The organism is Kitasatospora sp. NPDC002543 (genome assembly GCF_053594915.1).
Map to the genome: position 1 here is coordinate 55265 of NZ_JBSFWR010000013.1, position 54705 is coordinate 109969.

Consider the following 54705-nt stretch of genomic DNA (forward strand, 5'->3'; position numbering starts at 1 on the left):
CGAGGGGGGCGGCGCATGAGCGGCAGCTTCATAGGCCGCGGCTGGGCCTATCCGCTGCGGGTGAACGCCACCGGTGGCATCGCCATGGTGGAGCGGGACCGCGAGCTCGCGGAGGCGATCCGGCTGATCCTCGGCACCGCCCCCGGCGAGCGGCCGATGCGCCCCGAGTTCGGCTGCGGCATCCACGAGTACGTCTTCGCCCCTGGCGACAGCACCACCGCCGGGCGGATCGCCCGCGAGGTGCGCATCGCGCTGGAGCGCTGGGAGCCGAGGATCGAGGTCGACGACGTGGTGATCGCCTTCGACAGCGTCGAGGAGGGCACGCTCTACATCGACGTCCACTACACCGTGCGGGCCACCAACGACCGCCGCAACCTGGTCTTCCCCTTCTACACCATCCCGGAGCACCCGGAGGCCGAGCCGTCGGCCGCGACGAACGGGGGTTCCCGCTGATGGCCCTGCCCTCCCCGAACCTGGACGACCGCCGCTTCCAGCAGCTCGTCGACGAGGCCAAGCGCTACGTCCAGCAGCGCGCCCCGGAGTGGACCGACCACAACGTCTCCGACCCGGGCGTCACCCTGATCGAGACCTTCGCCTATCTGGTGGACCAGCTGCTCTACCGGCTGAACCGGGTGCCGGAGAAGAACTACGCGGCCTTCCTCGACCTGCTCGGCATCCGGCTGTTCCCGCCCGCCGCGGCCCGGGCCGAGGTCGACTTCTGGCTGTCCGCCCCGCAGGCCGAGACGGTCCTGCTGCGCGCCGGCACCGAGGTCTCCACCCTGCGGACCGAGACCGACGAGGCGGTGGTCTTCTCCACCGCCGAGGACCTGCCGATCGTCCCCAGCTCGCTGGAGCGGCTGGTCACCGTCTCCGCCTCCGGCGAGCAGTCCGACGGCACGGCCCGGCTGGCCGACGGCGCGGACGTGCCCTGCTTCCAGCGCCGCCCGGTGGCCGGGGACGCCATGCTCTTCGCCCTGCCGGCCGTGGTGCCGCGCTGCATCCTGGTCGTCCGGCTGGACAGCCGGGTGGAGGGCGTCGGCGTCGACCCGCGCCAGCCGCCGCTGGCCTGGGAGGTCTGGGACGGCGCGCGCTGGATCCCCTGCGAGACCGGCGAGGACACCACCGGCGGCCTCAACCGGCCCGGCGAGGTGGTCGTCTTCGTGCCCGCCGGCCACACCGCCTCGGTGATCGCCGGCCGCCGGGCCGGCTGGCTGCGCTGCCGGGTCACCGAGCCGCGGCAGGGCCAGCCGTTCTACTCCGAGTCGCCCACCATCCGGCGGGCCGAGGTGTTCACGGTCGGCGGCACCGCCACCGCCGTCCACGCCCAGACCGTCACCGACGCGCCGCTCGGCGCCTCGGAGGGCGTCGCGGGCCAGCGCTTCCGGCTCGCCCGGCCGCCGGTGCTGCTCGACGGCGAGCCCCCGGTGGTCGAGGTCGCCGCGGGCGAGGGCTGGGAGCGCTGGACGGTCGTCGAGCACTTCGGCGAGTCCTCGCCGGCCGACCGGCACGTGGTGCTGGACGCGACCACCGGCGAGTTCCTCTTCCCGCCCGCGGTCCGGGAGCCGGACGGCGGCCTGCGCGCCTTCGGCGCCGTCCCGCCCAAGGGGGCGCAGCTGCGCGTCCCCCGGTACCGCACCGGCGGCGGGATCGCGGGCAACGTCGCCCGGGGCACCGTCACCGTGCTGCGCAGCTCCGTCCCGTACATCGCCCGGGTGGACAACCGGGAGGCGGCGCGGGGCGGCGTCGACGGCGAGACCGTCGAGAACGCCAAGGCCCGCGCCCCGCACCAGCTGCGCCTGCAGGAACGCGCCGTCACCGCCGGGGACTTCGAGCTGATCGCCCGGCAGGCCGCGCCGTCCGCCGCCCGGATCAGCTGTGTGCCGGCCGCGGGAGGGGAGGCCGGCGCGGTCCGGGTGCTGGTCGTCCCCGACGCCGTCGCGGACGAGGGCGACCGGCTGCGCTTCGAGCAGCTGATCCCCGACGAGCAGGTGCTGGCCACCGTGGCGGCCGCCCTCGACGAGCGGCGCCTGATCGGCACCCGGCTGGTCGTCCAGCCGCCGTCCTACCAGGGCGTGACGGTCGTCGCCCGGCTCACCACCCGCTCCGCCGACCCCGAGCGGGTCCGCGAGGAGGTGCTCGCCGAGCTGTACCGGTACCTCAACCCGCTGCGCGGCGGAGCGAAGGGCACGGGCTGGCCGTTCGGCCGGTCGGTGCAGTACGGGGAGGTGTTCGCGGTGCTCCAGCGGGTGGCGGCCGTCACGGGCGTCGAGGAGCTGCGGCTGTTCCCGGCCGACCCGATCACCGGGCGCCGGGGCGCGCCCGCCGAGCGGGTCGAGGTCCCGGCGGACGCCCTGGTCTTCTCCCACCAGCACCAGGTCGTGGTCAGCGCGGCCGCCGAGGACGGGCTGTCATGACCAGAGCCGCGGTCCCCGGACTGCCCAGCCCCTACCCGATCGGCCGGCTGCTGCCCGCGATGTACGCCGACGACGACTTCGCCCAGCGGTTCACGGCCGGCCTGGACACCGTCCTCGCCCCGGTCTTCGCGACCCTGGACAACCTGCCCGCCTACTTCCAACCCGGCCTCGCACCCGCCGACTTCCTCGACTGGCTGGCCTCCTGGGTCGCCGTCGAGGTGGACCCGTCCTGGCCGGTGGAGACACGCCGGGCGGTGGTCCGGCGCGCGGTGGAACTGCACCGCTGGCGCGGCACCCGGCGCGGCCTCACCGAACGGCTGCGGCTGGTGCTCGGCGCCGGAGCGGAGATCGTGGACGGCGGCGGCGCCTCCTGGTCCACCGACCCGGCCGCCGGGCTGCCGCCCGCACCGGGCGGCGACGTACTGGTCCGGGCCTGGCCGTTGCGCGGAACCGGACTGGACGAGGACCAGGTGCGGGCCGTCGTGAGGGCGGGCCTGCCGGTCCATCTGACCTGCCGGGTGGAGATCCTGCCCGGCCCACCCGGGCGAGCGGAGGGCTGACGGATGCCGGTGTGCCCCGAATGCGGGACGGCCAACGGCGAGGGTGACGACTTCTGCGGCAACTGCGGTGCCTACCTGGGCTGGTCGCGCACCGCTGCCGCCGCCCCGGCGGCGACGGTCGCGCCCGTGGCGGGGCCGGTGGCGGCGCCCGCCCAGGCCGCCCCCGAGCCGACGCCCGCGCCCGCGCCCGCGCCTGCGCCCGCGCCGACGCCCGCGCCCGCCGAATCGACGCGGCGGAGCACCTTGCGCCGCATCGCGCGCCCCAAGCCGGAGGCCAAGCCCGAAGCCGAACCGGAAGCCAAGCCGGAAACCAAGCCGGCGCAGGCCGAGGAGGCGGCCAAGCCCGGACCCGAGCCGACCGCCGAGCCCGGGGTACGGTCCGCGACCACGGCTGAGGCGAAGCCCGAGACCGAGCCGGCGGCCGAACCGGCGGCCAAGGCGGAGCAACCGCCCGCCGAGCCCCAGGCCCCGCCCGCCGCCGAGCCCTCGCGCCCGAACCCCGCCCCCGTCCGACCGGCTCCCGCCCGGCCCCCCGTCTCCGCACCGAAGGCCTCCGCACCGAAGGCCTCCGCGCAGGCCGACCCGGTGGCCGTCCAGCCGGCCAAGCCCGTCGCGCCCCGCCCCGTCACCCGCCAGGCCGAGGCCGTCGAGACCCAGGACGGCCCGCCCTGCCCCCGGTGCGGCACGCCCAACCTGCCGGAGCGGAAGTTCTGCCGCCGCTGCGCCGCCCCGCTGACCCCCACCGCGGCCGCCCCCGAGCTGCCCTGGTGGCGTACCCGCTGGCCGTTCCGGCGCCGGGTGCGGGTCGGCGGCTCGGGCAACGCGCTGCGCCGCACCATCGCGCTGCTCGCGCTCGTCGCCGTGGTCGTCGCCGGGATCCTGCTCTACCCGGCGGGGAAGGTCGCGTTCCAGGACGTGCTGGACAAGATCCGCAAGACCGCGCCGATCGCCCCCGCCGGCACCGTGGCGAGCGCCGCCGTCGAGGGGCATCCGGCCACCGCCGCCGACGACGGCCTCACCAACACCTACTGGGGCGCACCCGCGATCGGGGACTCCGTCACCTTCTCGTTCCGCACCCCGTTCCGGCTGGTGGACCTGATCGTCCACACCGGCGACTCGGTGGACCCGGAACACTTCCGGCAGCAGGCCCGCCCCGTCGTCCTCACCCTGGAGGTCACGGAGAAGGGCGGCAAGGTGCACACCCAGCAGGTCTCGCTCAACGACCAGCCCGGCCCGCAGACCGTGCAGACCGGGATCAGCGACGTCACCCAGGTGAAGCTCACCGTTCGGGAGGCCGCCGGCACCGGCCCCGGCCGCGCCATCGCGCTCGCGGAGGTGGAGTTCTTCAAACGCGCCTGACCGCGCCGCCGCCACGGGAGGAAGCGATGGTCTACCGGATCCACTTCACGGCCGAGGACCTGGCCAGGACCCGGCTCTCGGATCCGATGCCGTTCTCCGAACTGTTCGCCGCGGCAAGGGCCTTGCAGGGCCGGGGCCTCGCGGCGCGGCTGGATCCGTGGCGGCGGCGAGTCCTGGCCGGGCTGCCCGGGCGGGCCCGCATGGCGCTGTCCCTGGTGCCGGCGGACGGCTGGGCCCCGACCTTCCTCATGCCCGCGGTGGCCGCCGACCCGGCGCAGCTGCTGGAGCGGGTCCGGGCCACCCCGGGCGGCCTCGTCGGGGCGGAGCTGGCCGCGATCGCCGAGCACCAGCCCGTCCCGGGGTGGGCCCGGCACCTGGCGGACGACGGGGCGCTGCGCGGGGAACTCGCCGACAGCCTCGGCCTCCTCTACGAGCACCTGGTCGGCCGCCACTGGCCGCAGCTCCTCGACCGCCACGCCGCGGACCGGGCGGTCCGGGTGCGTCAGTTCCTCGGTGGCGGCGTCGAGTCCCTGCTGGCCGGGGCCTGCCCCCGGTGGATGCGATGGAACCCGCCGGTGCTGGAGGTCCGCAGCCCGGTCGACCACGACCTGTACCTCCGCGGGCAGGGGATCCTGCTGGGCCCCTCGGTGTTCGCGACCCGGGTCACGGTCAGCGACGACACCCACGGCCAGCCCCTGCCCGTGGTCACCTACCCGGTCGACGACAGCCGGCCCGCGGACTGGTCGGTCCTCCTCGGACCCGACCGGCTGCCGGCCGGATCGACGGTCGCCCTCTCCGCCCTGCTCGGGCACACCCGTGCCGCCGTCCTGGAGACGATCGCCGAACACCCCGGCTGCTCGACGAAGGAACTCGCCGCCCTCGCCGGGATCACCCCGTCCAGTGCCAGCGAACACGCCACCGTGCTCCGCGAGGCCAGGCTGATCGGCACCTCCCGGTACCGCAACGCCGTCCTGCACACCCCGACCGCCCTCGGCCTCGGCGTGCTCGGCGACACGCCCGATCCGTCCGCTTCCGGCCGGAGTCGGGTGGAGCGGCCCTGATTCGGACCAGCCCGAATCTCGTGGAGCGGCGGTCCGGCGGCCACGGAGACTGAGGACCGGGCGGCGCCGAAGCCGTCCGCACCACCGACGTCACCGTTCCCAGGAGGTCTCCCATGCGATTCGTCCACAAGGCCGGCATCGCCGTCGCGGCCGGTTTCGCCGCCGTCACCACGCTCCTCGCCCCGGTGGCGAACGCCCGACCGGCCGTCACCGCGGCACCGGCCGACTGCTACAAGGGCTACATCTGCGGCTACCTGTACCCCAACTACCAGCACCTGATGTTCCGGTTCAGCGACTGCGGCGTCCTCCAGGAGATCTCCGACGGCATGAACGGCGTCGGGTCCTGGTACAACAACCAGTCCACCGGTACCAAGGCGAAGATGTACGACAAGTACAAGTACCTCGTCTACACCACGCCCGGCGCCCCCTACGGCGACCCCAGCGCCAACTGGGCCCCGATCTGGTACGTCAAGGCCTGCTGACCCCGGCCGCCGCACCGGTCCGGCCGTCGGGCGCGCGCACCGACCCCGACGGCCGGCCCGCCCCCTCGCCGCCCTCCCGGGCCTCACCGCCGGTACCGGCCCCGGCCGTGTCCGCGACCCGGTCGGGATGCCACTCCACCAGCAGGATCGTGGCGTCGTCGCGCAGCCGGTGGTCCTGGTGGGTGACCAGGCCGTGGACCAGGTGGCGCAGCGCCTCCGGCGCGGGTTCCCCGCCGGCCATGTGCTGGACCAGGGTCTGGGCCAGGCGCTGTTCGCCGAAGAGTTCGCCGGCGGCGGAGCGGGCCTCGGTGACGCCGTCGGTGTGGACGAGCACCCGGTCGCCCGGCTGCAGCCGGGTCCGGTGGACGGGCAGCGCCTCGCGATCGAGGAAGAAGCCGAGCCCGAGCGGCAGTTCGGCGTGGCGGCACAGCGCGCCGGCCACCACGTGGCTGCCGCGGATGAGCAGCGGTGCCGGGTGACCGCAGTTCACCCACGTCAGGACGCCGGTGGCGGTGTCGAGTTCGGCGATCACGGCGGTGAGCAGCCGGTCCGGGATCCACTGCGCCAGTGTGCGGTCGATGGTCAGGGCGATGTCGGCCAGTCCGCCGCCGGCCCGCCGGGTGGAGCGGCAGGCCGCGAGCGCGACCGAACTGGCCCCGCCCGAGGCGAGGTCGTGGCCCATGGCGTCGAACACCGACAGGTGCAGGCGGCTACCGGTCATGGCGTGGTCGAAGGCGTCGCCGCCCACGTCGTAGGCGGGCTCCAGGACGGCGCTGGAGGTGACGTCCCGGCTGCCGATGGTGCGCGGCGGGAGGAAGGACCACAGCAGCTCGGCCTGGAGGCTCATCGGCTGCCGGCGGGTGATCTCGATGATGAAGTCGCTGTACGCGCTCTTCGAGACCACCAGCAGGGCGACCAGGGAAGCCAGGGTCTCGCAGCGCCCGGCCGTGCGGTCGTCCAGCCGGTCGGCGTCGATCCGCAGGACGCCGATCCGCTCGACCCCGTCGACCAGCGGGAACCAGCCCGTCGCGGGCGGCCCGGAGGACAACTGGGTCCGTTGCAGCCGGTACGCCCGCCCGCCCAGCGTGCCCTGGACGTCGATCCGGTCCCCGGGCGCCCCGGACCCGGGCCCGGCCCAGGCCTCCGGGTCGGGCAGCGCGACCAGGTACCGCTGCTGGACGTCGGCGAGGAAGATCCGCGCCCCGCTCGCGCCCAGCTCGCGGGCCGCGTCCCGGACCAGGCCGTACAGCTCCCGCGGGGCGCCCGCCCGGGATCGGTCCAGCACCCGGGCGAGCACCCCGCCCAGGTCCGCGCGGTCGTCGCTCATCACCCGGCACCTCCTGCCGCACCGGCGTCTACCCAGCCGCGGCCCGCCCACCCGGCCGGCGGGATCGGCCTGAGCCTCGTCGGCCTCCGGGCACGGGCCGCCGTCACGGCCCGTGGGGCGGTACGGCGTCCCGACGGTCGGTGTCGCCGCCCCTACACCCGTGGGCCACGGACACGCGATCTCGCCGTGTGCCCCGCGGAGTCGGTTCGGGGTAATGCCGGCGGGACGGCAGCGCCGGGCTCCGGGAGGTCCGGCCCCGCGTCGGGGCGGGGGACGGTCGTGTCGGCTCGGAGCAGTGCGGAGTGCAGCCGGCGCACGGCGCGTTCGGCGTCGGTGAGCTCGGCCGGGCTCGGCACGACGGCCCCGAAGGACTGGCTCCGGCCGGCGGGCAGCGCCCGCCACTGCAGGACCGGGCTCAGGACCACGCCGGCCCGGCCGAGGAACCAGGCCAACCGACCGTGGGTGCGCGCGATCCCGAGGGCGATGACGGCGAGGGCCTCGCGAAGGTGCTCCAGACGCTCGATGACCGGCATCCGCTCCTGTTCGTCGGCCGGCCCGATCGCCCCGGCGAGGTCGTCGGCGGTCTTCCGGGCCAGCGCCGCGTCCTGCGGGGTGAACTCCCAGAGCCCGCTGTGGACCTGCCGCTCGGCCTCCGCGGCGAGGAGCGTGGCCTGCTCCCACATTCCCGTGCCGGTGGATCGGGGCACGGGTGGGGGTGTCTGCTGCGCGGTCATGGTGTCCCTTCCGGTGGAATCCGTCCGGATGTCGAGGACACCCGGGTCCACGGTCGGTCACCGCGGAGCGTTCCCACAGCTTCGGGAGCGAAGTGCTCGGGGCGCGCAGCCGCCGGAACGAAACTCCGCCGTGCGAGGCATGGCTTCCCCCGATCCGGCAAGACGCCCTGGACGGTGGCCGACCGGCCCCGTTCCGCCGCGCAGGGAGGACCGAAGAGATGAGCACCGAGACGCGCACCGAGACACGCACCGCCGTACGGCAACGCCCGGGCCGGGGGAGTACACCGTGATGCGCGGACCTCGCGGCTGAGACGGGGTGCCGCCATGGCACTGCGCCATCCGTCGGAGCGAACCCGGTCGGGCAAGGGCCGGTTCGAACGGCTCGCGGAGGCCGCGTCGAACCTCACCAGCGCCCCGGCCTTCTACACCCTCTGCGTGCTGCTGGTCGTCGCCTTCTTCGCGGTCCATGCCGCCGGACTGTCCCTGACCTGGCAGATCCTGGTCGGGGACACCATGACCGCGCTCAACCTGCTGCTCCTGGCCCTGCTGAAGAACACCGAGCGCCGGGCCGAGCACGCCCTCCAGCGCAAGCTCGACGCCATCGCCACCGCGCTGCTGCGCCAGATCGACGGGAAGGATCCGTCGGAGGCCCGTGCCGAGCTCGAAACGGCGATCCGGATGGAGGAGGAGGTCTGAGCACACGCTCCCGGCGACCGGCCCGGGAGCGGCCGGGTTTCCGTCCCACGGGCGCGGCGCGTAGCGTCGGGCCCGGGCGCTCACCAGTGGGGCCGCCGACCGCGAACGGATGGTGATCATGGTCGAGTCGTTGTCCTTCGACAGTGCGAGTCTGGAGGCCACGGAGGACTTCCTGTCCACCGCGTACACACCGATGCGTATCGGCGGATCGGTGGAGGACGCCCGGGCGCGCATCAGCCGGCGGTCGGTCGGTGCGCTGAGCGTCGACCGGCTGTCGTTCGGCTACGACATGGCCTACAACGCCGACAGCCTCGGGCGGGTGTGCCTCGTCAGCCTGCACGCCGGTGCGCTCGCCGACCGGACCGCGGGCCACGAGACGGTCTTCGGACCCGGAGAGACCTTTCTGCTCGCCCCGCCCGACGCCCCGTACCAGGGGGAGGTCCGCGCGGCCCGCTACACCATCGTCATGTTCGACACCGCCCTGCTGGAAGCCGTCGCCCCCGCCGGGGCCGACGGCCGGGGCCCGGTGTGCCTGTCCGGGCCCCGCCCCGTCGACCCGGCCGCGAACCGGCAGCTGACCGCCGCGGTCGCCTACGTACGCGACCACGTGCTCGACAACCCGGCGGCCTGCGAGAGCGCCCTGCTGGTCGCCTCCGCGGCCCAGCACCTGGCAGCGGCGGCACTGGCAGCCCTGCCCCACACCGCCCGGACCGACGAGGCCCCGGCGGACCGGCTCGACGGCGGCCCGGCGACGCTGCGCCGGGCCCCGGAGGTTCCAAGGAGTTCCTCATCTGCGCGGCGTACGGTCCGCGACATGGCACGACGACGGGTGGTGGCGGGCATGGGGAAGCCGGGAAAGCTGGGGAAGCTGGGGCACGGGACGCGGCTGATCGCGGTGAGCGTGGTCGCCGGGGCGGTGGCGGCCGGGATGGTGCTGCCCGCGGTGGCGGCGGTCGGGCTCGGCGCGCAGTCGGCGGCCGACGACTTCCAGAGCCTGCCGGACGACTTCAGGACCCCGCCGCTGTCGCAGGCCTCGACCATCCTCGACGCCGAGGGCGGCACGATCGCCACCGTGTACGACCGGGACCGCACGGTCGTCCCGGCGGACCGGATATCCCCGCTGGTGAAGACCGCGCTGGTGGACGTCGAGGACAACCGTTTCCACGAGCACGGCGCGATCGACCTCAAGGGCGTTCTGCGCGCCCTGGACAAGAACGCCTCCTCGGGGACCACCCAGGGCGCGTCCACCCTCACCCAGCAGTACGTGAAGAACGTCTTCGTCGAGGAGGCGGGCGACGACCCGCAGAAGGTCGCCGAGGCGCAGCGGCAGACCGTCGGCCGCAAGGTCCAGGAGCTGAAGTACGCGATCAAGGTCGAGGAGACCCTGAGCAAGGACCAGATCCTCACCAACTACCTGAACATCACCTTCTTCGGCGAGAAGGCCTACGGCATCGAGGCGGCCGCCCGGCGCTACTTCGGCGTGCACGCCGCTGACCTCACCCTCCCGCAGGCCGCGCTGCTGGCGGGCCTGGTGCAGTCGCCGAGCGGCTACGACCCGACGGTGAACCCGACGACGGCGAAGGAGCGGCGCGACACCGTACTGCGCAAGATGGCCGGGTACGGGCACATCACCCAGGAGGAGGCCCAACAGGCCATCGCCTCCCCGCTCGGGCTGAACGTCCAGGCGCCGCAGCAGGGTTGCATCCTGGCCAAGCAGGGTGAGGGCTTCTTCTGCGACTACGTGCGCGAGGTGGTGCTCACCGACCCGGCGTTCGGGAAGTCGGCGGCCGAGCGGCAGGCGGTCTGGAAGCGCGGCGGCCTGCAGATCCACACCACGCTCGACCCCAGGGCGCAGGCGGCGCTGCAGGCCTCGGTCACCGGGCACGTCGACGCGGGCGACCAGGCGGCGACCGCGATGAGCATCGTCCAGCCGGGCACCGGCGGGATCCTGGCGATGGGCCAGAGCCGCCCGTACGGCCTGGACGACAAGCAGCACCAGACCCAGATCAACTACAACGTGGGCAAGGCCATGGGCGGCGGGCTCGGGTTCCCGACCGGGTCGACCTTCAAGCCGATCGTCGCGGCGGCGGCCCTGGAGGGCGGCATCCCGGCCGACCAGAGCTACACCACCGACTACAGCATCCCGTGGCCGGCCATGACGGACTGCTCGGGCGGCCGGTTCCCGTCCGCCGGGCAGGTGCACAACGACAGCCAGAGCCTGACCGGGCGGTTCGACATGAAGTCGGCGATGGCGCAGTCCGTCAACACCTACTTCGCGAAGCTGGAGGCCGACGCCGGGCTGTGCTCGGTGGCGCAGATGACGGACAAGCTGGGCATCACCCAGCAGGCGGGCGGCGAGAAGCTCCAGGTCGTCCCGTCGATGACGCTCGGCAGCAACGACCTGACGCCGCTGACGATGGCGGCCGTCTACGCGGCCTTCGCGGCCCACGGCACCTACTGCGCGCCGACCGCCGTCGCCTCGGTGACCGGCCCGGACGGCAAGCCGCTCGCGGTGCCTCGGGCGGACTGCTCGGCGGTGATGTCCACCGGTACGGCCGACACGGTCAGCGCGATGCTCAAGGGCGTGGTGGAGGACGGCACCGGCCAGACGGCCGGCCTCACCGGCCGGGAGAGCGCGGGCAAGACCGGTACCACCAACGACAGCCGCCAGGTCTGGTTCGTCGGCTACACCCCGGAGATGGCGGGCGCGACCGTGGTCAGCGACACCGACGACCCCAAGCCGCTGGACGGCCAGCGGATCGGCGGCAAGGTGGTCGGCCAGGCCTTCGGCGGCACCCTGGCCGGACCGATCTGGCGCGACGCCATGGACGGCGCCCTGGCCGGCACCCCGGCCGGCTCCTTCCCTCCGGTCCAACTGCCCTGAACCGGCGGGCACCGCGCCGCCGCCCGGGAGGCCCGGCGCCATCATTGGCGCCAGGCCTCCCGCCCTCTCCTACCGGCCGTCATCCGCAGTACCCGGACCGGGTCGACACCCCCGTGGCCGACACGGCCCGGTCACCGCAGGGTGGAACCTCAGTGCGCGTTCGTGTAGAGGTAGCCCCCGGTGTTCCAGTCGTAGACGGCGAGCTTGATGGTCCTGCCCGCGTCGGACCGCCCGTAGTCGGTGGCCCCCCACCACCCGTCGCCCTCGTCGATCGTGGCCGGAGACGCGGACCAGTTCCACCCGGTGTCGGTCCACGTCAGGGTCCACAGGTTCTGGCCCTGGTGGGTGGTGTTGAGGTAGGAGTCGACGTACTCGTGGCCGTCGCTTCCCCAGTACACGTTCATCTGCGCGTACACCCCGTCGGAGCCGACGGCGTCGCACCAGTGGTAGTAGCTGGTCGCGCACCTGACCGGGGAGCTGAGCTGCTGCGGCTCGGCGGTGGCCGGTGCGGCGAAGGCGACGGTGCCGCCGATGAGCGCCGTGCTCGACGCGAGCGCGGTCATCGTGGCGCGGATCTTGACGGATCGCATTGCGGTCTCCTGTCGGTGTGGAAAACGGAGTGGGACTTCGCCGCTGTCCGGGAACCGTGAGGTCCCGGACACTGCGGCGCTTCGCGGGAGCGACGAACACCGCCCGTACGGGCGGTGGTGCCGCCGGGTGCGGGCGGGCCGGTGTCAGGGGCGGTCGGTGTCGTGCTCCGGCCCTGACACAGCCGAGCTTTCAGGGCCGGCCGGTTGTTGCGCAGCCCTCCCCGCCATGTGAAACAAAGTGCCGCTCGGCGGGCATGGACGGCCGGGGGGAAGGGGGCTGGCCGCTGAGGAGGCGTTGCAACGGCCGTTCCCTGTGCGTACGTTGACGGTCCGGTGTGTCGCCGAGTCAAGGGGAGGGCCGGGATGGGCCGGCAGGAGAGTCCGCTGGATCCGGCCGACGGGCCGGTGCAGCGCTTCGCGTCGGAGCTGCGCCGGTTGCGCGGGGAGGCGGGGGACCTCACCTACCGGGCGATGGCCGGGCGCACCCGCTACTCGGTGGCGACGCTGTCCCGGGCGGCCGGCGGGCAGCAACTTCCGTCGTTGCCGGTGGTGTTGGCCTACGTGGCGGCCTGTGGCGGGGACGTCGCGGAGTGGGAGCGGCGCTGGCACGCCGCGGTGCGGGAGGCGGCCGCCGGGGGCGGTGACGACGCCGGTGCGCCGTACCGGGGCCTGGCCCGGTACGAACCGGGTGACCGGGACCGGTTCTTCGGCAGGGACGGGCTCGTGGCCGACCTGCTGGAGCTGGTGGACTCCCGCCGCCTGGTCGCCGTGGTGGGCGCCTCGGGCAGCGGCAAGTCCTCCCTGCTGCGGGCCGGTCTGATCCCCGCGCTCCGGGACCGGGGCGCGACGGGCACCGGTCCGGCCGCCGTCCGGATCCTCACGCCCGGCCCGCGGCCCGCCTCCGACCACGCCGCGGTACTGGCGCCCGCGAGCGGCCCGGGCGACACGGTGCTGGTGGTGGACCAGTTCGAGGAGGCGTTCACGCTGTGCGCAGATCCTGCGGAACGCGCCGCCTTCCTCGGCCTGTTGCTGGCGGCCTGCGAGCCGGACAGCCGATTACGGGTGGTCCTGGCGGTGCGGGCGGACTTCTTCGGCCGCTGTGCGGAGCACCACGGTCTCGCCGTGGCCCTGCGGGAGGCCACGCTGCTGGTCGGGCCGATGGGTGCCGCCGAGCTGCGGGAGGCGATCGTCAAGCCGGCCGCGGACGCGGGCCTGATCGTCGAGCGTGCCCTGACGTCGAGGATCATCGAGGAGGTCGAGGGGGAGCCGGGCGGGCTCCCGCTGCTGTCGCACGCCCTGCTGGAGACCTGGCGCCGCCGCAAGGGCAGGGCCCTGACGGTGGCGGCCTACGAGTCCGCCGGCGGTGTGCGCGGTGCCGTGGCCCGGACCGCGGAGGAGGCCTACACCGGACTGACGCCGCGGCAGGCCGTCATCGCCCGGCGCGTCCTGCTGCGACTGGTCGCTCCGGGCGACGGCACGCAGGTCACCGGCCGTCCCGCCGGCCGTGCCGAGCTGGAGTCCTCGGGGGCCGTCGACGCGGACGCCGACACCGCGTCGGTGCTGGAGGCTTTGGCCCGGGCCAGGCTGATCACCCTGGACGGCGACACCGTCCACCTGGCGCACGAGGCGCTGATCAGCTGCTGGCCGCGGCTGAACGGGTGGGTCGAGGACGCCCGGGAGAGACTGCGCCACCACCGGCGCCTCACCGAGGCGGCCAGGGCGTGGGAGGACCTGGGCCGTGACCCCGGAGCGCTCTACCGGGGCATCCGCCTGGCGGCGGCCGAAGCGGCCTTCGCGGCCGGCGGGCACCGCGACGACCTCACCCCGGCGGAGCTCCGATTCCTCACCGCCGGCCTCGCCGCCCGCGACCAGGAGCACCGGAGGGCGGCGCGTTCCACGCGGCGGCTGCGCACCCTGTTCGCCGCGCTGTCCGCCCTGGTCGTGCTGGCGCTGCTGGCCGGGGTGATGGCGTGGCAGCAGAGCCGGACCGGCGAACGCCGCCGGACGGAGGCCGCCGCCCGCCGCGCCGCCGCGGTGGCGGACGGCATGCGCTCGTCCGACCCGGTCACGGCGATGCGGTTGAGCCTGGCCTCGTGGCGGGCCGCCGATCTGCCCGAGTCCCGGTCCGCGCTGCTGGGCGCCGCCGTCCAGGCGGACCGGGACGTGTTCACCGATCCGCCGTCGGGCCGGGCCGTCCAGCAGACGCACTTCCTCAGCGGGGACGGGCGCACGGTGGTCGGTGTCGGCCGGGACGAGGTGGTGGCGTGGGACGTCGGCACGCACCGGCGGGTCGCCTCGCTGCCCGGGCTGGGGGCCGAGGCCGACGACGTGGAGGACATGAGCGCCGACGGCCGGACCCTCGTGGTGTTCCGGTACGACCACGTGAACGTGTGGGACCTGACGGCGGGGAGCGCGGGAGGGGCCCCGGTGGCGTCCCACCCGTTCGACCCCGGCTCGGACGGAACGGCGGCCCGGCTCGGTCCGAGCGGACGGACCCTGCTCCTCTACGCCACCGAGGGCGCGGACGACGTGGTCCGGCTCCGGGACTCCCGTACCGGCCGGCTGCTGCTCGAACGCCGGGTCAGGGCCGCTGAGCGCAGGTCGGCCGGTCGTGACGACCTGCGCCGCGTACCGGGTGCCAGGCAGCAGCAGATGTGGCGGGAACTCCGCGTGCTGAACTACCCGTACCCCGATGCCTCCGTCAGCCCCGACGACCGTCTGATGGCGCTGTGCGTTCCCGGCGGGCCGGTCCAGGTGTGGAACGTGCCCGAGCAGCGCGAGGTCCCCGTCCCGGGGGCTCCCGAGGCCAGCGCGCGGCAGTGCCTCGGCCAGGCGGTCGGGTTCACGCCGGACAGCCGCCGGCTGACGGTCGTCGACGGCGAGGGAGTGCGGATCTGGGACCTCGCCTCGGGGGCGGAGCTCCCGCGGATCGAGCACGCCGACATCACGGAGGCGGCGTTCAGCGCGGACGGAACGCTCATGGTGGCCTCGGACGGCGAGGAGCTGCTGCTGTGGCGCCTGGACACACCGTCGACCCCGATCCTCCGGCATCCGCTCGCCAATACCGACGCCGGCCAGTTCAGGCTCGATCCGGAGGAACACAGGATCCGCTACCTGGAAGGCTCGACCGGAGCCGCGGTCCGTACCGTCGACCTCACGAACGCCCTCGCCCCGGCCTGGACGAGCCGGCCGGTCGCGGCCGCCGTGTTCAGCCCCGACGGCAGGACGCTCGCCACCGTGCTGGCGCACGAGGAGGACAGCTCGTACGGCATCCAGCTGAGGGATCCGCGCGGCGGAGGACAGGTCGTGGACCTGCCCGGCGGGTCCTGCCTGCCACCCTGGGAGGGCACGCGGCTCTCCGTCTCCTGCACCGTCGTCATGGCGTTCCGCCCCGACGGGGGAGCGTTCGCCTACGGCGTCGTCGACCGCCGGCAGCCGACGGCACCGCCCAGGGTGTCCGTCTGGGACGTCTCCGCCGGCCGTACGACCGGGGCCCTGGACCTCGCGGCTCCCGACCGGCGTGTGGCGGTCGAGGTCAACGCGATCGCCTTCACCCCGGACGGACGGTCGCTCCTGGTGTCACGGATGCCACGGGAGGAGGCGGTGGAGGTCTGGGACATCGCCGGAGGGGCCAGGACCCGGGTGATCTCCGGCATCGGCGGAGAACAACTCGCCGTCCGGCCGGACGGGCGGCTCCTCGTCGCCTCGCACAACCAGGTCGCCGACCTGCCGGCGGGCCGGGCGGCCGCACGGACGTTCACCCAGAACACCACCCACGCCGTGGCGTTCGGTCCGGGCGGTGCGTACCTGGCCACCGGCGACGAGGCCGGCCGCGTCACGCTCTGGGACGGCTCCGCCGAGCGGAACCTGGGTGTCCTGCCCGGCACCTTCCGGCCGGACACCGCGAGGGCGCTCGACCCGATCTCCGCCCTCGCCTTCTCCCACGACGGCCGTACCCTGGCCGCCGCGGGCACCGACGGCACGCTGCGGATGTGGGACCTCGCGTCCCACCAGCCGCTCGGCCCGGCCCTCCCCGTGCCGGGAGGCGCCGCCCTCTCCCTGGCGTTCGGCCCCGACGACCGCACCCTGCGCACGGCGACCGAGCACGTGCCGGTGCACGAGGTCACCGTGGCCCCGGACCGGGAGGCCGCCGAGGTCTGCGAACGGGCCGAGGGCGGACTGCCGCGAGCCGACTGGGAGATCTATCTTCCGGAGGTGCCCTACCGGAAGGTCTGTTGACCCCGGCGGTCCCGTCCGACCCCGGCGGTCCCGTCGTCACCGGACCCGGACCCGGAGCCGGAGCCGGACCCGGACTCGGACCCGGAGCCGGACCCGGCACCGCGCCGGGGCGGCCGCCGCCGGCTCAGCGGTAGAGCGCCACCCGGGGCTCGACCGTTCCCTGGACCGGGGCCGTCCCGACGACGGTGACCCGGTAGCGCTCGGTCAGGGTGTGGTGGCCGTGCAGGACGATCTTGGCCGGGGCGAGCCGGGTGTACAGCGTGCCGGTCTGGCTGCCGAGCGGCAGGGTGCGCCAGTGGCCGTCCGCGGAGAGCACTTCGAGCCGGATGCTCGCCGGATCGAGGAACGGGCCGTTAGCGGGGGACTCGATGAGGATTTGCGGGGCCACCGTCCGGTCCGCCGAGGAGTCGTTGCGGTAGGAGACGGTGACCACCCGCTGCCCGTGGTCGGACGGCAGCGGGGAGGTGGCCTCGTTCACGAAGCCGACCGGCAGGGTGCCGGTCGCGGACGGGGTGCCGGTCGCCGCCTGGGCCGGGGCGGTCAGCAGGACGGTCGGCACGGCGGCGGCGGCCGCGGCCAGTGCCAGGCTCCGACGGGGGATCTTCCGGGTGCGCATGGCGCCTCCTTCGGTCGACCGCCGGGGCACGGGGTGCGCCGACTGGTCCGGGCAGGTCCGTACGCACCACCCTGCCCCCTCACCCGGAAAGCCGCACGCCGGGCCGGTCGCCGGGTCTGGCGTCCGCTCTCGACACCGGCCCGCCGGAGCGCCGGGAGGGGCGGCCGACGGCCACCGGGACTGGGCCGAACGTGCGACGGCCGGAGCCACGAGGCCGCCGCGCCGCCCCCGCCGCGGCCGGGCCCCTTACCTTGGGCGCAAGCTCCGCCCGGCGGCCCCGCCCCGCGCGGAGCGCCCGGACGCCGGGGAGGTCGTGGGAATCGGGGGCGCGAGAACGGGAGGGCGGCGTGCGGGCGCGTTCGGTGGAGGAGCCGGGGCAGCGGATGCCGATCCTGATCCGGTACGGCCACCGCTCCTGGCTGGTGCCCCTGGCGGTGCTCGCCCTGGTGGTGGGTGTGGACGCGGCGACGCCCGTGACCTTCGCCTCCGTCAGCTGGCTGGTGATGGTCCCGGTGGTCGCCGCCGGGCTGTGCGGGCCGGCCGCCACCGTGCTGTTCGCCTTCCTCGCCGTCGCCGTCTACCCGGCCGTGGACAGCTTCTGGAACAAGACCCAGGGGACGGAGGACTTCCTGCTGGTGATCGCGGGGGCCGTCCTGTCCGTGCCGATCAGCGTCTTCCGCGCCCAGGCCGCGGCCTACGTCCGCCACCTCCAGGGCGCGGCCGAGACCACCCGTCAGGTGGTGCTGCGCCCGGTGCCGCCGGGGTGGGGCGGAGTGGACTCGGCGGCCCGCTACCTGGCCGCCGATGTCGAGGCCCGGGTGGGCGGCGACTTCTACGACGTGCTGGCCACCCCGTTCGGGGCGCGGGTCATCCTCGGGGACGTCCAGGGCAAGGGCCTGCCGGCGGTGTCCGCGGCGGCGGCCCTGGTCGGCTGCTTCCGGGAGGCCGCCTTCCACGAGGCCGATCTGGCCACCGTCGCGTCCTGGCTGGAGGAGCGGCTGCACCGGCAGAACCTGCTGGCGGAGCGGCTGGGGGAGCGGGAGGAGCGCTTCGCGACGGCGGTGGTGGTCTGGTTCCCGGCCGACGCGCCCGGGGAGGTGGTGGTGGTCAACTTCGGCCACGACAGCCCTCATGTGCTCGGCCCCGCGGGCGTGCGGCAGCTGCCGCCGGGCGACGGCGCTCCCATCGGGCTGGCCGAGCTGGCCGGCGGGCTGCCGGAGGTGCGGCGGCTGCGGCTGGGCCCGGGGGAGACGGTCCTGATCGTCTCGGACGGGGTGACCGAGGCCCGCGACCGGACGGGTGCCTTCTTCTCCCTGCGCGCCCACCTGGACCGGCTGTCCGGCGGGGCGGGGCCGGTCGACCCCGGGCGCCTGGTCGACGAGGTGGCGGCCGCGGTGCTCCGGCACACCGGCGGCCGGCTCACCGACGACACCGCCCTGCTCGCCGTCCGGACGCCGCCGGTGGCCCCGGCGGAGCAGGTGCACCAGGTGGACCAGGTGGGGCCGGCGGACCCGGCGGACGGAGCCGGCCTCAGTCCTCGGCGCGGCTGATCGCGCAGGCCAGGACGCCGGGCAGCCGGGCCAGTTCGACGGTGAGGGCGGACAGGTCCCCGCGGCCGTGCAGGGTGATGAACACCTCCGCGGTCCGCTCGTCGGTGTCGTGGCCGGCTCCGACGGGCGGTGTGGCCCGGTCGACGGTCGCCAACTCGGCGACGGAGAAGCCCTCGGCGGTGATCCGGGCGAGCAGCAGGCGGAGCAGACCCTGGCCCTCGGTGTAGGTCACGCGGCAGCCGACCGGGCGGGTGCCGAGCCTCGGCAGCCGGTGGGTGAGGGGCCGCAGGACGTAGCCGACGAAGAAGTAGGCGGCGGTGGCCGCGGTGGCGAGCAGCGGCAGTCCGGCGGCGGCCGCCGTGCCGATCGCGGCGGTCAGCCAGACGGTGGCGGCCGTGGTCAGCCCCCGGATCGAGCCGCGCTGGACGAAGATCACGCCGGCGCCGATGAAGCCCAGTCCGGAGACGATCTGGGCGGCCATCCGGGACGGGTCCAGGGTGACCACGCCGGCCTCGACGACGTCGCCGAAGCCGTACTTGCTGACCAGGGTGAAGAGCGCCGCGCCGAGGCCGACGACCGTGTAGGTGCGCAGTCCGGCGGCCTTCTGCCTGATCTCCCGTTCGAGGCCGATCGCGCTGGCCAGGACCAGGGCGATGGCGAAGTCGGTGAAGTGCAACCACCCTTGTGCGAAAGGCTCGTTGGCCGCGCCCAGTGTCATCGACTCCTCCTGTTCGGTGAAGCGGGACCCCTGAGCGTACGTCTCATCAGACGATCGGACCGGCGCTCGGGCGGGCCGACTTGAGGGGCCGGGGTGGTGTCGAAGCGAACCGAGGGCGCGCCACTCCGGCGGGCGCCGACGGAGCGCGAGCCCGGTCACGCCCGGTCACGCCCGGTCACGCCCGGGCCGGCCGCGCCGCCCCGGCCGTCGCGCCCCCGGTCCGATCGGAGCGTCGCGCCCAGGTCGGCGCGCTCCGGCAGGCGCGCTCCGGCTTTCGCGCGCCGTGAACTCAGGCCGGGGGCACGGGCCGCAGCCGGAAGGCCTCCCCCTCGGCGACGACCCGGCCGGCGGTGGGCGGGGCGAAGTGGGTGCCGAGCAGCAGGGTGTCGGTGCCGGCGAGCGATTCGAGCAGGGCGTGCCGGGTGGCCGCGGACCGCCGGGGGTCGATGTCGACGCAGGCGCCGATGGCGGGGTGGGCGAGCTGGACGGGATGGTGGAGGCAGTCGCCGGTGATCAGCGCCGTCCGCCCCCGGCTGGTCAGTTCGACGGCGAGGTGTCCCGGGGTGTGGCCGGGGGTGGGCAGCAGGCGCAGGCCGGGGAGGAGCTCCAGGCCCTCGGCCGGGACGTCGACCAGGTCCAGCAGGCCGGCCCGTTCGACCGGGAGCACCGAGTCGCGGAACATCCCGGCGCGGGCCTCGTCCATCGGGTACCCGGCCCAGAACTCCCGTTCGGCGCGGGCGGTGAGGTAGCGCGCGCGGGGGAAGGTGGGCGCCCACGCGCCGTCCACCGCCCGGGTGTTCCAGCCGACGTGGTCGGCGTGCAGGTGGGTGAGGACCACCAGGTCGACGGAGTCGGGCGGGAATCCGGCGGCGGCGAGGCGCTCCGGGTAGTCGGTGCGCAGGTCGTGCCAGGCCGGGTTGGCGCGCTCCTTGCCGTTGCCGATGCCGGTGTCGACGAGCACGCGCAGGCCGTTCAGGACGAAGGCGAAGCTGTGGCTGTGCAGGCGCAGCGCGCCGTCGGAATCGGTGAAGTCGGGGCGCAGCCAGTCGTGGCCGGCCACCAGTTCGGGGGTGGCGTCGGGCAGCAGCCACCGGCCGGTCGCGGGCGGCAGCGGGACTTCGTCGACGCGGTGGACGGTGACGTCGCCGACCGTCCAGGAAGGGGTACGGGTGCTGGGCATGGGGTCGACTCCTCCACCGTAAAAGCGATTTATTTGCGTTAGTGAGACCGTAGAGCCTAGGGTCGCGTTAACGCAAACACTTTGCGTTTGATGGAGGCCCCTCGCCCGACTCCCTGTCCCGGCCTCCCGCCGCACCGCCCACGATCAGGAGCGCACCGATGCCTTCCCCCGAACTCACCCCGCCCGAGGCCGCCCGCTGGGCCGCCCGGGCCGGGCTCGCCCTGCCGGCCGACCGTCACGCCGCGGTGGCGGCCACCGCCGAGCACATCCAGTCCGTCGTCGCCGTCCTGCGGGAGCTCGACTTCGCGGACACCCCGCCCGGCGCCGCCTACCGTGCGGGAGAGGAGCGCCCCGATGCGGCCGTATGAGCTGACCCTCGCCGGCGCCGCGACGGAGATCCGGGAGCGCCGGCTGTCCCCCGTAGAGCTGGTCGACTCCGTGCTCGACCGGATCGAGCGGGTGGAGCCGCACCTCGGCGCGTACGCCGCCGTCGCCGCCGAGCAGGCCCGCGAGGCGGCCCGCGAGGCCGAGCGGGAGATCGCCCGGGGCCGGTACCGGGGGCCGCTGCACGGCGTCCCCGTCGGGCTCAAGGACCTGATCGACGTGGCCGGCGCGCCCACCAGCGCGAGTTCCCGGGTCCGGGACGGGCACCTGGCGGCCGCCGACAGCACGGTGGCCGCCCGGCTGCGGGCCGCCGGCGCGGTCCTGGCCGGAAAGACCCACACCCACGAGTTCGCCTACGGCCTGACCACCCCGCAGACCGGCAACGCCTGGGGCCGGGGCCGGGTCGCCGGAGGCTCCAGCGGCGGATCCGCCGTCGCTGTGGCCGCCGGTGCGGCGACCTTCGCCCTCGGCACCGACACCGGCGGCTCGATCCGGGTGCCCGCGGCGCTGAACGGGGTGGTCGGCCTCAAGCCGACCTACGGACTGGTGCCCCGGCACGGCATCACCCCGCTGTCCTGGTCGCTCGACCACGTCGGCCCGATCACCCGCACCGTCGAGGACGCGGCCCTGGTCCTCGGCGCCCTCGCCGGGCACGACCCCCGCGACCCCGCCTCGGTGGCCGCCCCCGCCACGGACTACCGGCCGGAACCGGAGCCGGACCTGACGGGCCTGCGCATCGGCGTGCCGACCGACCACTACGTCGACCACGTGGACGCGGAGGTGGCGGCCGCCGTCCGCAGCGCCGTCGAGCAGCTGGAGGCGCTCGGCGCCCGGCCCGTCGAGGTCGGGATCCCGATGGCCCGCTACCTCCTGCCCACCCTGTGGGGCCTGGTGGCGCCGGAGGCCAGCGCCTACCACGCGCGCACGCTGCGCACCGTACCCGAGCTGTACCGGGCCGACGTGCGGGTGCTGCTGGAGGCGGGCGAGCTGATCGGCGCGGGCGACTACCTGCGTGCCCAGCGCGCCCGGACGATGATCCGGGAGGCGTGGGCGGGAGCCCTGTCGGGGGTCGACGTGATCGCTGCCCCGACGGTGCCGACCACGGCCGTCCGGGCCGGCCAGGAGAGCGTCATCTGGCCGGACGGTACCGTCGAGTCCGTCGCGGACGCCTACGTCCGGCTCTGCGCCCCGGCCAACGTCACCGGCGTGCCCGCGCTCTCCGTCCCGGCCGGCCGGGACTCGGCGGGCCTGCCGATCGGTCTGCAGCTGCTCGGGCGGCCGTTCGGCGAGCGGACGCTGCTGCGGGTGGGCCACGCCTACGAGCGGACGCGGCCCGCGCGGGAGCTCGCGCCGGTGCTCTGAGCGCGCCCGGGCCGGGCCCCGCGTGCGCCCGCTCCCGGGGCCCGGCCAAACGCAAAGGCGGCGCTTTAGGATGGAGCCATGAGTCCTCGGCAGATGGTCCGCCCGGGCGGCCGCAGCGCCCGGGTGCAGGAGGCGGTGCACACCGCCGTGCGCGAGCTGCTCGCGGAGGTCGGCCGCGAGGCGCTCACCGTGCCGATGGTCGCCCAGCGCGCCGCGGTCACCCCGTCCACGGTCTACCGCCGCTGGGGAGACCTGGCGGAGCTGCTCTCCGACGTCGCGGTGGAGCGGCTACGCCCCGACACCGCGCCGGAGGACCGCGGCGGCCTGCACGCCGACCTCACGGCCTGGGCCGAGCAGTTCCTCGACGAGATGGGCTCCGCCTCCGGCCGCGCGTACGTCCGCGACGCCCTGCTCGGTGACCCGGACGGCGGCAACGCCGGTCAGTGCTCGGGCTATGCCGCCGAGCAGCTCGCCCTCGTGCTCGCCCGGGCGCGGGCCCGGGGCGAGGAGACCCCCGAGGTGGAGACCGCCATGGACCGCCTGGTCGCCCCCCTGATGTACCGGATCCTCTTCCGTCCCGCCGGTCTCGACGCCGACTACGCCCGCCGCCTCGTCACCGACCTGCTCGGCAACACGCCCGTCTGACAGCGCGCGGCCCCCTCCGCGGCTACGACTGCGGCTGCTCCGGCGGCGGGGCGAGCAGCATCGGCCAGTCGCCGTCGGGTCCGAGGAGCTCGTCCAACGCGGTGTCCGGCGCCGCGGTGAAGACGGCCGTGCCCTCGTGGAGCCGGTCGGCCAGGGCCTGGTCCACGGTGGCCTCGGCGCGCAGGACGAGGACGGCGGCCGGGTCGACCCCCGCCCGGTCCAGTACGCCCGGGTGGACGGCGATGCCGACCGTCAGCCGGCCCCCGTCGTGGGAGTGTTCGGCCCAGCCGTCGGTCCGCACCAGGTGGAGGACCTCGTCGCCCTCGTAGCAGTGCCCGGCGAGGCGGGCCACGGCCTGCTCCCCGGGGGTGCCGTCGGGGTCGACGACCAGGACGGCGACCGGGGTCGCCGGCTCGTCCGGGTCGAGGCCGGAACGGATGTGGAGCCGGGCCATCCGGGCACCTCCGGGGTCGTGCGGGCGGGTTGGCGTCGGGTGCCAGTACACACCGGGCCACCGACAGCGCCGCCGCGGGGCCGTCAGCGGCCTTCCATCAGGCGGTACATGCCGACCGAGTCGTGGGTGGCGGTGTCCGCGAAGCCGAACTTCTCGTAGAGGAAGCGCGCGGGGCCGTCCGCGATCAGCGAGACGTACGCGGTGGCGGGGGCCCGGCGTTCCAGTTCCTCGGTGAGCGCCGCCATGATGCGCTTGCCGAGGCCGTGGCCCTGGTGCGCGGGGTGGACGCAGATGTCGGTGATCTGGAAGGCGGTGCCGCCGTCGCCGATGATCCGCCCCATGCCGATGGGCTCGCCCGCGTGGTGGAGGACCACGCCGTACCAGGTGTTGGGGAGGGCGAGCGCGACCGCCTCGGGGGCCTTGTCGGAGAGGCCGGCGTCGGTGCGCAGGCGCCGGAACACCTCGACGGTGGGCACGCCGGAACGGAGTTCGTAAGGGTCACTCGCTGGCTTCATAACTTACATACTATCCGCTCGGGACCCTCGCCCGGTCCCGGCCGCTCGGGTGAACGCGCGGCGCGACATGCCCGGACCGGGCGGGGGGCCGCGGAGGCGGAGGTGATGATCGCCGGGTTGCCCGGAGCCCCACCCGTCGGAGGCGTACATGCGGATTCTTCTCCTCGCCAGCGCGTTCAACAGCCTCAGTCAGCGGCTGCACGCCGAACTGCGCGACCGGCGTCACACCGTGGACGTCCAACTGGCCGGTGAAGACGAGGAGTTGCTCGACACGGTGCGCCGCCTGAAGCCTGACCTGGTGCTCGCGCCGATGCTGCGCACGGCGATCCCGCGCGGGCTCTGGACACGGCTCACCTGCCTGGTCGTCCACCCCGGACCGCCGGGCGACCGTGGCCCCTCCTCCCTCGACCGGGCGATCCAGGAGGGCCGCGCCGAGTGGGGCGTCACGGTGCTCCAGGCCGAGGCGGAGATGGACGCCGGGCCGGTCTGGGCCTGGGCGCCCTGCCGGCTGCCCGAGCGCGGCAAGAGCGACCTCTACCGCAACGAGGTCGCCGACGCGGCGGTGGCGGCCGTACTGCTCGCCGTGGAGCGCTTCGCCTCGGGCGCGTACCCGCCCCAGCCGCAGTCCGGCCCCGGCTGGACCGCCACCGTACGCACCCGGCCCGTCCTGCGCCAGGAGGAGCGCCGGATCGACTGGACGGCCGACCCCACCGAGGCCGTGCTGCGCAGGCTCCGCGCCGCGGACTCCCGCCCCGGGGTGCTGGACGAGCTGTGCGGCGGCACCTGGTACCTGCACGGCGGGCACCGCGAGCCGGAGCTGCGCGGCCGCCCGGGCGACCTGCTCGCCACCCGCGGCGGCGCCGTCTGCCGGGCCACCGTGGACGGCGCGGTGTGGATCCCCGAACTGCGCCGCCGCAACCCCGGCGGTCCCGCGGGCGTCAAGCTCCCCGCCGTGACGGCGCTCGGCGGCCTGCTGCCCGCCCTGCCGGAGGTGGCGGCGCCGCTGATGCCGGAGGAGGACGACGGCCCGGTCTGGTCGGACATCCGCTACCGGGAGGAGGGCCCGGTGGGACTCCTGCGCTTCTCCTTCCCGGGCGGTGCGATGTCCACCGGCCAGTGCCGCCGGCTGCTGGCGGCCTACCGCTACGCCGTCGCCCGGCCGACCTCGGTGCTGGTGCTCGGCGGCGGCCGGGACTTCTTCTCCAACGGCATCCACCTCAACGTGATCGAGGCGGCGGCGGACCCGGCCGTCGAGTCCTGGGACAACATCACCGCGATGGACGAGCTGGTCGACGCGGTGCTCACCACCACCGACCGGCTGGTGGTCGCCGCCGTCGGGGGCAACGCCGCGGCCGGTGGGGTGATGCTGGCGCTGGCGGCGGACGAGGTGTGGTGCCGCGACGGTTCCGTCCTCAACCCGCACTACCGGCTGATGGGGCTGTACGGGTCGGAGTACTGGACGTACTCCCTCCCGCGCCGGGTCGGCGCGGCGGCGGCCGAGCGGCTGACCCGTCAGGCGCTGCCCGTCTCCGCCGCGGCGGCCGAGCGGATCGGCCTGGTCGACCGGGTGCTCGCCTGCGGGCCGGAGGAGTTCGGGCGGAAGGCGGCCCACCTGGCCGGGCTGCTCGCCGCCTCGCCGACCACCCAGCAGCGGATCGGGGCGAAGAAGGCCGCGCGGGAGGCCGACGAGCGGACGAAGCCGCTCGACGCGTACCGGGAGGAGGAGCTCGCGGTGATGCACCGGCAGTTCTTCACACCCGAATCGCCGTATCACGCGCTGCGTTCCGCGTTCGTCCGCAAGCGCCCGGTGGCGACGGGGCCCGCCGCGCGAGCGTGACCCGAACGGCCCTGCCGGGCTTGCCTCCCCGGGTGCCGGCTTCCGCCGTGCGGACCGGCGCCCGGCCCGGACCGTTGCTATGACTGGCTTCGAGCCATTCCCTTCGGCTCCCATCCCCGAGGAGGCATCCTCATGGGTGCTGCAACAGCTGCAACAGCCGCAACGACTGCGACAGCCGCACCGACCGACACCGACGTGGTGCACATCCTGTGGATCAACGCCGGCCTCAGCTGCGACGGCGACTCCGTCTCGCTGACCGCCGCGATGCAGCCCAGCATCGAGGAGATCGTCACCGGTGCCCTGCCCGGCCTGCCCGAGGTCGCCGTGCACTGGCCGCTGATCGACTTCGAGTGCGGCCCGGTCCAGGGCGCGGACAACTTCGTCGAGTGGTTCTTCAAGGCCGACCGCGGCGAGATCGAGCCGTTCGTCCTGGTCGTCGAGGGGTCCATCCCCAACGAGAAGATCAAGAAGGAGGGCTACTGGTGCGGCTTCGGCGACGACCCCGCCACCGGACAGCCCATCACCACCAGTGAGTGGCTGGACCGGCTCGCCCCCAAGGCGACCGCCGTGGTGGCGATCGGCACCTGCGCCACGTACGGCGGCATCCACGCGATGGCCGGCAATCCGACCGGCGCGATGGGCGTGCCGGACTACCTCGGCTGGGACTGGAAGTCCAAGGCCGGTCTGCCGATCGTCTGCGTGCCGGGCTGTCCGATCCAGCCCGACAACTTCGCCGAGACGCTCACCTACCTGCTGTACCAGCTGGCGGGCTCCGCGCCGATGATCCCGCTGGACGACAAGCTGCGGCCCGCCTGGCTGTTCGGCGCCACCGTGCACGAGGGCTGCGACCGCGGCGGCTACTACGAGCAGGGGCAGTTCGCCACCGACTACGGCACGCCCGAGTGCCTGGTGCGGCTCGGCTGCTGGGGCCCGGTCGTGAAGTGCAACGTCACCAAGCGCGGCTGGACCAACGGCATCGGCGGCTGCCCGAACGTGGGCGGCATCTGCATCGCCTGCACCATGCCGGGCTTCCCGGACAAGTTCATGCCCTTCATGGACCCGCCGCCCGGCTCCCGGGTCTCCTCCAACGCCAGCAGCGCGTACGGCTCGCTGATCCGCCGGCTGCGCGCCGTCACGCTGAAGACCCTGGACAAGGAACCGAAGTGGCGCCACACCGGCAGCCACCTGACCACGGGCTACCGACCGCCCTGGTGACCGCCCGAGGGCCGCACGCCCCGCGCGGCGTGCGGCCCGTCGCTCCCCGGCCCCCGGCCCCCCGACCCGGCCCTCCCGCGCCCGCCCTCCCGCCCCCCCGCCCCCTGCCCCCGCTCAGAGAAGGACACGACAGAGACGATGGCAACACCCACCACCAGAGCGGCCGGCGACGGCAGCGGCCTGACCGAGATGTCCTGGGATCCGATCACCCGGATCGTGGGCAGCCTGGGCATCCACACGAAGATCGACTTCAAGCGGAAGCGGGTCGCGGAGTGCTACAGCACCTCCTCGGTCTTCCGCGGCTACAGCGTGTTCATGCGCGGCAAGGACCCGCGCGACGCCCACTTCATCACCAGCCGGATCTGCGGGATCTGCGGCGACAACCACGCCACCTGCTCCGTCTACACCCAGAACATGGCGTACGGGGTGAAGCCCCCGCACCTCGGGGAGTGGATCATCAACCTCGGCGAGGCCGCCGAGTACATGTTCGACCACAACATCTTCCAGGAGAACCTGGTCGGGGTCGACTACTGCGAGAAGATGGTCCGCGAGACCAACCCCGGCGTCCTGGAGCAGGCCGAACGCACCGAGGCCCCGCACGCCGGCGACCACGGGTACAGGACCATCGCCGACATCATGCGCTCGCTCAACCCGATCGAGGGCGAGTTCTACCGCGAGGCGCTCCAGGTCAGCCGGTACACCCGGGAGATGTTCTGCCTGATGGAGGGCCGCCACGTGCACCCCTCCACGCTCTACCCGGGCGGCGTCGGCACCGTCGCCACGGTGCAGCTGTTCACCGACTACCTGACCCGGCTGATGCGCTACGTCGAGTTCATGAAGAAGGTCGTGCCGCTGCACGACGACCTCTTCGACTTCTTCTACCAGGCCCTGCCCGGCTACGAGGAGGTCGGCCGGCGCCGCGTCCTGCTCGGCTGCTGGGGCAGCCTCAACGACCCCGACCACTGCGACTTCACCTACCGCAACATGACGGACTGGGGCCGGCGGATGTTCGTCACCCCCGGCGTCGTCGTGGACGGCAAGCTCGTCACCAACGACCTGACACAGATCAACCTGGGCATCCGCATCCTGCTCGGCAGCTCCTACTACGAGGACTGGCAGGGCAAGGACCTGTTCGTCACCCACGACCCGCTGGGCAACCCCGTCGACCCCCGGCACCCGTGGAACCAGCACACCATCCCCGCCCCGCAGAAGCGGAACTTCGACGACAAGTACAGCTGGGTGATGTCCCCGCGCTGGTTCGACGGCAAGGACCACCTCGCCCTGGACACCGGCGGAGGCCCGATCGCCCGCCTCTGGTCCACCGCCCTGTCCGGGCTGGTCGACATCGGCTACGTCAAGGCCACCGGCCACAGCGTGCTGATCAACCTGCCCCGCTCGATGACCAAGCCCGAGGTCACCTTCGAGTGGAAGATCCCGCAGTGGAGCAACGCCATCGAGCGCAACCGCGCCCGCACCTACTTCCAGGCGTACGCGGCCGCCGCCGCCCTGCACTTCGCCGAGAAGGCGCTCGACGAGGTCCGGGCCGGGCGCAGCCAGACCTGGGAGCGCTTCGAGGTGCCGGACGAGTCGATCGGCTGCGGCTTCACCGAGGCCGTGCGCGGCGTGCTCTCGCACCACATGGTGATCCGCGACGGCAAGATCGCCAACTACCACCCGTACCCGCCCACCCCGTGGAACGCCAGCGTCCGGGACAGCTACGGCACGCCGGGCCCGTACGAGGACGCGGTGCAGAACACCCCGATCTTCGAGGAGAACTCCCCGGAGAACTTCAAGGGCATCGACATCATGCGCGCGGTGCGCAGCTTCGACCCCTGTCTGCCCTGCGGCGTGCACATGTACGTCGGCGGCGGGCGCACCGTGCAGACCATGCACGTGCCCACCGGCCTGAGCGGGCTCACCGCATGACGGCCGAGCAGACCGGGCAGCGGATCCAGCAGGCCCTGGACGCCCTGGCCGACAGCGGCGCCGAGCAGGCGGGCGAGCAACTCGTCCGGGAGCTCATGGAGTTCTACGGCCAGGGCCTGGCCAGGATGGTCCCGGCACTGCCCCCGCCCGCGCTGGACCGGATGCTGGACGACCCGGCCGTGGCCGGGCTGCTGCTCCTGCACGACCTGCACCCCGAGGACCTGCCCGCCCGGATCGACCGGGCGCTGGCCGCCCTGCCCGAGCGGGTCGAGGTGACCGGCTTCGAGCCGGCCACCGGCGTGCTGCGGCTGCGCCGCACGGGCGGCGGCTGCGGCTGCGGCGAGCAGGAGGTGGCGGCCGCCCTCGCCTGCCACGCGCCCGAGGTGACGGACGTGGAGCTGGAGCGCGCCCCGCAGCTGCTCCAGATCGGCACCCGCCCGCAGCGGACCGCGGAGGCGCGATGAACAGCCGCCGGATCTCCCGGGACGGGACGGCCCTGCTGCACCGGCTGCGCGAGCCGGCCCCGCCGCGCCCCGAGCAGTGCGTCCTGTGCGGCCGCGACCTGCCCGCCGGCCACCGCCACCTGGTGGACGTCGAGGAGCGCGCCCTGGCCTGCGCCTGCACCGCCTGCGGGCTGCTGTTCCGGCAGCCGGGCGCGGCCGGCGGCCGCTACCGCGCCGTGCCGGACCGCTACCTCGCCGACCCGGCGGGCGAGTTGGACCAGCAGGCCTGGTCGGCGCTGGGCATCCCGGTCGGCACCGCCTTCTTGTTCCGCAACACCGCGCTGGACCAGTTGCTCGCCTTCTACCCCGGCCCGGCCGGCGCCACCGAGAGCGAGCTGGACGAGTCGGCCTGGCAGCGCGCCCTCGGCGGCAGCCGGCTGGCCGAGGCCCTGGAACCGGACGTGGAGGCGCTGCTGCTGCGCCGCTCCGAGGACGGCGTGGTGTGCTTCCTGGTGCCGATCGACGTCTGCTACGAGCTGGTCGGGCGGCTGCGGCGGTGCTGGCACGGCTTCGACGGCGGCGCCGAGGCGCGGGCCGAACTCGACGCGTTCTTCGCCCGGCTGGCCGAGCGGGCCCGCCCGCTGCCCGCGGAGGTGACGGTGTGACGGCGCTCGGCTTCGCCTGCACCGGCGTGCGGTCCGACCCGTACGCGGCCGGGCCGACCCTGGTGTTCCGGCTGCGCATCACGGCCCCGGCCGACGTCCGGGTGCACGCCCTCGCCCTGCACTGCCAGCTGCGGATCGAACCGGGCCGCCGGCCGTACGGGAACGAGGAGGGCGAGCGGCTCGGCGACCTCTTCGGCGGGCGGGAGCGGTGGGCGACCACGCTCAACCCGATCCAGTTCGCCACCGTGCCGCTGCTGGTGCCCGGCTTCACCGGCGAGACCGAGATCGACCTCGCGGTGCCGTGCACCTACGACCAGGAGGTGGCCTCGGCCCGCTACTTCCGGGCGCTGGACGGCGGTGAGGTGCCGCTGCTGCTGCTCTTCTCCGGCACCGCGTTCGCCGGGCCCGGCGGCTTCCAGGTCAGCCCGGTGCCCTGGGACCGGGAGGCCCGGGTGCGGATGCCGGCCGCCGTCTGGCGGGAGGCGATCGACCGGCACTTCCCCGGCAGCGGCTGGCTGCGGCTGCCGGAGGAGGTCATGGAGGAACTGCTGGCCTACCGATCCCGGCGGGCCCTGACCTCCTGGGAGGCCACCGTGCGCGAGCTGCTCACGGCGGCGGCGGTCGAGGGGACGGTCCGGTGAGCGGCTTCCCCGAGCGGATCGAGCGCGGCTTCGCGGCCGCCCGGCAGATCGCCGACGCGGTGCTGCTGGAGGGCTACGTGCTCTACCCCTACCGCGCCTCGGCGGCCAAGAACCGGCTGCGCTGGCAGTTCGGCGTCCTGGTGCCGCCCGAGTACACCGCGCAGGGCGGCGAGCACTCCCACCAGCGCACCGAGTGCGTGACGGAGGCGCGCGACGGGGACCGGCTGGCGGTCGAGCTGCGCTTCCTGCGGGTCCAGCGGCGCACCGTCGAGAAGGCCACCGCCGCCGGCTTCGAGTCCGTGGAACGGCTGGAGCTGGCCGACCGGGACCTCGTCGAGTGGGACGAGGGCGCCGAGGAGCGGATCGAACTCCTGCTCCCGGTCGAGGAGTTGGCCGGTGCGGGGGTGCAGCGGCCGTTCCGGCTGCCGGGCGTCGGCGAGACCGGGCTGGTGCGCGAGGACGGCGCCGTCGTCGGCCGGCTTGTGCGGCGGCGCGAACAGGTCGACGGCCTGGTCCGGCTGCGGGCCGAGGACCTGCCCGGCCCGTACCGGGCGCAGCGGCTGACCGTGGAGGTGGAGAACACCTCCGACTGGCGGCCGTCCCGGCACGCCACCCGCGACCAGGCGCTGCCGCGCTCGCTGGTCTCCGCCCACCTGCTGCTCGGGTTGGAGCACGGCCGCTTCCTGTCCGTCACCGACCCGCCCGAATGGGCCCGCCCGGCCGTCGAGCGGTGCCGCAACGAGCGCACCTGGCCGGTGCTGGCCGGGCCGGAGGGTGAGCGCGGGGTGCTGCTCTCCTCGCCGATCATCCTGGAGGACCACCCGAGGGTCGCCCCGGAGAGCCTCGGCACGCTGTACGACGCCACCGAGATCGACGAGATCCTGGCGCTGCGGACGGCGGCCCTGACCGAGGAGGAGAAGCGGGAGGCCCGGGGCACCGACGAACGCGCCGGCGCCGTGATCGACCTGGCCGACTCCATGCCGCCCGAGGTGCTGGAGCGGCTGCACGGGGCGATCCGCGGGCTGCGCGAGGTCACCGGCGGCGGCGCCGCCGAAGGGGGTGAACGGCCGTGGTGGGACCCTGGCAACGACCCGGGCGTCGACCCCGAGCGGGACCGGGTGCTGGTCGACGGCCGCGAGGTGGGCGCCGGCAGCCGGGTGCTGCTGCGGCCCGGCCGCCGGCGCACCGACGCCCAGGACCTCTTCCTGGACGGCCGGACCGGCCTCGTGGAGGCGGTGCTGCACGACCTCGACGGCTCGGTGCACCTGGCCGTCACGGTGGAGGACGACCCGGGTGCCGACCTCTGGCGGGCCCAGGGGCGCTTCCGGTACTTCCAGCCGGACGAGGTCACGCCGCTGGAGGGTCCGTGACGAGCCGTACGGTCCTGGTCGCCGGGGTGGGCAACATCTTCCTCGGCGACGACGGCTTCGGGGTCGAGACCGTCCGGCGGCTGTCCGCCCACCCGCTGCCGGACGGCGTCGAACTGGTCGATGTCGGGGTGCGCGGCGTGGACCTGGCGTACCGGCTGCTCGACGGCTACCGCACCGCCGTCCTGGTGGACGCCACCTGCCGCGGCGGCGAGCCCGGCACCGTCTACCTGATCGAGGCGGACGCCGGGCAGCCGCTGGAACCGCCGGTCCTGGACGGCCACCGGATGGGACCGGACGCCGTACTGGCGCTGCTCGCCACGCTCGCCGCCGGCACCGGCGGCGAACCGCCCGAACGGGTCCTGGTGGTCGGCTGCGAGCCGGCCTCGCTGGAGGAGGGCATCGGGCTCAGCGAGCCCGTCACCGCCGCCGTGGCGGAGGCGGTCCGAGTGATCCTGCGGGTCGTGGACGAGGCCGCGCAGCCGGAGAAGGAGACGACAGCATGCTGAGGAAACTGTTCTGCGCCGCCCTGCTGGCGGGGATCGGCGCGGCCGTCTGGCAGAGCCTGCCGGACATCAAGCGGTACCTGCACATCTCCCGGATGTGAGGCGCGGACTGCTGCGAACGGTGCAGCCCCGCACCCGGTGGCGGCGCGGCTTCGGGCCGACGCCGCCACCGGGCCCTGTAATGGGGCCCGTCGCCGCCGCCCGCTCCGGGAAGGGGTCTCCGTGCACGAGATGTCGATCGCCGAAGCCGTCGTCGAGCAGGTCGAGACGGCCGCGCGCGAACACGGGGCCGCCGGGGTGGCGCGGGTGCGGCTGCGGGTGGGCGAGCTGGCCGGCGTGGTGCCCGAGGCCCTCGACTTCTGCTTCGAACTGGCCTGCGCCGGAACGCCGGTGGCGGGCGCGGTGCTGGAGACCGAGCCCGTCGTGGCCCGGGCCCGCTGCACCCCCTGCGCGGTCGAGTGGGCGGTCGGGATGCCGCCGGACCTCGGCTGTCCGAGGTGCTCCGGCGGTGGCGGCGTGGAGCTGCTGTCCGGGCGTGAGCTGCAGATCCTCGACGTCGAGTGGGCCCGGCCCCAGGACGTCCGGGCCGAACAGAAAGGCTGATGCCGATGTGCCGCACGGTCGACCTCCGTCAGGCGGTCCTCGCCCGCAACGACGACAGCGCCCGCCGGCTGCGGGCGGCGCTGGAGGCGCGGGGGACGGTCGCGGTCAACCTGCTGTCCAGCCCCGGCAGCGGGAAGACCGCGCTGCTGGAGGCAGAGCTGGGGCTGGCCCGGCAGCGCGGGGTGGATGTCGCCGCGCTCACCGCCGACCTCGCCACCGAGAACGACGCCCGGCGGCTGGCCCGCTCGGGCGCCCCGGTGAAGCAGGTGCTCACCGACGGGCTCTGCCACCTGGAGGCGCGGATGCTCGCCGGGCACCTGGACGGCTGGCTGCCGCAGGACTGCCGGCTGCTGTTCGTGGAGAACGTCGGCAACCTGGTCTGCCCGGCCGCCTACGACCTCGGCGAGACGCTGCGGGTGGTGCTGGCCTCGGTGACCGAGGGCGAGGACAAGCCGCTCAAGTACCCGACGGCCTTCGGGCTGGCCAACCTGGTGCTGGTGACCAAGGCGGACCTCGCCGCGGCCGCCGAGTTCGACGAGGCCGCGTTCCTGGCCAACGTCCAGCGGGTCAACCCCGGGGTGGAGGTGCTGAACACCTCGGCCCGCACGGGCCAGGGCGTCGGGGCGCTGCTGGACCGGGCGCTGGCCGTCCTGGACGGGGCGCGGCCGCACCGGCCGGTGATGGAGGTGCCGCCGCCGCACTCGCACGCCGACGAGCACGAGCATGACCACGAACACGGCCCCGGGCATGACCACGAACACGGCCACGACCACGAGCATGACCACGGCCGCGAGCACGGCCACTGGCACTCCCCGGTGGGGGACAGCGCGTGACGGCCGGTCACCCCGGCCTCGACCGCGAGCGGCGGCGGGTCGCCGTCCGCGGCCTGGTGCAGGGGGTCGGCTTCCGCCCGTTCGTCCACACCCTGGCCGGCGAGCTCGGGCTGGCCGGCACCGTCACCAACACCGGCGAGGGCGTCCTGGTCGAGGTCGAGGGCAGCCCCGACGCCCTGGACGCCTTCTGCCGCCGGGTCGCCGGCGACGCGCCGCCGCTCGCCCAGGTGCACTCGGTGGACCACGCGCCGCTCACCGCCACCGGCGCCACCGGCTTCCGGATCGTCCCGTCCCGCCCCGGCGGCCCCGGCACCACCCTGATCCCGCCGGACACCGCGACCTGCGCCGACTGCCTCACCGAACTCGCCGACCCGGCCGACCGCCGCCACCGGCACCCCTTCATCAGCTGCACCAACTGCGGCCCCCGGCACACCATCGTCACCGGCCTGCCCTACGACCGGGCCAACACCACGATGGCCGGCTTCCCGATGTGCCCGGACTGCGCCCGGGAGTACGCCGACCCCGCCGACCGCCGCTTCCACGCCCAGCCCGTCGCCTGCCATTCCTGCGGGCCCACCCTCGCGCTGACCGTGCCCGGCCGCCCCGGACTCGGCGGGGAACGCGCCCTGACGGAGGCCCGGCGGCTGCTGGTCGGGGGAGCCGTCCTCGCCGTCAAGGGCATCGGCGGCTACCACCTGGCCTGCGACGCCCGCGACCCCGCGGCCGTCGCCCTGCTGCGCCGGCGCAAGCGGCGCGGCGACAAGCCCTTCGCCGTGATGGCCCGCGACCTCGCCACCGTCGAGCGCCTGCTGCCCGTCGACCCGGTCGAGCGGGAACTGCTCACCGGGCCGGTACGGCCGATCGTCCTGCTGCGCCGCACCGGCCGGCCGCTGCCCGAGGGGGTGGCGCCGGGCAGCCCCGACCTCGGGGTGATGCTCCCGTACACGCCGCTGCACCACCTGCTGCTCGCCGCCCCCGGGCCGGACCTGCTGGTGATGACCAGCGCCAACCTCTCCGGCGAGCCGATCGTCACCGAGGACCGGGACGCGCTGGAGCGGCTCGCCCCGCTGGTCGACGGCTGGCTCACCCACGACCGGCCGATCCACGTGCCCTGCGAGGACTCGGTGGTGCGGGTGGTGGACGGCGAGCAGCTGCCGCTGCGCCGCTCGCGCGGGTACGCGCCGCTGCCGATCCCGCTGCCGGTGCCCGTCCGCCCGGCCCTGGCGGTCGGCGGCGACCTCAAGAACGTGTTCGCCCTCGCCCGGGACGGCTACGCCTGGCTGTCCGGTCACATCGGCGACATGGACGACCTGGCCACCCTGAGGGCCTTCGACCGGGCGGTCGAACAGCTCGGCACGGTCAGCGGGGTGCGGCCCGAACTGCTGGTCGCCGACCGGCACCCCGGCTACCGCTCGCTGCGGCACGCCGAGCGGACCGCCGCCGGGCGGCCGGTGCGCCGGGTGCAGCACCACCACGCCCACCTCGCCGCGGTGATGGCCGAACACGGCCTGGACGGCGGCCGGCCGGTACTCGGGGTGGCCTTCGACGGCACCGGCTACGGCGAGGACGGCGCGATCTGGGGCGGCGAGGTGCTGCTCGCCGACTACGACGGGTTCCGCCGGCTCGCCCACCTCGAGTACGTGCCGCTGCCGGGAGGGGACGCGGCCGTGGCGCGCCCGTACCGGACGGCGCTCGCCCACCTGCGCGCGGCCGGGCTGCCCCGGACGCCCGGGCTGCCGCCGGTCGAAGCCTGCGGGGCGGGGGAACTCTCGCTGCTGGAGAGGCAGTTGGAGCGCGGTCTGAACTGTGTGCCGACCTCCAGCATGGGCCGGCTGTTCGACGCGGTGTCCTCGCTCGCCGGGATCTGCCACCGGGCCGGCTACGAGGCCCAGGCGGCGATCGAACTGGAGGCGGCGGCCTGCGGGTCCGGCCCGGCGGAGGGCTACGCCTTCGGTCTGTCGGCGCGGGCGGACGGCTGGAGCGCCGACCCCGGGCCGGTGCTGGCCGCCGTGGTGGCCGACGTGACCGCGGGCGCCCCCGCCGGGCTGGTCGCCGCGCGCTTCCACGGCGCGGTGGCGGGGCTGGTCCGGCGGGTCTGCTCGGCCGTCCGGGACCGCCACGGCACCACCACCGTGGCGCTCAGCGGCGGAGTCTTCGCCAACGCGCTGCTCTCCTCGACCTGCGCGAGCGGCCTCGGGGAGGACGGCTTCACCGTACTGCGGCACCGCCGGGTGCCGCCCAACGACGGAGGGCTGGCGCTGGGCCAGCTGATGGTGGCCGCCCGGTCGTCGGCCACCCGGGAGGAGTGAGAGCGGATGTGCCTGGCGGTGCCCGGCAGGGTGACGGAGATCGGGGAGCGGGACGGGACCAGGATGGCGGTGATGGACTTCGGCGGCGTGGTCAAGGACGTGTGCCTGGAGTACCTGCCGGACCTGGCGGTGGGGGAGTACGCGATCGTCCACGTGGGCTTCGCGCTGCAGCGGCTGGACGAGGAGTCGGCCCGGCGCACCCTGGCCCTCTTCGAGGAACTCGGCCTGCTGCAGGAGGAGTTCGGCGATCCGTGGGACGCCGCCGCGGTGGCCGGAGAGGCCGAGGAGGCCGGACGGTGAAGTACCTGGAGGAGTTCCGCAACCCCGAGCTGGCCGCCGGACTGATCGCCGACATCAGGGCGACGGTCACCCGGCCGTGGGCGCTGATGGAGGTCTGCGGCGGCCAGACGCACAGCATCATCCGGCATGCCATCGACCAACTGCTGCCGGAGGAAGTCGAGTTGATCCACGGGCCGGGCTGCCCGGTGTGCGTCACCCCGCTGGAGGTGATCGACCGGGCGCTGGCGATCGCGGCCCGGCCCGGAGTGGTCTTCTGCTCCTTCGGGGACATGCTGCGGGTGCCGGGAACCGACCGGGACCTGTTCCGGGTCCGCGGCGAGGGCGGCGACGTCCGGGTGGTGTACTCGCCGCTCGACGCCCTGCGGATCGCCCGGGAGAACCCGGACAAGGAGGTGGTCTTCTTCGGCATCGGCTTCGAGACCACCGCCCCGCCGAACGCCATGGCCGTCCACCTGGCCAGGAAGCAGGGCCTGCGCAACTTCAGCATGCTGGTCTCGCACGTCCGGGTGCCTCCCGCCATCGACGCGATCATGGAGTCGCCGGACTGCCGGGTCCAGGGCTTCCTCGCCGCCGGGCACGTGTGCAGCGTGATGGGCACCGCCGAGTACCCGGCGCTGGCGGAGCGCCACCGGGTGCCGATCGTCGTCACCGGCTTCGAGCCGCTGGACATCCTGGAGGGGATCCGGCGCACCGTACGGCAGTTGGAGCGCGGGGAGCACGCCGTGGACAACGCCTACCCGCGGGCCGTGCGCGCCGAGGGCAACCCGGCGGCCCGCGCCATGCTGGAGGACGTGTTCGAGGTGGCCGACCGCGCCTGGCGGGGCATCGGCGTGATCCCGCGCAGCGGGTGGCGGCTCTCGCCGCGCTACCGGGACCACGACGCCGAGCACCGCTTCGACGTCGCGGGGATCACCACCCGGGAGCCCGCCGAGTGCCGCAGCGGCGAGGTGCTCCAGGGGCTGCTGAAGCCCCACGAGTGCGAGGCCTTCGGCACCGTCTGCACCCCGCGCACGCCGCTCGGCGCCACGATGGTGTCCAGCGAGGGGGCCTGCGCGGCGTACTACCTGTACCGGCGCCTCGGCGTGCCGGGCGTGTCCGTCCGGGCCGAGGGGCCCGGGGAAGCCCGGGCGGTCCGGGAAACCCAGCAGCCCCGGGAGGCGGGTCGCGTTGGCTGACACCGAACTGCTCACCGGAACGGGCCCCGAACTCCCCGCCGAGCGGCCGGACTTCTCCGGCTGGAGCTGCCCGCTGCCGCTGCGCGACCACCCCCGGGTGGTGATGGGCCACGGCGGCGGCGGGGCGCTCTCCGCCGAACTGGTGCAGAACCTCTTCGCGCCGGCCTTCGGCGGCCCGGTGCTCGCCGGGCTCGGCGACTCCGCCGTGCTGGAGCTCGGTGGCGCCCGGCTCGCCTTCTCCACCGACTCCTACGTGGTGCGGCCGCTGTTCTTCCCCGGCGGCTGCATCGGCGACCTCGCGGTCAACGGCACGGTCAACGACCTCGCCATGAGCGGGGCCCGGGCGGCGTACCTGTCCTGCGGCTTCATCCTGGAGGAGGGGGTGGAGATGGCCGTGCTGGACCGGGTCGCCCGGGCGGTCGGCGCGGCCGCCCGCACCGCCGGGGTGGAGATCGTCACCGGGGACACCAAGGTCGTCGAGGCGGGGCACGGGGACGGCGTCTACCTGAACACCGCCGGGATCGGGCTCGTCCCCGCCGGGGTCGACATCCGGCCGCAGCGGGCCCGGCCCGGCGACGTGGTGATCGTCAGCGGGCCGATCGGGCTGCACGGGGTGGCGATCATGAGCGTCCGGGAGGGCCTGGAGTTCGGGGTCGAGGTGCGCAGCGACAGCGCGGCGCTCGGCGGACTGGTCGAGGCGATGCTCGCGGCCACCGCCGACCTGCACGTGCTGCGCGACCCCACCCGGGGCGGACTGGCGGCGGCGCTCAACGAGATCGCCGCCGCGGCCGGGGTGGGCGTCGTGCTCAGCGAGCGCGACGTCCCCGTCCCGGAGCCGGTCGCCAACGCCTGCTCCGTGCTCGGCCTGGACCCGATGTACATCGCCAACGAGGGCAGGCTGGTCGCCTTCGTCCCGCGCGGGGCGGCGGACGCGGTGCTCGCCGCGATGCGCGCCCACCCGCGGGGCGCGGAGGCGGTGGTGATCGGCGAGTGCGTCGAGGAGCACCCGGGGATGGTCGTCGCCCGGACCGGGTTCGGCGGCACCCGGGTGGTCGACCTGCCGATGGGTGAACAGCTGCCGCGGATCTGCTGACGCCGCGCAGGTCGAGTCCGGTGCCGCCCCGGGGAGCAGGATCCCCGGGGCGGCACCGGCGTGTGCGGGCCGGGAGGGTTCACCAGCCCCGGCGGTCCAACGGGGTGCCGTGGCCGGAGCGGAGGTGCCGGACGAGGGTGCGGCGCAGCTCCCGGTCGTGGTCGGTCTCGACGGGCAGGTCGAGCTGGACGATGTCCACGCCCGCCGAGCGGAGGAGCCCGATCCGGGCCGCGACGGTGGCCGGCGAGCCGGTGTACGCGGCGGTGAGGGAGCGGCGCACGTAGGCCGCCACCTGCTCGTCCCCGTGGGCCGGGTCGGAGCGGCCGCGCTCGCGGTCCCGGTCGAGCTGGACGGCCTCCCGCCAGCGGCCGCCGGCGCCACCGGCGGTGAGCCGCAGGGCGTCCCGGCGCAGCCGGCGGACCCGGTCGCGGGCCTCCTCGTCGGTGTCGGCGAGGACGACGGTGAGGTGCCGCCAGATCCGCAGGGTCCGGCCGTGGGCGGCGGCCGCGGCGCGGACCAGGGCGATCCGCCGCCGGGTGTCGGGCAGCGGCAGCGGGCTGACGGCGTACACCTGCGCGTAGCGGGCGGCGAGTTCGAGGCCCTGCGGGGACGAGCCGCCGAAGGAGAGCAGCTCGCCGCCGGGGTCCGGGTGCAGGCCGGGGCGGGCGGCCGTCACGGCGTAGAACTCGCCCTTGTGGTCGATGTCCTGGTCGGCGGTCAGGTAGCGGGTGAACAGGTCAAGGTACTCCTCGGCCCGGCGGTAGCGGTCGGCCTTGTCGAGGAGGTCGCCGTCGCGGGCCGTGTCGAGGTCGCTGGAGCCGATGATGACGTGGGCCGCCGCCCGGCCGCCGGAGAGGCGGTCCAGGGTGGCCAGGGAGCGGGCGGCGACGGTCGGGGCGGTGGTGCCGACCCGGTGGGCGACGGCGATCCGCAGCCGGGTGGTGGCGGCCAGCGCCCAGGAGGCCACCAGCCAGGGGTCGGGCCAGGAACTGGACTGCACCACCAGGGCGCTGTCCAGCCCGTCCTCCTCGTTCTCGCGCGCGGTGCGGGCGACGTGGGCCGGGTCGGCGGTGCGGTCGCGGCCGTCCGGCGCCCAGCGCAGGGCCTGCCGCTCCTGCGGGGTGTCGCCGGGGACGGGTGCGGCGCGGACCCCGCCGCGGATCTCCAGGGGCACGGCTACTCCTCGGATCGAAGGTGGCGGGCGGGTCAGAGGGCGGCCGGGCCGAGCCGGGCCAGGGTGTCGAGCAGCTTGGCCCGGCTGACGAACACCTCGGGCGGCAGCGACACGTACAGCTGGATGGTGGTGACGCCCGGGCGGTGGTAGGCGAGGATGCGCTCGCGGCACTCCTCGGGCGAGCCGCTGACGAAGAGCCCGTCGACGACCTCGTCCGGCAGGGCCTTCTGGGCGCCCTCCGGGTCCCCCGAGGCCCAGAGCCGGTGGGTCTCGGCGAGCAGGTCGCCGTGGCCCAGCCACTCGTGGAACTTGCGGTACGGCTCGCGGTTGAGGATCCAGGCCAGGAAGGGCCGGGTGGCGCGGTGGGCGTAGTCGGTGTCCTCGGTGGGGCAGACGAAGACCTTCACCACCAGCTCCTTGCCGGGCGGCTGCGGGCCGACGGTGTCCAGGATCTTCGGCACGTCGTGCGGGAACAGCAGGTTGGTGATGACGCCGTCGCCCTCGTTGAAGCCGAGCCGGAGCATGTTGGGCCGCAGGGCGCCCAGGATCACCTTGACCGGTTCGGCCGGCGGGTGCGGCAGCCGGTAGCCGGTGATGTCGAAGGTGTCGAACCCGCCGGTGACGTACTCGCCGCGCAGCGCCCGGGTGACGAAGCGCAGCACGTCCCTGGTCCGCTTGAACGGCTCGTCGAAGGGGATGCCGTTGATGTCGGTGACATGGGCGGGGACGGAGGCGCCGATGCCCAGCAGGACGCGGCCCGGGGCGAGTTGGGCGAGCGTCGCGGCGGTCTGGGCGAGCACCGCGGGGCCGCGGGTGTGCACCGGGACGATGCCGGTGGCGATCCGCAGCGACGGGGACCACGCGGCGGTGGCGGCCAGCGGGGTGAAGGCGTCGGTGCCGCCGCCCTCGGCGCTCCACACGTCGGTGTAGCCGAGGTCGGGCAGCCGCTCGACCAGGAAGCGGTGCCGGTCGATGGTCAGGCCCGGCAGGGGCAGGGTGATGCCCCACTTGGGCGGCTGGGTCTCGGTGTGGTGGGGCGGGTACGGGGTGGTCATCGGACGGCGGTCCTTCCGGGGGTGCTCGGGCGCGGTGCTGGGGACGGTGGGGCCGGAGTGGTCAGCCGACCCACACCGTGGTGAGGTCGAGGAACCAGGACCGCGGCTGGACGAGTCCGTGGACCTTCGGCGAAAGGGCCCGCGGGTTGCGGTCGTTGACGACGAACAGCCACGGCGCGTCCTGGGTGACGCGGGCCAGGGCCTGGCGGTACCCGGCCTGCCGGGTGGCCTGGTCCGGGTCGGCGGCCGAGGAGGCGAGCAGCCCGTCGACCGCGGGGTCGGCGTAGTGGCCCGTCCAGAACGGGCTCTTGGAGCCGATGAACAGCGGCAGCAGCGCCTCGGACTGGAACAGCGTCGTGGACTGGGCGACGGCGTCGGACCCGAGTGCCACCTGGCCCTTGGCCTCGGCGCCGATCAGGGTGGTCCAGTCGGTGGTGCGCAGCTCGACCTTGATGCCGACGGCGGCGAGGTCCCGCTGGAGGGCCTCGGCGATCGGCACCGGCAGCAGGTTGCCGCTGCCGCCGGTGGGCACGGTGACGGAGGTGCTGAAGCCGTTCGGCAGGCCCGCCTCGGCGAGCAGCCGGCGTGCCCGGGCCGGGTCGTGGGAGTACACGTCGCCGGCCGGGTCGTAGGCGGCGGTGGCCCGGGGCGCGGCCTGGTAGGCGGGGTCGGCGGTGCCGTGCAGCAGCTTGTCGGCGATGGCCTGGCGGTCGATCGCGTAGTTGGCGGCCCGGCGCACCAGCGGGTTGTCCCAGGGGGCCTTGGAGGTGTCCAGGATCCAGTACCAGAGGTGGTCGTAGCTGTTGGTGGCGACGGTGACGCCGTCGGCCTTGAGGCTGTCGATGTCGTCCGGGTTGGGGTACTCGATCCAGTTGACGCCGCCGGAGCGCAGGGCGGCGGTGCGGGCGGCGGCGTCCGGGAGCGCCTTGATCACGAGCCGGTCCAGCTTGGGGGCGCCGCGCCAGTAGCCCTTGTTGGCGGTGAGCTCGATCTGCTGGCCCTCGGTCTGCGAGACGAAGGAGAACGGGCCGGTGCCCACCGGGTGGCGGCCGAAGTCCGCCGACCCTGTCTTGCGGATGGCGGTCGGGCTGGCGATCAGGACGTGGGCGAGGTCCTCCGGGAAGTGGCCGTTGGGCTCGGTGGTGACCAGTTCGACGTGGTCGGCGTCGGTCTTGCGGTAGGAGGCGATGTCCCCCGCGTACTCCGCGGCGGCGGCGCCGAGGGCGTCGGTGTACTCGGGGCTGCTCTTGTCGAGGTAGCGCGCCAGGTTGAACACGACGGCGTCGGCGTCGAAGGGGGTGCCGTCCTGGAACGTCACGCCCTTGCGCAGGGTGAAGGTCCAGGTCTTGCGGTCGGCGGCGACCTGCCAGTCGGTGGCGAGCGCGCCGGTGACGACCGGCGGCTTGTCGGTGCCCTGGAGCAGCTCGTAGCGGGTGAGGCCCTCGTAGAGCTGGAAGGAGACCAGCCGCTTGCCCTCGAAGCCGGCGCCGCCGATCACGGTGTCGGTGTTGGGCAGCTTGCCGGTGGCGCCGACGACCAGGGTCCCGCCGCGGCCGTCGCCGCCCGCCCCGGCGGAGCCGCCGCCGGGCCCGGCGCAGCCGACGGCCGCGCCGAGCAGGGCGACGGCGGCCGGCAGGGCGACGGCTCTGGAGCGGGTACGGGCGGTGCGCTTCATGGTGATTCCTCGTCGGTTCGGTGGTGCTCGGTGGTACTCGGCGGTGCTTCGGCGGTAGGGCGTGCGGGGCGGGCCGGTGGCCTGGCGGCGGTCAGGGAGCGGAGGGGACGGTGCCGGTGGCGGCGTCCAGCAGCGCCCGGGTGTACGGGTGCGCGGGGGAGTCCCAGAGGCGGCCGGCCGGGCCCTCCTCGACCACCCGGCCGTCCCGCAGCACCAGCACCCGGTGGGCGAGGTGGCGGACCACCGCGAGGTCGTGGGAGATGAACAGGTAGGCCAGGCCGGTGCGTTCGCGCAGCTCGGTGAGGAGGTCGAGCAGCCGGGCCTGTACGCCGCGGTCCAGGGCGGAGGTCGGCTCGTCGCAGACCAGCAGGTCCGGCCCGGTGGCCAGGGCCCGGGCGACGGCCACCCGCTGCAGCTGCCCGCCGGACAGCTCGCGCGGGTAGCGGGCGGCGAGTGCGGGCTCCAGGCCGACCCGGTCGAACAGCCGGGCGACGGCCTCGCCGCGCTCCGCGCGCGGGGTGCCGTGCAGCCGCAGCGCGAAGGCGACCGCCTCCCCGGCCCGCAGGCTCGGGTTGAGCGAGCCGCGCGGGTGCTGGGGGACGAACTGGAGCCGGCCCCGCAGCGCGCGGTCGGCCCGGCCGCGCAGCCGGTGCGGGTCGCGGCCGGCGAAGCGGACGGTGCCGGTGTCGGGGGCCAGCAGGCCGAGGGCGAGGCGGGCCAGGGTCGACTTCCCGGAGCCGGACTCGCCGACCAGGCCGACCGTCTCGCCGGGCGCGAGGGCGAGGCTGACGCCGTCCAGTGCGGTCCGGCCGCCGTAGCGCTTGCCGACGGCGTCCAGGACGAGCAGCGGGGCGGTGGTGTCGTGGTCGGCGCTCATCGGCGGGCTCCCGGTTCGGCGGCCACCAGGGCGGCGGTGAAGGCGTGCTCGGGCGTTTCCAACAGCCGCTCGGCCGGGCCGAGTTCGACGACCCGGCCGGCGCGCATGACGGCCACCGTGCCGCCGATCCGGCGGGCCACCGCGAGGTCGTGGGTGACGACCAGCAGGGCGATGCCGCGCTCGGCGCGCAGGGCGGTGAACAGGTCCAGGATCCGGCCGCGGACCAGCGCGTCCAGCGCGGTGGTCGGCTCGTCGGCGATCAGCAGCTCCGGGCCGCAGCAGACCGCGAGGGCGATCGCGGCGCGCTGGCGCAGGCCGCCGGAGAGCTCGTGCGGGTACGCCCGGGCGACCCGCTCCGGATCCGGGACACCGGCGGTGGCGAGCAGCTCGGGGACGGCGGTACGGGCGGCGCGGCGACCGGCGGCGACGCCGTGCCGGCGCAGCACCTCGGCGAGCTGGGAGCCGATCCGGCGCAGCGGATCCAGCGAGCCGCCCGGGTCCTGCGGCACGTAGCCGATGCGCCGGCCGCGGACGTCGGAGAGCGCGCGCTCGTCCAGGGCCCGCAGGTCCGTCCCGGCGAGCCGGACGGCCCCGGTGACGGCGGCGCCGCGGCCGGGCAGGCCGAGCACCGTCCGGGCGACGGTGGTCTTGCCGCTGCCGGACTCGCCGAGCAGCACCAGGGCGCCGCCGGCCCGCAGGGTCAGGCCGACCCCGTCGACGGCCCGGACGCCTCCCGGGTACTCCACGCCCAGGTCGTCGACCTCCAGCAGCGCGTTCACCGGTCCACCTGCTTCGCGGGTCGTCGGGCCGCGGCCGGGACGGCGCGCGGCAGGTGGGCGGCGGAGTCGCCGACGCGGGTGCGCAGCGCCTCCCCGAGGGTGTTGAACAGCACCGAGACGGCGAGGATGACCAGGGCCGGCAGCACCGCCACCCAGGGGTGGGTGAGCAGGGCGGGCCGCAGCTCGTCCAGCATCGCCCCCCACTCGGCGGCGGGCGGGGCGACCCCGAGCCCGAGGAAGGACAGCCCGGCGGCGTACACGACGGCCAGCCCGACCAGCGAGGAGGCGTACACCAGCACCACCGGCGCCACCACGGGCGCGACCTGGCGCAGCGCCAGCGCGCCCCAGCCGGCGCCGCTGACCCGGGCGGCCTCCAGGTACTCGGAGCCGCGGATCCGCCGGGTCTCGGTGAACGCGACCCGGGCCACCGCGGGGGTGAGGACGACGGACAGCGCGAGCACGGTCGCGCCCAGGCCGGGGGTGAGCAGCGAGGCGACGGCGATCGCCAGCAACACCCCGGGGAAGGCGTAGAGGACGTCCAGGGCGCGCAGCAGGGCCTGCTCGGTGAACCGGCCGCCGAGCCCGGCGGTGATGCCGAGCAGCGTGCCGGCGACGGCGGCCACGGTGACCGGCACGAGCCCGCCGGTGAGCGAGGCGCGCCCGGCCCAGATCAGCCGGCTCAGCAGGTCGCGGCCCTGCCCGTCGGTGCCCAGCGGGTGGCCGGGGCTGCCCGGGTCGAGCAGCCGGTCCGCGAGCCGTCCGGCGGCCGGGTCGTACGGGGCGACGAGCGGGGCGGCGAGGGCGAGCAGCAGCAGGAGCGCGACGAGGACGGCGGGGACGAGCAGGCCGAGGTCCCGTCGGGAGCGAGGGCGTGCGGCCATGTCAGGCCCTCACCCGCGGGTCGATCGCCGCGTGCGCCGCGTCCACCAGGATGTTGACGCCGACGAAGGCGACCGCCACCACCAGCACCCCGCCCTGCACCAGGGGGAGGTCACGGGCGGTCAGGGCGTCGTACAGCAGCCGGCCGACGCCGGGCCAGGCGAACAGGGTCTCCACGAAGACCACCCCCTCCAGCAGGTAGGCGAGTTGCAGGCCGCCGATGGTCAGCAGCGCGGGCGAGGCGTTGTGCACGCAGTGCCCCAGCACGGCGGCCGGGCGCAGGCCGCGGGCGCGCAGCGAGTCGGCCAGCTCCCCGGCCAGGACGGTGCCCAGTGCGGCCCGGAACACCCGCGCGGTGAGCCCGAGCGGCACCAGCGCGGCGGCGACGGCCGGCAGCACCAGGTGCCGGGCGAGGTCGGCCGGGCCGCCCGAGCCGAACACGTCGTGGGTGCCGCCCGCCGGGAGCCAGCGCAGCCCGACCGCGAACACGGCGATCAGCAGCAGGGCCACCGAGTACTGCGGGGCGGACACCGCGAGGGTGGACAGCGCGCCCGAGATCCGGCCGCCCGGGCCGTGCGGGCGCAGCGCGCCGACGGCGCCGAGCGCCACCCCGCCGGCCAGCACCAGCAGGAAGGCCGCGGCCGTCAGGGTGAGGGTCTGGCCGAGCGCGGGGAGCAGCAGGTCGGCGACCGGCCGCTGGCCCGAGACGGACGTGCCGAGGTCCCCGGTGAGCGCGTGGCCGAGCCACTCGGCGTAGCGGACGGGCAGCGGCCGGTCCAGGCCGAGCCGCTCGGTGAGCTCCCGGCGGGCCTCGGGCGGCGCGCCCGGGCCGAGGAAGGCGGTGACCGGGTCACCGGGGACGAGCGCGACGGTCGCGAAGACCACGGCGGTGACGCCGAGCAGGGTGGGGACGGCCAGCAGCAGCCGGCGCAGCAGGAACCTGGTCACCCGCCGGCCCTCCGGGGTGGGGCGCCGGGCGGGCCGGCGGCGGGCCGGTGGGGCGGGGCGGGCATGGCGGTGTCGCTCCTTCGGGACGGGGATCGGTGGGGCCGGGCCGTCGACTCGGCCTCGCGGCAGGGGGATCGGGGAAGCGGGCGGGGGCGGTCGTGGGTGCGCCGGGGCACCGGTTCGACGGCGGCGGCCGCTTGGAGGAGCGTTGCGGACGGACGGCCCGGACAACCAGTCAGTTCCTGATGCTGTTACTCCCGGTCACAGCATCCGCGGTGTGCCGCAGTGCCGTTGCCCGGGCCATCGGGGCCCGGTCCCGTCCTTGACCTGCACAAGGGACCGGACCTAGGGTTCCCCGCATGGCTATTCGGCGGACCGACTTCACCCTGGTCGGGATCGGCGGCTCCTGGCACCGCAGGTCTTTCGACGAGCTCTGTCGACCGCGCGCGACGCGCTGACCGCCCCGGTCCCAACTCCGCCGCGGTCGGCGCCCCCTCCTCACCCGGATCCGCCCCCGACGCCCTCGTGAGCGTCCCGGCGCATCCCCGTCACAGCAGCACGCGTCCATGGGGCCGAACCAGGCCGCCGACTAGGGGGACCGCACCGCCATGCCCGACCGCAGACGTCCTGCCTCCGCTCCCGGAGGTGCCCGATGGCAGCAGTGAGCACCTTCGCCGGCCCGCGCGGCCGCCGGCTTCCCGGCCGCCGCGCCGCGTGCGGCGCCACCGCCCCGGGGGACGCCCCCGGCACCGCCCCGGCCCCGCCGCAGTGCGAGATCGACAATCCGCTCGACCTGATCGCCGGGCACCAGCTGCTCGCCGAACCGGCCCCGCCCGCCGCGGGCCGGACGGCCGAGGGCTGCGCCTGCGGTCACCCGATGTGCGTGGACGGGGAGCCCGAACGCACCGGGCCCGCCCGGGTGTTCCTGGTCGAACGGCACTCGGTGGCCAGCGCCGGGCTGCGCAGCGTGCTGGCCACCGCGCCCGGGCTGACGGTGGTCGGCTCCACCGGCGATCCGCTGCGCGCCGTGGCCGCGGTGCGCCGGACGGCCCCGGACGTCGTCCTGCTCGGCTCCGGCGCGAACCTGGAGGAGGACCTGGCGGCCGTGGTGGCGCTGCGCGGACCGGACGGGGCGCCCGGCGCCCGGGTGCTGCTGCTGCGCCGGGCCGAGTCCACCGCCGAGGCGAGCCGGATGCTGCTCGCCGGAGCGGGCGGCTGCTTCCCGCTCGACCTGGGCGGCGACCGGATCATCGGGGCCGTCCAACTCGCCGCGGCCGGCGGGTCGGTGTTCCTGCCGGCCCCGCCGCCCGCCCGGACCCACACGACCGGCCCCGCCCGGCACCTGGGCGAGCGGCCGCCGCAGCAGGCCGGACTGACCGGACGCGAACGGGAGGTGCTGGTCAAGCTCGGGCAGGGGCTGAGCAACGCCGAGATCGGGCGCGAACTCGCCCTGGCCGAGGCCACCGTGAAGAAGCACCTCACCCAGGCGATGCGCAAGATCGGGCAGCCCGACCGGCTGCGCGCCGCGCTCTACGCCCACCGGCACGGGCTGGCCGGGTAGCGCCCGTCACCTCGCCGCCGGCGCGGCGAGGTCCGCGGCGCAGGCGTTCCACCGCCCGAGGGCGGGTCCCGCAGTACGCGGGGCCCGCCCTTCGCCGTGCCCGGGCACCGGCCGCCGGCCGCCCGGCGCAGGGCGACCTTCGGAGCATGCGCACGGCGACGATCGGCGCCCTGACCGGCGCCGTTCGGGGCTACCGGGGCGATCCGGCCGGTTCGTAGCGTGGCGGTACGACGACGACGCGACGGTCCGAGGGCCGTTCAGCCGAAGGGAGATGACCCGATGGGGGGTGTGTCCGACGGGACCGGCGGTCCGACCGGCCCCGGTGTGCGTGCGAGCGGGGACGGCGGCCCGTGGACGGCGGTGCTGGCCGTCGAGGACGCACGGGGCGAGGGCCCGGAGCAGCAGCGGTCCCCGTACCGCGCGATGTCGGACGCCGAGCGGTCCGCGCTCTGGCGCCAGCGGCTGCACGAGGCCGAGGCCGGGTTGACGCGCTACCTGGTGTCGCGGGGGGACGAACTGCACCTCACCGACTGGTTCGTGCTGCAGTCCGAGCTCTTCGCCGACCTGCCCGACCCGGACGCCCCGGCCGTCGAGTGGCAGCGGGTGTTCTTCCGCGACCAGGCGCTGATGGAACGCTTCCTCGTGCTGCGCCACGGCGAGGAGGTGCTCGCGGACTGGGCCCGGTCCAACGCCGAGGTGTACCGCGAGGTCGAGCCCGACCACGGCCGGGGCGCCGCCGATCCGATCCACCGGATCGCCCGGCAGGCCGAACTGTACGGCTCCGACTACGAGTTCGACGACGACGCGGCACCCGGCCCGGAACGCGCGGCGCTCACCATCACCCACTGCGCGATCTGGGACTACCGGGAGAGGGCCCGCCGCTCCGGCGTACGGCTGACCCTCGCCTCGCCCTGCACGTACTGCACCGAGGCGCTGTCCGCCAACATCCGCGCCAAGGGCTACCTCCCGGCGCACCGCCTGACCCACAGCCCGACCGGCCACGGCTGCCGCTGGGAGTCCGCCACCGCGACCGCGACCACCGACGCCGCGCCGGCCGAGTCGCCCACCGCCGCTGCCACCGCCACCGCCACCGCCACCGACGAACCCGGGGAGTCCTGACATGTGCGGCATCACCGGCTGGATCGACTGGGACACCGACCTGCTCCACCAGGCCCGGACCGTCCAGGAGATGACCGCCACCCTGGCCTGCCGCGGCCCGGACGCCGACGGCGTCTGGCTCTCCCGGCACGCCGCCCTCGGCCACCGCCGGCTCTCCGTGATCGACCCGGACGGCGGCGTCCAGCCGCTCGCCGACCGCCCCGGAGCGGACCCGGCGGCCGTCCTCGGCTACAACGGCGAGCTCTACAACCACCGCGAGCTGCGCACCGAACTGGAGGCCCTCGGACACGTCTTCCGCACCCGCTCGGACACCGAGGTGGTGCTGCGCGCCCACCTCCAGTGGGGCCGGTCCGCGCCCACCCGGTTCAACGGCATCTTCGCGTACGCCCTGTGGGACGCCCGGCGCGAGGAACTGCTGCTGGTCCGCGACCACCTGGGCATCAAGCCGCTGTACTGGCACGCCCACGCCGGCGGCGTGCTGTTCGGCTCCGAGCCGAAGGCGGTGCTCGCCAACCCGCTGTTCCGCGCCGAACTGGACGCCGAGGGCATCGCCGAACTGTTCGCGCTGCCCGCCGCGCCGAGCGCCGGCCACGGGATCTTCCGCGGCCTGCACGAGGTCCGGCCCGGCCACCTGCTGGCCGTCACCCGCGCCGCCACCCGGGAGGTCCGGTACTGGCGGCTGGAGTCCGCCGAGCACCGGGACGACGCCGCGACCACCCGGCAGACCGTCCGCGACCTGCTCGCCGACGCCGTCGAACGGCAGCTGATCAGCGACGTGCCGCTGTGCACCCTGCTCTCCGGCGGCGTCGACTCCAGCGCCGTCACCGCCCTGGCCGCCGCCGCCCGGGAACGGGCCGGCCAGGGGAAGATCACCAGCTTCTCGGTCGACTTCCCCGGCAGCGCCGACCGCACCCCGGACGCCTGGCGCACCACCCGCGACGCCCCCTACGTGGCAGCCGCCGCCGAGCACATCGGCACCCTGCACACCACCGTCCTGGTGCCCGACGACGACCTGCTGGACGCCCGCGACGCCGTCCTGCGGGCCCGCGACCGCCCCGGTTGGGGCGAGATGGACGCGTCCCTGCACCTGCTCTTCCGCGAGGTGCGGCGGCGCTCCACCGTCGCCCTGTCCGGCGAGGCCGCCGACGAGATCTTCGGCGGCTACCCGTACTTCCACGACGCCGCGGCCCTCGCCGCCCCGACCTTCCCCTGGCTGCACGGCAAGGCCACCCCGGCCGACCTGCTGCGCCCGGACGTGCGGGCCGAGGTGCGCCCCGAGGAGTACACCGCCGAGGCCCACCGCCGCTCGATCGGCGAAGTGCCGCGCCTGGCGGGCGAACCGGCCGCCGACGCCCGGCTGCGCGAGGTCTTCCACCTCGCGCTCACCCGCTGGCTGCCCCCGCTCCTGGACCGGGTGGACCGGGTCTCGATGTCCGTCGGACTGGAGGTACGGGTGCCGTTCTGCGACCACCGCCTGGTGGAGTACCTGTGGAACGTCCCGTGGGCGCTCAAGGCACCGGACGGACGGGCCAAGGGCCTGCTCCGCGACGCCGTCCGGGACCTCCTCCCGCCGCAGGTCACCGACCGGCCCAAGAGCGGCTACCCGTCCACCCCCGCCGTCCGCTACACCGAGGTGCTGACCGCGCGCGCCCAGGAGCTGCTGGCCGACCCGAACGCGCCGGTCTTCGAACTCGTGGACCGCGCCCTGGTCCGCCGGCTGCTCGCCGAGGGGCGGCCGCTGCCCAGCCCGCGCACCGCGCCGAACCCGGTCGGCGGCCTCGACCACCTGGTCCAGGTCGACGAGTGGCTGCGCGCCTACCGGGTGGGGCTGCGATGAGCGGCGCCGCACCGGCCGTACCCGACGCCCAGGCGACCGCCGAGCCGACCGCCGAGCCGACCGCCGACGTGACCGCGGAGGTGAGCGCCGAGGAGTTCCGCACCGCCGCCCGCGGCTGGACCAGCGGGGTCGCGGTGGTCACCGCCCGCGCGGGCGAGGAGGTCTTCGCCAAGACGGTCTCCTCCTTCGGCACCCTGTCCCTCGACCCGCCGCTGGTCACCGTCGCGATCGGCCGGCACAGCCCGCTGGTGGCCGCCGTCCTGGCCGGCGGACGCTTCGGCGTCTCCGTCCTGACGGACCGGCAGGCGGAGCTGGCCCGGCGGTTCGCCACCCCCGGGGCCGGGCGCGCGCCCGGCGCCTTCACCGCCGCCCCCATGCGGACCGCCGCCACCGGCGCCCCGCTCCTGGAGGCCGCCCTGGCCTGGTTCGACTGCCGGCTGCACGCCGCGCTGCCCGGAGGCGACCACACCATCCTGGTCGGCCGGGTCGCCGCCGCGTCCCGCGGCACCGGCGCACCCCTGCTCTACCACGACGGCCAGTACCGGCTACTGGCCCCGGCCCCCCTCACCACCACCGGAGTTGGCGCATGACACTGCTGGACACCGCCACCGGCCGCGGCGCGCCCGCCGCCGCCCGAGGCCTGCTGACCGGCGACCGCTACCGGGCCGAACTCGACGACGGACGCGAGCTCTACCTCGACGGACAGCGGATCGCGAACCCCGCCGACCACCCCGCGTTCCGCCCGGCCGTGGACGAGCTGGCCCGCCTGCTGGACCTCCAGCACGACCCCGACCACCACGAGCTGCTCACCTGGCAGGACCCCGACAGCGGCCTGCGCCTGGCCCGCGCCTACCAGCCCCCGCGCACCCTCGACGACCTCCGGCTCCAACGCCGCAGCGCCGAGTTCTGGCACGCCGAGGCACTCGGCCAGCAGGGCCGCTCACCCGCCTTCATGGCCTCCATCGCCGTCGGCGTCTACGACTTCCGGCACCGGCTGGCCGAGGCCGACCCGCGCTTCGGCGCCAACGCCGAGGCCTGGTACCGCCACTGCGCCACCAACGACCTGGTCCTCTCGCACGCCCTCGGCGACCCGCAGATCGACCGCTCCGCCAACCCCCTCGACGACCCGGACCTCGCCCTGCGCGTCGTCGAGGAGAACGACCGCGGCATCGTGGTGCGCGGCGCCAAGCAGCTCACCACCCTCGCCCCGCTCGCCCACGAGGTGCTGGTCTACCTCTCGGCCTCCTTCACCGAGGGCCGCGGCGAGCAGTTCGTCACCTGGTTCGCCCTGCCGCTCAACACCCCCGGCCTGGTCACGCTCGCCCGCGAGCCGCTCGGCAGCGCCCCCTGGGGCCACGCCCACCCGCTCGGCGCGCGCTACGACGAGCAGGACGCGATGCTCTTCTTCGACGACGTCCTGGTGCCCTGGGACCGCGTCTTCCTGCTGCGCGACGCCGGCCTCGCCCGGCTCGGCCTCGGCCGGATCAACGCCTGGAGCGCCTACATCGGCCACATCCGCTACCGCGAACGGCTGCGCACCCTGCTCGCCACCGCCAGCCTGGTTGCCGAGTCGATCGGGGTGGACGGCTTCCGCAACATCCAGGAGGACCTCGGGCGCCTCGCCGGGTACGCCGAGCTGACCGAGTACTTCCTGGACGCCGCCGAGGCCCGGGGCGCGCTCACCGACGGCGGGCTGTTCGCCCCCGGCGACACCGCCGCCTCCCGGGTCTGGTCGGCCGAGGTGGCCGGCAGCGCCGTCGAGATCGTCCGCCGGATCGGCGCCTCCGGCCTGCTGATCCAGCCCACCGCGGGCGACCTCGCCAACCCCCGGCTGCGCCCGCACCTGGACCGCTACATGCGCGGCCGCGGCATCGACGCCGAGCGCAAGGCCCGGCTGTTCCGGATCGCCTGGGAGCTCACCGGCGACGGCTTCGGCCAGCGCCAGGACCTCTACGAGTACGTGCACCGGGGCGACCTCGCCCGCAACCGGATCAACATCTTCAAGCGGTACGACCAGAGCGGGGCCCGCGAGCGCCTGCTGCGGCTGGTCGACCGGCCCGCCGACACCGAGGAGAACCAGACGTGACCGCCTCCGCCGTCGAGATCCAGTCCCGCACCCTCGCCGGGTACGCCGACGCCAGCCGGCTTCGCCAGGTCCAGGACCGCGACTGGGCGCTCGACCGGGTCACCGGCGCCCCCGAGTCCCTGATCGACCTCGGCAGCGGCATCGGCCAGCTGCTGGAGGCGGCGCTGGAACGGTTCCCCACCCTGCGGCGGGCCGTCGGACTGGAGCGCTCCGAACACCGGATCGCCGAGGCCGCCGCCCGGCTGCTGCCGTACGGCGAGCGGGTCGCCCTGCACCGGGCCGACCTCACCGCGCCCGAGCCGCTGCCGTTCCGCGCCGACGTGATCACCCAGACCTCGGTGCTGCACTGGCTGTACCCGCAGGAGGAACGGATCTTCGCCTGGGCGGCCGCCCACCTCGCCCCCGGCGGCAGCTTCCTGCTCACCACCTACCACCCCGCCCGGGACGAGCACGGCCTCGGCGGCGAGGACGAGATCGTCCGGGACGCCCTGGTGGCCCTCGGCACGCCGTACGAGGAGGTGCCCGGCGTCCTCGCCCGCGGCGGCGTGCTGCCGATCGCCACCCGCACCAGGACCGTCGAGGACCTCACGGAGGTGATCGGCCGGCACCTGCGGGTGGCCGGGCACCTGGAGCGCGACGCCGTCGTCACCGTCGACGGCGCCGAGCAGTACGAGCACTTCCACGCCGCCACCTTCGGCGACTACTACAGCAGCCTGGTGCCGGAGGACCGGCGGGCCGACTTCTTCCGGGCCGTCGGCGAGAGCGCCTGGCGCCGGCAGCGGGAACGCGGCCACGTCAGCCACATGCCCGTCCGGCTCTGGACGTTGAGCCCCCGTTAACAGCGTGTGTAGCCCGCCGCTCACCCCTGGGAGGAGCGGCGGGCTGCCCCTACGCTGGGGAGCGTCCCGCGCCGGGGCCCGTCCCCGCGCCCGGGGCGCCCCCGCGTCGAAGGACGCCCCGCAGCACGACGAGCCACCGCCACCGACCACGGCCGAGGAGCCCCACCGTGTCAACCCACCCCGCCGGACGGGAACTCGGCGCCTTCCTGCGCGCCCACCGAGAACTCCTCAAGCCCGCCGACGTCGGCCTCACCGCCACCACCCGCCGCCGCACCCCCGGGCTGCGCCGCGAGGAGGTCGCCTCCCTCTCCGGGGTCGGCCTCGCCTGGTACACCTGGGTCGAACAGGGGCGGGTCGCCGCCTCCCGGCAGGTGCTGGAAGCGATCGCCCGGGTGCTGAAGCTGGACGACGCCGGCCTGCGGCACGCCCTGCGGCTGGCCGGCTTCCACGAGCCCGCTCCCGCCGCCGGCGAGGGCGGCGCCGACCGCATCACCGAGGCCATCCGGCCGGTCCTCGACTCCTGGCCCACCAGCCCGGCCGTCCTGCTGGACCGCCACTTCGACCTGCTCGGCTGGAACGCGGCCTGGGGGGCGGTCTGGGGCGCGCCCGAACTGCTGCCCGCCGACCGGCGCAACCTGATGTGGGTGATGGCCGCCGACCGGCGGGTGCGGGCCGTACTGCGTGACTGGGAACCGCTCGCGATGAGCGTCTTCCAGCACTTCCGGGCCCAGGCGGGCCCCGCCCTGGCCGAGCCCCGCACCGGCGAGGTCTACCGCTACCTGGACGAGGACGCGCCGGAGCTCCGCCACTGGTGGGGATGCCACTCGGTGGCGGAGCTCACCGTCCGCACCGTCACCGTGGAGCCGGCCGGCCTCGGACCGGTCCGGCTCACCCTGTCGTCCTTCCATCCGGTGGACGACCCCTCCGCGACGGTGCTGCTGTTCACCCCGACCGGCGCCGCCGACCGGGCGCGGATGACCGAACTGGTCGAACACCCGTTGCGCGCGGTCGGCGGCGTGGAGGCGGAGCGCCGGGTCGGCTGACCCGGCGCCCGCGCGTCGGACCTCGTCGGACCTCGTCAGGCCTCCGGTACGGAACGGGCGGCGGCCCGGTGTTCCCCGCCGAGTTCCACGACGAGCTGCGCTGGTCCGACGTGCTGCTCAACCGCCCCGAGCTGCCCCTGGTCGAGACCG

Annotated in this window: 50 protein-coding genes; 35 read left to right on the forward strand and 15 right to left on the reverse strand. The window is 75.2% G+C overall.

Annotated features, from left to right (window positions below):
• Positions 1-15: 15 nt before the first annotated feature.
• From ACWD4P_RS08655 to ACWD4P_RS08680, 6 genes are all read left to right on the forward strand, one after another.
• Complete coding sequence (locus tag ACWD4P_RS08655) at positions 16-453, forward strand: GPW/gp25 family protein (RefSeq protein WP_359830481.1); 438 nt, start codon at positions 16-18, stop codon at positions 451-453.
• Positions 453-2414: a putative baseplate assembly protein gene (locus ACWD4P_RS08660; protein WP_449779062.1), complete on the forward strand. Its 1962-nt coding sequence runs from the start codon at positions 453-455 to the stop codon at positions 2412-2414. Before ACWD4P_RS08655 ends, ACWD4P_RS08660 begins: the two co-directional genes overlap by 1 nt.
• Entirely contained in the window at positions 2411-2974 is a 564-nt protein-coding gene (locus tag ACWD4P_RS08665; protein ID WP_449779063.1) for a phage tail protein I, read from the forward strand. The genes ACWD4P_RS08660 and ACWD4P_RS08665 overlap by 4 nt, the downstream gene beginning before the upstream one ends.
• Positions 2975-2977: 3 nt before the next feature.
• A complete protein-coding gene (locus ACWD4P_RS08670; RefSeq protein WP_449779064.1) occupies positions 2978-4333 on the forward strand; it encodes an NADase-type glycan-binding domain-containing protein in 1356 nt (451 codons plus the stop codon).
• 26 nt (positions 4334-4359) lie between these two features.
• A complete protein-coding gene (locus tag ACWD4P_RS08675; protein WP_449779065.1) occupies positions 4360-5394 on the forward strand; it encodes an ArsR/SmtB family transcription factor in 1035 nt (344 codons plus the stop codon).
• Positions 5395-5507: 113 nt separating this feature from the next.
• Positions 5508-5876, forward strand: coding sequence for a hypothetical protein (locus ACWD4P_RS08680; RefSeq protein WP_359824544.1), 369 nt, complete (start codon positions 5508-5510; stop codon positions 5874-5876).
• Here the strand turns inward: ACWD4P_RS08680 and ACWD4P_RS08685 are convergent.
• Both ACWD4P_RS08685 and ACWD4P_RS08690 read right to left on the reverse strand, forming a co-directional pair.
• Positions 5863-7203 (reverse strand): PP2C family protein-serine/threonine phosphatase, encoded by a 1341-nt coding sequence (locus ACWD4P_RS08685; RefSeq protein ID WP_449779066.1) that lies wholly within the window; start codon positions 7201-7203, stop codon positions 5863-5865. The genes ACWD4P_RS08680 and ACWD4P_RS08685 overlap by 14 nt on opposite strands.
• A 152-nt stretch (positions 7204-7355) precedes the next feature.
• Entirely contained in the window at positions 7356-7937 is a 582-nt protein-coding gene (locus ACWD4P_RS08690) for a hypothetical protein (protein ID WP_449779067.1), read from the reverse strand.
• A 324-nt stretch (positions 7938-8261) separates the two neighbouring features.
• Between ACWD4P_RS08690 and ACWD4P_RS08695 the strand changes: the two genes are divergently transcribed.
• The gene (locus ACWD4P_RS08695; RefSeq protein ID WP_449779068.1) at positions 8262-8633 is read left to right on the forward strand and encodes a low affinity iron permease family protein; all 372 of its coding nucleotides are present in this window, start codon (positions 8262-8264) and stop codon (positions 8631-8633) included.
• Between the two features lie 118 nt (positions 8634-8751).
• The gene (locus ACWD4P_RS08700) at positions 8752-11517 is read left to right on the forward strand and encodes a transglycosylase domain-containing protein (protein ID WP_449779069.1); all 2766 of its coding nucleotides are present in this window, start codon (positions 8752-8754) and stop codon (positions 11515-11517) included.
• Positions 11518-11666: 149 nt separating this feature from the next.
• On the opposite strand, the gene ACWD4P_RS08705 is transcribed toward ACWD4P_RS08700, so the two are convergent.
• Positions 11667-12107 carry a hypothetical protein gene (locus ACWD4P_RS08705; RefSeq protein ID WP_449779070.1) on the reverse strand — a complete coding sequence of 147 codons (441 nt, stop codon included), beginning with the start codon at positions 12105-12107 and terminating at the stop codon, positions 11667-11669.
• Positions 12108-12470: 363 nt separating this feature from the next.
• On the opposite strand from ACWD4P_RS08705, the gene ACWD4P_RS08710 reads away from it, so the two are divergent.
• On the forward strand, positions 12471-16346 hold the full coding sequence (locus tag ACWD4P_RS08710) for an nSTAND1 domain-containing NTPase (RefSeq protein ID WP_449779071.1): 3876 nt from the start codon (positions 12471-12473) through the stop codon (positions 16344-16346).
• Between the two features lie 124 nt (positions 16347-16470).
• Here ACWD4P_RS08710 and ACWD4P_RS08715 read toward each other — a convergent pair whose 3' ends face one another.
• Positions 16471-16962 carry a signal peptide protein gene (locus tag ACWD4P_RS08715; RefSeq protein WP_359824520.1) on the reverse strand — a complete coding sequence of 164 codons (492 nt, stop codon included), beginning with the start codon at positions 16960-16962 and terminating at the stop codon, positions 16471-16473.
• Positions 16963-17345: 383 nt separating this feature from the next.
• On the opposite strand from ACWD4P_RS08715, the gene ACWD4P_RS08720 reads away from it, so the two are divergent.
• Positions 17346-18512 (forward strand): PP2C family protein-serine/threonine phosphatase, encoded by a 1167-nt coding sequence (locus ACWD4P_RS08720; RefSeq protein WP_449779072.1) that lies wholly within the window; start codon positions 17346-17348, stop codon positions 18510-18512.
• Here ACWD4P_RS08720 and ACWD4P_RS08725 read toward each other — a convergent pair.
• A complete protein-coding gene (locus ACWD4P_RS08725; RefSeq protein ID WP_449779073.1) occupies positions 18493-19230 on the reverse strand; it encodes an MgtC/SapB family protein in 738 nt (245 codons plus the stop codon). The genes ACWD4P_RS08720 and ACWD4P_RS08725 overlap by 20 nt on opposite strands.
• A 289-nt stretch (positions 19231-19519) precedes the next feature.
• The gene (locus ACWD4P_RS08730; RefSeq protein WP_449779074.1) at positions 19520-20410 is read right to left on the reverse strand and encodes an MBL fold metallo-hydrolase; all 891 of its coding nucleotides are present in this window, start codon (positions 20408-20410) and stop codon (positions 19520-19522) included.
• Between the two features lie 158 nt (positions 20411-20568).
• Here ACWD4P_RS08730 and ACWD4P_RS08735 point away from each other — a divergent pair, with 158 nt between their 5' ends.
• The 3 genes from ACWD4P_RS08735 to ACWD4P_RS08745 all read left to right on the forward strand — a co-directional run bounded on the left by ACWD4P_RS08735 (position 20569) and on the right by ACWD4P_RS08745 (position 22801).
• The gene (locus ACWD4P_RS08735; protein WP_359824509.1) at positions 20569-20778 is read left to right on the forward strand and encodes a hypothetical protein; all 210 of its coding nucleotides are present in this window, start codon (positions 20569-20571) and stop codon (positions 20776-20778) included.
• Positions 20765-22156 (forward strand): amidase, encoded by a 1392-nt coding sequence (locus ACWD4P_RS08740; protein ID WP_449779075.1) that lies wholly within the window; start codon positions 20765-20767, stop codon positions 22154-22156. Before ACWD4P_RS08735 ends, ACWD4P_RS08740 begins: the two co-directional genes overlap by 14 nt.
• A gap of 78 nt (positions 22157-22234) precedes the next feature.
• A complete protein-coding gene (locus ACWD4P_RS08745; RefSeq protein WP_449779076.1) occupies positions 22235-22801 on the forward strand; it encodes a TetR/AcrR family transcriptional regulator in 567 nt (188 codons plus the stop codon).
• A 22-nt stretch (positions 22802-22823) separates the two neighbouring features.
• Here the strand turns inward: ACWD4P_RS08745 and ACWD4P_RS08750 are convergent, their stop codons facing one another.
• Positions 22824-23255: a hypothetical protein gene (locus ACWD4P_RS08750; RefSeq protein WP_449779077.1), complete on the reverse strand. Its 432-nt coding sequence runs from the start codon at positions 23253-23255 to the stop codon at positions 22824-22826.
• A gap of 83 nt (positions 23256-23338) precedes the next feature.
• Positions 23339-23770, reverse strand: coding sequence for a GNAT family N-acetyltransferase (locus ACWD4P_RS08755; protein ID WP_449779078.1), 432 nt, complete (start codon positions 23768-23770; stop codon positions 23339-23341).
• 148 nt (positions 23771-23918) lie between these two features.
• Here ACWD4P_RS08755 and ACWD4P_RS08760 point away from each other — a divergent pair, with 148 nt between their 5' ends.
• The 15 genes from ACWD4P_RS08760 to hypE all read left to right on the forward strand — a co-directional run bounded on the left by ACWD4P_RS08760 (position 23919) and on the right by hypE (position 38683).
• Complete coding sequence (locus ACWD4P_RS08760) at positions 23919-25607, forward strand: enoyl-CoA hydratase-related protein (protein ID WP_449779079.1); 1689 nt, start codon at positions 23919-23921, stop codon at positions 25605-25607.
• 132 nt (positions 25608-25739) lie between these two features.
• Positions 25740-26822 (forward strand): NADH-quinone oxidoreductase subunit B family protein, encoded by a 1083-nt coding sequence (locus ACWD4P_RS08765; protein WP_359824496.1) that lies wholly within the window; start codon positions 25740-25742, stop codon positions 26820-26822.
• A 138-nt stretch (positions 26823-26960) separates the two neighbouring features.
• A complete protein-coding gene (locus ACWD4P_RS08770; protein ID WP_359823065.1) occupies positions 26961-28748 on the forward strand; it encodes a nickel-dependent hydrogenase large subunit in 1788 nt (595 codons plus the stop codon).
• Positions 28745-29212, forward strand: a complete 468-nt coding sequence (locus tag ACWD4P_RS08775) for a thioredoxin (protein WP_449779080.1) — start codon at positions 28745-28747, stop codon at positions 29210-29212. The genes ACWD4P_RS08770 and ACWD4P_RS08775 overlap by 4 nt, the downstream gene beginning before the upstream one ends.
• Positions 29209-29856 (forward strand): DUF5947 family protein, encoded by a 648-nt coding sequence (locus tag ACWD4P_RS08780; RefSeq protein WP_449779081.1) that lies wholly within the window; start codon positions 29209-29211, stop codon positions 29854-29856. Before ACWD4P_RS08775 ends, ACWD4P_RS08780 begins: the two co-directional genes overlap by 4 nt.
• The gene (locus ACWD4P_RS08785; protein WP_359823059.1) at positions 29853-30497 is read left to right on the forward strand and encodes a DUF6084 family protein; all 645 of its coding nucleotides are present in this window, start codon (positions 29853-29855) and stop codon (positions 30495-30497) included. Before ACWD4P_RS08780 ends, ACWD4P_RS08785 begins: the two co-directional genes overlap by 4 nt.
• Entirely contained in the window at positions 30494-31867 is a 1374-nt protein-coding gene (locus tag ACWD4P_RS08790; protein ID WP_449779082.1) for a hypothetical protein, read from the forward strand. The genes ACWD4P_RS08785 and ACWD4P_RS08790 overlap by 4 nt, the downstream gene beginning before the upstream one ends.
• Positions 31864-32373: a hydrogenase maturation protease gene (locus ACWD4P_RS08795; RefSeq protein ID WP_449779083.1), complete on the forward strand. Its 510-nt coding sequence runs from the start codon at positions 31864-31866 to the stop codon at positions 32371-32373. The genes ACWD4P_RS08790 and ACWD4P_RS08795 overlap by 4 nt, the downstream gene beginning before the upstream one ends.
• Positions 32367-32471 carry a DUF6893 family small protein gene (locus ACWD4P_RS08800; protein WP_432277633.1) on the forward strand — a complete coding sequence of 35 codons (105 nt, stop codon included), beginning with the start codon at positions 32367-32369 and terminating at the stop codon, positions 32469-32471. The genes ACWD4P_RS08795 and ACWD4P_RS08800 overlap by 7 nt, the downstream gene beginning before the upstream one ends.
• 121 nt (positions 32472-32592) lie before the next feature.
• The gene (locus tag ACWD4P_RS08805; RefSeq protein WP_359823052.1) at positions 32593-32973 is read left to right on the forward strand and encodes a hydrogenase maturation nickel metallochaperone HypA/HybF; all 381 of its coding nucleotides are present in this window, start codon (positions 32593-32595) and stop codon (positions 32971-32973) included.
• 5 nt (positions 32974-32978) lie between these two features.
• Entirely contained in the window at positions 32979-33806 is an 828-nt protein-coding gene (gene hypB, locus ACWD4P_RS08810) for a hydrogenase nickel incorporation protein HypB (protein WP_359823049.1), read from the forward strand.
• Positions 33803-36115 carry a carbamoyltransferase HypF gene (gene hypF / locus ACWD4P_RS08815; protein ID WP_449779084.1) on the forward strand — a complete coding sequence of 771 codons (2313 nt, stop codon included), beginning with the start codon at positions 33803-33805 and terminating at the stop codon, positions 36113-36115. The genes hypB and hypF overlap by 4 nt, the downstream gene beginning before the upstream one ends.
• A gap of 6 nt (positions 36116-36121) precedes the next feature.
• Positions 36122-36415 carry a HypC/HybG/HupF family hydrogenase formation chaperone gene (locus ACWD4P_RS08820; protein ID WP_449779085.1) on the forward strand — a complete coding sequence of 98 codons (294 nt, stop codon included), beginning with the start codon at positions 36122-36124 and terminating at the stop codon, positions 36413-36415.
• The gene (hypD, locus tag ACWD4P_RS08825; protein ID WP_449779086.1) at positions 36412-37590 is read left to right on the forward strand and encodes a hydrogenase formation protein HypD; all 1179 of its coding nucleotides are present in this window, start codon (positions 36412-36414) and stop codon (positions 37588-37590) included. The genes ACWD4P_RS08820 and hypD overlap by 4 nt, the downstream gene beginning before the upstream one ends.
• A gap of 7 nt (positions 37591-37597) precedes the next feature.
• The gene (gene hypE / locus ACWD4P_RS08830; RefSeq protein ID WP_449779098.1) at positions 37598-38683 is read left to right on the forward strand and encodes a hydrogenase expression/formation protein HypE; all 1086 of its coding nucleotides are present in this window, start codon (positions 37598-37600) and stop codon (positions 38681-38683) included.
• Positions 38684-38762: 79 nt separating this feature from the next.
• Here the strand turns inward: hypE and ACWD4P_RS08835 are convergent, their stop codons facing one another.
• The 7 genes from ACWD4P_RS08835 to ACWD4P_RS08865 form a co-directional block, all read right to left on the reverse strand.
• Positions 38763-39857, reverse strand: a complete 1095-nt coding sequence (locus tag ACWD4P_RS08835) for an LLM class flavin-dependent oxidoreductase (protein WP_449779087.1) — start codon at positions 39855-39857, stop codon at positions 38763-38765.
• A gap of 32 nt (positions 39858-39889) precedes the next feature.
• On the reverse strand, positions 39890-40912 hold the full coding sequence (locus tag ACWD4P_RS08840; RefSeq protein ID WP_359823037.1) for an LLM class F420-dependent oxidoreductase: 1023 nt from the start codon (positions 40910-40912) through the stop codon (positions 39890-39892).
• 61 nt (positions 40913-40973) lie between these two features.
• A complete protein-coding gene (locus ACWD4P_RS08845) occupies positions 40974-42587 on the reverse strand; it encodes an ABC transporter substrate-binding protein (protein ID WP_449779088.1) in 1614 nt (537 codons plus the stop codon).
• Positions 42588-42678: 91 nt separating this feature from the next.
• Complete coding sequence (locus ACWD4P_RS08850) at positions 42679-43464, reverse strand: ABC transporter ATP-binding protein (RefSeq protein ID WP_449779089.1); 786 nt, start codon at positions 43462-43464, stop codon at positions 42679-42681.
• A complete protein-coding gene (locus tag ACWD4P_RS08855) occupies positions 43461-44243 on the reverse strand; it encodes an ABC transporter ATP-binding protein (RefSeq protein WP_449779090.1) in 783 nt (260 codons plus the stop codon). Before ACWD4P_RS08855 ends, ACWD4P_RS08850 begins: the two co-directional genes overlap by 4 nt.
• Entirely contained in the window at positions 44240-45124 is an 885-nt protein-coding gene (locus ACWD4P_RS08860; protein ID WP_449779091.1) for an ABC transporter permease, read from the reverse strand. Before ACWD4P_RS08860 ends, ACWD4P_RS08855 begins: the two co-directional genes overlap by 4 nt.
• A 1-nt stretch (position 45125) precedes the next feature.
• A complete protein-coding gene (locus ACWD4P_RS08865; RefSeq protein WP_359831400.1) occupies positions 45126-46070 on the reverse strand; it encodes an ABC transporter permease in 945 nt (314 codons plus the stop codon).
• 652 nt (positions 46071-46722) lie between these two features.
• Here ACWD4P_RS08865 and ACWD4P_RS08870 point away from each other — a divergent pair.
• The 7 genes from ACWD4P_RS08870 to ACWD4P_RS08900 all read left to right on the forward strand — a co-directional run bounded on the left by ACWD4P_RS08870 (position 46723) and on the right by ACWD4P_RS08900 (position 54555).
• Positions 46723-47631 (forward strand): response regulator transcription factor, encoded by a 909-nt coding sequence (locus ACWD4P_RS08870; protein ID WP_449779092.1) that lies wholly within the window; start codon positions 46723-46725, stop codon positions 47629-47631.
• A gap of 279 nt (positions 47632-47910) precedes the next feature.
• The gene (locus ACWD4P_RS08875) at positions 47911-48750 is read left to right on the forward strand and encodes a hypothetical protein (protein WP_449779093.1); all 840 of its coding nucleotides are present in this window, start codon (positions 47911-47913) and stop codon (positions 48748-48750) included.
• Between the two features lies 1 nt (position 48751).
• Positions 48752-50587, forward strand: a complete 1836-nt coding sequence (asnB, locus tag ACWD4P_RS08880; RefSeq protein ID WP_449779094.1) for an asparagine synthase (glutamine-hydrolyzing) — start codon at positions 48752-48754, stop codon at positions 50585-50587.
• The gene (locus ACWD4P_RS08885) at positions 50584-51177 is read left to right on the forward strand and encodes a flavin reductase family protein (protein WP_449779095.1); all 594 of its coding nucleotides are present in this window, start codon (positions 50584-50586) and stop codon (positions 51175-51177) included. Before asnB ends, ACWD4P_RS08885 begins: the two co-directional genes overlap by 4 nt.
• Positions 51174-52673: a 4-hydroxyphenylacetate 3-hydroxylase family protein gene (locus tag ACWD4P_RS08890; RefSeq protein WP_359827141.1), complete on the forward strand. Its 1500-nt coding sequence runs from the start codon at positions 51174-51176 to the stop codon at positions 52671-52673. Before ACWD4P_RS08885 ends, ACWD4P_RS08890 begins: the two co-directional genes overlap by 4 nt.
• Complete coding sequence (locus ACWD4P_RS08895; RefSeq protein ID WP_449779096.1) at positions 52670-53512, forward strand: class I SAM-dependent methyltransferase; 843 nt, start codon at positions 52670-52672, stop codon at positions 53510-53512. The genes ACWD4P_RS08890 and ACWD4P_RS08895 overlap by 4 nt, the downstream gene beginning before the upstream one ends.
• A 167-nt stretch (positions 53513-53679) precedes the next feature.
• The gene (locus tag ACWD4P_RS08900) at positions 53680-54555 is read left to right on the forward strand and encodes a helix-turn-helix domain-containing protein (RefSeq protein WP_449779097.1); all 876 of its coding nucleotides are present in this window, start codon (positions 53680-53682) and stop codon (positions 54553-54555) included.
• Positions 54556-54705 lie beyond the last annotated feature (150 nt).

Bases quoted from the DNA above. Each gene is read 5' to 3' on its own strand.
- ACWD4P_RS08655 (WP_359830481.1), top strand. From the start codon at position 16: ATGAGCGGCAGCTTCATAGGCCGCGGCTGGGCCTATCCGCTGCGGGTG.
- ACWD4P_RS08660 (WP_449779062.1), top strand. From the start codon at position 453: ATGGCCCTGCCCTCCCCGAACCTGGACGACCGCCGCTTCCAGCAGCTC.
- ACWD4P_RS08665 (WP_449779063.1), top strand. From the start codon at position 2,411: ATGACCAGAGCCGCGGTCCCCGGACTGCCCAGCCCCTACCCGATCGGC.
- ACWD4P_RS08670 (WP_449779064.1), top strand. From the start codon at position 2,978: ATGCCGGTGTGCCCCGAATGCGGGACGGCCAACGGCGAGGGTGACGAC.
- ACWD4P_RS08675 (WP_449779065.1), top strand. From the start codon at position 4,360: ATGGTCTACCGGATCCACTTCACGGCCGAGGACCTGGCCAGGACCCGG.
- ACWD4P_RS08680 (WP_359824544.1), top strand. From the start codon at position 5,508: ATGCGATTCGTCCACAAGGCCGGCATCGCCGTCGCGGCCGGTTTCGCC.
- ACWD4P_RS08685 (WP_449779066.1), bottom strand. From the start codon at position 7,203: ATGAGCGACGACCGCGCGGACCTGGGCGGGGTGCTCGCCCGGGTGCTG.
- ACWD4P_RS08690 (WP_449779067.1), bottom strand. From the start codon at position 7,937: ATGACCGCGCAGCAGACACCCCCACCCGTGCCCCGATCCACCGGCACG.
- ACWD4P_RS08695 (WP_449779068.1), top strand. From the start codon at position 8,262: ATGGCACTGCGCCATCCGTCGGAGCGAACCCGGTCGGGCAAGGGCCGG.
- ACWD4P_RS08700 (WP_449779069.1), top strand. From the start codon at position 8,752: ATGGTCGAGTCGTTGTCCTTCGACAGTGCGAGTCTGGAGGCCACGGAG.
- ACWD4P_RS08705 (WP_449779070.1), bottom strand. From the start codon at position 12,107: ATGCGATCCGTCAAGATCCGCGCCACGATGACCGCGCTCGCGTCGAGC.
- ACWD4P_RS08710 (WP_449779071.1), top strand. From the start codon at position 12,471: ATGGGCCGGCAGGAGAGTCCGCTGGATCCGGCCGACGGGCCGGTGCAG.
- ACWD4P_RS08715 (WP_359824520.1), bottom strand. From the start codon at position 16,962: ATGCGCACCCGGAAGATCCCCCGTCGGAGCCTGGCACTGGCCGCGGCC.
- ACWD4P_RS08720 (WP_449779072.1), top strand. From the start codon at position 17,346: ATGCCGATCCTGATCCGGTACGGCCACCGCTCCTGGCTGGTGCCCCTG.
- ACWD4P_RS08725 (WP_449779073.1), bottom strand. From the start codon at position 19,230: ATGACACTGGGCGCGGCCAACGAGCCTTTCGCACAAGGGTGGTTGCAC.
- ACWD4P_RS08730 (WP_449779074.1), bottom strand. From the start codon at position 20,410: ATGCCCAGCACCCGTACCCCTTCCTGGACGGTCGGCGACGTCACCGTC.
- ACWD4P_RS08735 (WP_359824509.1), top strand. From the start codon at position 20,569: ATGCCTTCCCCCGAACTCACCCCGCCCGAGGCCGCCCGCTGGGCCGCC.
- ACWD4P_RS08740 (WP_449779075.1), top strand. From the start codon at position 20,765: ATGCGGCCGTATGAGCTGACCCTCGCCGGCGCCGCGACGGAGATCCGG.
- ACWD4P_RS08745 (WP_449779076.1), top strand. From the start codon at position 22,235: ATGAGTCCTCGGCAGATGGTCCGCCCGGGCGGCCGCAGCGCCCGGGTG.
- ACWD4P_RS08750 (WP_449779077.1), bottom strand. From the start codon at position 23,255: ATGGCCCGGCTCCACATCCGTTCCGGCCTCGACCCGGACGAGCCGGCG.
- ACWD4P_RS08755 (WP_449779078.1), bottom strand. From the start codon at position 23,770: ATGAAGCCAGCGAGTGACCCTTACGAACTCCGTTCCGGCGTGCCCACC.
- ACWD4P_RS08760 (WP_449779079.1), top strand. From the start codon at position 23,919: ATGCGGATTCTTCTCCTCGCCAGCGCGTTCAACAGCCTCAGTCAGCGG.
- ACWD4P_RS08765 (WP_359824496.1), top strand. From the start codon at position 25,740: ATGGGTGCTGCAACAGCTGCAACAGCCGCAACGACTGCGACAGCCGCA.
- ACWD4P_RS08770 (WP_359823065.1), top strand. From the start codon at position 26,961: ATGGCAACACCCACCACCAGAGCGGCCGGCGACGGCAGCGGCCTGACC.
- ACWD4P_RS08775 (WP_449779080.1), top strand. From the start codon at position 28,745: ATGACGGCCGAGCAGACCGGGCAGCGGATCCAGCAGGCCCTGGACGCC.
- ACWD4P_RS08780 (WP_449779081.1), top strand. From the start codon at position 29,209: ATGAACAGCCGCCGGATCTCCCGGGACGGGACGGCCCTGCTGCACCGG.
- ACWD4P_RS08800 (WP_432277633.1), top strand. From the start codon at position 32,367: ATGCTGAGGAAACTGTTCTGCGCCGCCCTGCTGGCGGGGATCGGCGCG.
- hypB (WP_359823049.1), top strand. From the start codon at position 32,979: ATGTGCCGCACGGTCGACCTCCGTCAGGCGGTCCTCGCCCGCAACGAC.
- ACWD4P_RS08820 (WP_449779085.1), top strand. From the start codon at position 36,122: ATGTGCCTGGCGGTGCCCGGCAGGGTGACGGAGATCGGGGAGCGGGAC.
- ACWD4P_RS08840 (WP_359823037.1), bottom strand. From the start codon at position 40,912: ATGACCACCCCGTACCCGCCCCACCACACCGAGACCCAGCCGCCCAAG.
- ACWD4P_RS08845 (WP_449779088.1), bottom strand. From the start codon at position 42,587: ATGAAGCGCACCGCCCGTACCCGCTCCAGAGCCGTCGCCCTGCCGGCC.
- ACWD4P_RS08850 (WP_449779089.1), bottom strand. From the start codon at position 43,464: ATGAGCGCCGACCACGACACCACCGCCCCGCTGCTCGTCCTGGACGCC.
- ACWD4P_RS08860 (WP_449779091.1), bottom strand. From the start codon at position 45,124: ATGGCCGCACGCCCTCGCTCCCGACGGGACCTCGGCCTGCTCGTCCCC.
- ACWD4P_RS08870 (WP_449779092.1), top strand. From the start codon at position 46,723: ATGGCAGCAGTGAGCACCTTCGCCGGCCCGCGCGGCCGCCGGCTTCCC.
- ACWD4P_RS08875 (WP_449779093.1), top strand. From the start codon at position 47,911: ATGGGGGGTGTGTCCGACGGGACCGGCGGTCCGACCGGCCCCGGTGTG.
- asnB (WP_449779094.1), top strand. From the start codon at position 48,752: ATGTGCGGCATCACCGGCTGGATCGACTGGGACACCGACCTGCTCCAC.
- ACWD4P_RS08885 (WP_449779095.1), top strand. From the start codon at position 50,584: ATGAGCGGCGCCGCACCGGCCGTACCCGACGCCCAGGCGACCGCCGAG.
- ACWD4P_RS08890 (WP_359827141.1), top strand. From the start codon at position 51,174: ATGACACTGCTGGACACCGCCACCGGCCGCGGCGCGCCCGCCGCCGCC.